The organism is Ensifer sp. ENS06 (assembly GCF_014852205.1).
Taxonomy (GTDB): domain Bacteria; phylum Pseudomonadota; class Alphaproteobacteria; order Rhizobiales; family Rhizobiaceae; genus Ensifer; species Ensifer adhaerens.
In genome coordinates this window covers 1-55,430 of record NZ_JACVBC010000001.1, presented here as the reverse complement: position 1 = coordinate 55,430, position 55,430 = coordinate 1, and the positions used below count along the sequence as shown (strand labels likewise).

The 55,430-nt window shown below is 63.0% G+C and carries 56 protein-coding genes, 1 tRNA gene and 1 rRNA gene (1 of these 58 running past the window's edge); 22 read left to right on the top strand and 36 right to left on the bottom strand.

Annotated features, from left to right (window positions below; genetic code table 11):
- Window positions 1-423, top strand: the 3' end of a protein-coding gene (locus tag IB279_RS00290; protein ID WP_210209341.1) for a serine hydrolase. It extends 966 nt beyond the left edge of the window; 423 of the gene's 1,389 nt are visible here — the last part of the coding sequence; its start codon lies beyond the left edge, outside the window; it ends in the stop codon at window positions 421-423.
- Window positions 424-472: 49 nt separating this feature from the next.
- Here IB279_RS00290 and IB279_RS00285 read toward each other — a convergent pair whose 3' ends face one another.
- A complete protein-coding gene (locus IB279_RS00285) occupies window positions 473-1,477 on the bottom strand; it encodes an inorganic phosphate transporter (protein ID WP_034804933.1) in 1,005 nt (334 codons plus the stop codon).
- Complete coding sequence (locus tag IB279_RS00280) at window positions 1,477-2,121, bottom strand: DUF47 domain-containing protein (RefSeq protein WP_060580672.1); 645 nt, start codon at window positions 2,119-2,121, stop codon at window positions 1,477-1,479. Before IB279_RS00280 ends, IB279_RS00285 begins: the two co-directional genes overlap by 1 nt.
- A 203-nt stretch (window positions 2,122-2,324) precedes the next feature.
- On the opposite strand from IB279_RS00280, the gene recF reads away from it, so the two are divergent.
- Genes recF through IB279_RS00265 form a run of 3 tightly spaced genes read left to right on the top strand, consistent with a single transcriptional unit; the run spans window position 2,325 to window position 4,716 of the window.
- The gene (gene recF, locus IB279_RS00275; protein ID WP_112770778.1) at window positions 2,325-3,449 is read left to right on the top strand and encodes a DNA replication/repair protein RecF; all 1,125 of its coding nucleotides are present in this window, start codon (window positions 2,325-2,327) and stop codon (window positions 3,447-3,449) included.
- 27 nt (window positions 3,450-3,476) lie between these two features.
- Window positions 3,477-4,238 carry a molybdopterin-synthase adenylyltransferase MoeB gene (locus IB279_RS00270; RefSeq protein ID WP_034804936.1) on the top strand — a complete coding sequence of 254 codons (762 nt, stop codon included), beginning with the start codon at window positions 3,477-3,479 and terminating at the stop codon, window positions 4,236-4,238.
- 10 nt (window positions 4,239-4,248) lie between these two features.
- Entirely contained in the window at window positions 4,249-4,716 is a 468-nt protein-coding gene (locus tag IB279_RS00265) for a GNAT family N-acetyltransferase (protein ID WP_112770779.1), read from the top strand.
- Between the two features lie 48 nt (window positions 4,717-4,764).
- Here the strand turns inward: IB279_RS00265 and IB279_RS00260 are convergent, their stop codons facing one another.
- Window positions 4,765-5,769, bottom strand: a complete 1,005-nt coding sequence (locus IB279_RS00260; RefSeq protein ID WP_034804939.1) for a D-glycerate dehydrogenase — start codon at window positions 5,767-5,769, stop codon at window positions 4,765-4,767.
- A 182-nt stretch (window positions 5,770-5,951) separates the two neighbouring features.
- Between IB279_RS00260 and IB279_RS00255 the strand changes: the two genes are divergently transcribed.
- A complete protein-coding gene (locus IB279_RS00255; protein WP_034804952.1) occupies window positions 5,952-6,503 on the top strand; it encodes an SH3 domain-containing protein in 552 nt (183 codons plus the stop codon).
- A gap of 39 nt (window positions 6,504-6,542) precedes the next feature.
- Here the strand turns inward: IB279_RS00255 and IB279_RS00250 are convergent, their stop codons facing one another.
- Together IB279_RS00250 and IB279_RS00245 are read right to left on the bottom strand one after the other, a co-directional pair.
- A complete protein-coding gene (locus tag IB279_RS00250; protein WP_060519440.1) occupies window positions 6,543-7,535 on the bottom strand; it encodes an adenosine kinase in 993 nt (330 codons plus the stop codon).
- 87 nt (window positions 7,536-7,622) lie between these two features.
- Window positions 7,623-8,051: a VOC family protein gene (locus IB279_RS00245; protein ID WP_034804958.1), complete on the bottom strand. Its 429-nt coding sequence runs from the start codon at window positions 8,049-8,051 to the stop codon at window positions 7,623-7,625.
- 68 nt (window positions 8,052-8,119) lie between these two features.
- Here IB279_RS00245 and IB279_RS00240 point away from each other — a divergent pair, with 68 nt between their 5' ends.
- Window positions 8,120-8,713, top strand: a complete 594-nt coding sequence (locus tag IB279_RS00240; RefSeq protein WP_060580533.1) for a TetR/AcrR family transcriptional regulator — start codon at window positions 8,120-8,122, stop codon at window positions 8,711-8,713.
- Window positions 8,714-8,735: 22 nt separating this feature from the next.
- Here the strand turns inward: IB279_RS00240 and nth are convergent, their stop codons facing one another.
- Window positions 8,736-9,506 carry an endonuclease III gene (nth, locus tag IB279_RS00235; protein WP_192338912.1) on the bottom strand — a complete coding sequence of 257 codons (771 nt, stop codon included), beginning with the start codon at window positions 9,504-9,506 and terminating at the stop codon, window positions 8,736-8,738.
- 22 nt (window positions 9,507-9,528) lie between these two features.
- Here nth and IB279_RS00230 point away from each other — a divergent pair, with 22 nt between their 5' ends.
- Window positions 9,529-10,026 (top strand): DUF2244 domain-containing protein, encoded by a 498-nt coding sequence (locus IB279_RS00230; RefSeq protein ID WP_034804964.1) that lies wholly within the window; start codon window positions 9,529-9,531, stop codon window positions 10,024-10,026.
- 103 nt (window positions 10,027-10,129) lie between these two features.
- Window positions 10,130-11,017 carry a bifunctional helix-turn-helix domain-containing protein/methylated-DNA--[protein]-cysteine S-methyltransferase gene (locus IB279_RS00225; protein WP_034804968.1) on the top strand — a complete coding sequence of 296 codons (888 nt, stop codon included), beginning with the start codon at window positions 10,130-10,132 and terminating at the stop codon, window positions 11,015-11,017.
- Between the two features lie 77 nt (window positions 11,018-11,094).
- Here the strand turns inward: IB279_RS00225 and IB279_RS00220 are convergent, their stop codons facing one another.
- The 6 genes from IB279_RS00220 to mepA all read right to left on the bottom strand — a co-directional run bounded on the left by IB279_RS00220 (window position 11,095) and on the right by mepA (window position 17,224).
- A complete protein-coding gene (locus IB279_RS00220; RefSeq protein WP_034804979.1) occupies window positions 11,095-11,730 on the bottom strand; it encodes a 2,3-bisphosphoglycerate-dependent phosphoglycerate mutase in 636 nt (211 codons plus the stop codon).
- A gap of 34 nt (window positions 11,731-11,764) precedes the next feature.
- On the bottom strand, window positions 11,765-12,583 hold the full coding sequence (gene dapB, locus IB279_RS00215) for a 4-hydroxy-tetrahydrodipicolinate reductase (protein WP_112770712.1): 819 nt from the start codon (window positions 12,581-12,583) through the stop codon (window positions 11,765-11,767).
- Between the two features lie 21 nt (window positions 12,584-12,604).
- Complete coding sequence (locus IB279_RS00210) at window positions 12,605-14,440, bottom strand: ABC transporter ATP-binding protein (RefSeq protein ID WP_089043069.1); 1,836 nt, start codon at window positions 14,438-14,440, stop codon at window positions 12,605-12,607.
- A 112-nt stretch (window positions 14,441-14,552) separates the two neighbouring features.
- Window positions 14,553-15,572, bottom strand: a complete 1,020-nt coding sequence (locus IB279_RS00205; protein WP_034804985.1) for a glucokinase — start codon at window positions 15,570-15,572, stop codon at window positions 14,553-14,555.
- Window positions 15,573-15,685: 113 nt separating this feature from the next.
- Entirely contained in the window at window positions 15,686-16,066 is a 381-nt protein-coding gene (locus tag IB279_RS00200; protein ID WP_034805003.1) for a methylglyoxal synthase, read from the bottom strand.
- A 105-nt stretch (window positions 16,067-16,171) separates the two neighbouring features.
- Complete coding sequence (gene mepA / locus IB279_RS00195; protein ID WP_034805006.1) at window positions 16,172-17,224, bottom strand: penicillin-insensitive murein endopeptidase; 1,053 nt, start codon at window positions 17,222-17,224, stop codon at window positions 16,172-16,174.
- 231 nt (window positions 17,225-17,455) lie between these two features.
- Between mepA and IB279_RS00190 the strand changes: the two genes are divergently transcribed.
- The 5 genes from IB279_RS00190 to IB279_RS00170 all read left to right on the top strand — a co-directional run bounded on the left by IB279_RS00190 (window position 17,456) and on the right by IB279_RS00170 (window position 24,316).
- Window positions 17,456-19,315 (top strand): extracellular solute-binding protein, encoded by a 1,860-nt coding sequence (locus IB279_RS00190; RefSeq protein ID WP_192338910.1) that lies wholly within the window; start codon window positions 17,456-17,458, stop codon window positions 19,313-19,315.
- Between the two features lie 177 nt (window positions 19,316-19,492).
- A complete protein-coding gene (locus IB279_RS00185; RefSeq protein ID WP_034805012.1) occupies window positions 19,493-20,575 on the top strand; it encodes a microcin C ABC transporter permease YejB in 1,083 nt (360 codons plus the stop codon).
- Complete coding sequence (locus IB279_RS00180; protein ID WP_112770715.1) at window positions 20,575-21,711, top strand: ABC transporter permease; 1,137 nt, start codon at window positions 20,575-20,577, stop codon at window positions 21,709-21,711. The genes IB279_RS00185 and IB279_RS00180 overlap by 1 nt, the downstream gene beginning before the upstream one ends.
- A gap of 8 nt (window positions 21,712-21,719) precedes the next feature.
- A complete protein-coding gene (locus tag IB279_RS00175; protein WP_034805312.1) occupies window positions 21,720-23,348 on the top strand; it encodes an ABC transporter ATP-binding protein in 1,629 nt (542 codons plus the stop codon).
- Window positions 23,349-23,356: 8 nt separating this feature from the next.
- Window positions 23,357-24,316 carry a glyoxylate/hydroxypyruvate reductase A gene (locus tag IB279_RS00170; RefSeq protein ID WP_112770716.1) on the top strand — a complete coding sequence of 320 codons (960 nt, stop codon included), beginning with the start codon at window positions 23,357-23,359 and terminating at the stop codon, window positions 24,314-24,316.
- 146 nt (window positions 24,317-24,462) lie between these two features.
- Here IB279_RS00170 and IB279_RS00165 read toward each other — a convergent pair whose 3' ends face one another.
- The 3 genes from IB279_RS00165 to IB279_RS00155 all read right to left on the bottom strand — a co-directional run bounded on the left by IB279_RS00165 (window position 24,463) and on the right by IB279_RS00155 (window position 27,152).
- On the bottom strand, window positions 24,463-25,317 hold the full coding sequence (locus IB279_RS00165) for an NlpC/P60 family protein (RefSeq protein ID WP_034805036.1): 855 nt from the start codon (window positions 25,315-25,317) through the stop codon (window positions 24,463-24,465).
- 6 nt (window positions 25,318-25,323) lie between these two features.
- On the bottom strand, window positions 25,324-25,674 hold the full coding sequence (locus IB279_RS00160; RefSeq protein ID WP_034805040.1) for a helix-turn-helix domain-containing protein: 351 nt from the start codon (window positions 25,672-25,674) through the stop codon (window positions 25,324-25,326).
- An 86-nt stretch (window positions 25,675-25,760) separates the two neighbouring features.
- The gene (locus tag IB279_RS00155) at window positions 25,761-27,152 is read right to left on the bottom strand and encodes a M17 family metallopeptidase (RefSeq protein ID WP_112770717.1); all 1,392 of its coding nucleotides are present in this window, start codon (window positions 27,150-27,152) and stop codon (window positions 25,761-25,763) included.
- A gap of 131 nt (window positions 27,153-27,283) precedes the next feature.
- Between IB279_RS00155 and IB279_RS00150 the strand changes: the two genes are divergently transcribed.
- On the top strand, window positions 27,284-28,108 hold the full coding sequence (locus IB279_RS00150; RefSeq protein WP_112770718.1) for a tetratricopeptide repeat protein: 825 nt from the start codon (window positions 27,284-27,286) through the stop codon (window positions 28,106-28,108).
- A gap of 170 nt (window positions 28,109-28,278) precedes the next feature.
- Here IB279_RS00150 and IB279_RS00145 read toward each other — a convergent pair whose 3' ends face one another.
- The 10 genes from IB279_RS00145 to IB279_RS00100 form a co-directional block, all read right to left on the bottom strand.
- Window positions 28,279-29,265: a type II secretion system F family protein gene (locus IB279_RS00145; protein WP_034805049.1), complete on the bottom strand. Its 987-nt coding sequence runs from the start codon at window positions 29,263-29,265 to the stop codon at window positions 28,279-28,281.
- A gap of 9 nt (window positions 29,266-29,274) precedes the next feature.
- Entirely contained in the window at window positions 29,275-30,285 is a 1,011-nt protein-coding gene (locus IB279_RS00140) for a type II secretion system F family protein (RefSeq protein WP_089043061.1), read from the bottom strand.
- 8 nt (window positions 30,286-30,293) lie between these two features.
- Window positions 30,294-31,760 carry a CpaF family protein gene (locus tag IB279_RS00135; RefSeq protein ID WP_162727380.1) on the bottom strand — a complete coding sequence of 489 codons (1,467 nt, stop codon included), beginning with the start codon at window positions 31,758-31,760 and terminating at the stop codon, window positions 30,294-30,296.
- Between the two features lie 17 nt (window positions 31,761-31,777).
- The gene (locus IB279_RS00130; RefSeq protein ID WP_060580521.1) at window positions 31,778-33,064 is read right to left on the bottom strand and encodes a CpaE family protein; all 1,287 of its coding nucleotides are present in this window, start codon (window positions 33,062-33,064) and stop codon (window positions 31,778-31,780) included.
- An 18-nt stretch (window positions 33,065-33,082) separates the two neighbouring features.
- A complete protein-coding gene (locus IB279_RS00125; protein ID WP_375292939.1) occupies window positions 33,083-33,826 on the bottom strand; it encodes a CpaD family pilus assembly protein in 744 nt (247 codons plus the stop codon).
- Window positions 33,827-33,834: 8 nt separating this feature from the next.
- Complete coding sequence (locus IB279_RS00120) at window positions 33,835-35,412, bottom strand: type II and III secretion system protein family protein (protein WP_112770719.1); 1,578 nt, start codon at window positions 35,410-35,412, stop codon at window positions 33,835-33,837.
- Complete coding sequence (cpaB, locus tag IB279_RS00115; protein ID WP_034805067.1) at window positions 35,409-36,218, bottom strand: Flp pilus assembly protein CpaB; 810 nt, start codon at window positions 36,216-36,218, stop codon at window positions 35,409-35,411. Before cpaB ends, IB279_RS00120 begins: the two co-directional genes overlap by 4 nt.
- A gap of 121 nt (window positions 36,219-36,339) precedes the next feature.
- A complete protein-coding gene (locus IB279_RS00110; protein ID WP_112770720.1) occupies window positions 36,340-36,852 on the bottom strand; it encodes a prepilin peptidase in 513 nt (170 codons plus the stop codon).
- 114 nt (window positions 36,853-36,966) lie between these two features.
- Entirely contained in the window at window positions 36,967-37,152 is a 186-nt protein-coding gene (locus IB279_RS00105) for a Flp family type IVb pilin (RefSeq protein ID WP_034805073.1), read from the bottom strand.
- A 28-nt stretch (window positions 37,153-37,180) separates the two neighbouring features.
- Complete coding sequence (locus IB279_RS00100; protein ID WP_034805075.1) at window positions 37,181-37,366, bottom strand: Flp family type IVb pilin; 186 nt, start codon at window positions 37,364-37,366, stop codon at window positions 37,181-37,183.
- Between the two features lie 257 nt (window positions 37,367-37,623).
- On the opposite strand from IB279_RS00100, the gene IB279_RS00095 reads away from it, so the two are divergent.
- The 7 genes from IB279_RS00095 to IB279_RS00065 all read left to right on the top strand — a co-directional run bounded on the left by IB279_RS00095 (window position 37,624) and on the right by IB279_RS00065 (window position 43,105).
- Entirely contained in the window at window positions 37,624-38,037 is a 414-nt protein-coding gene (locus IB279_RS00095) for a pilus assembly protein N-terminal domain-containing protein (protein WP_060519409.1), read from the top strand.
- A gap of 116 nt (window positions 38,038-38,153) precedes the next feature.
- Window positions 38,154-38,777 carry a TadE/TadG family type IV pilus assembly protein gene (locus tag IB279_RS00090; protein ID WP_112770721.1) on the top strand — a complete coding sequence of 208 codons (624 nt, stop codon included), beginning with the start codon at window positions 38,154-38,156 and terminating at the stop codon, window positions 38,775-38,777.
- Window positions 38,778-38,787: 10 nt separating this feature from the next.
- A complete protein-coding gene (locus IB279_RS00085) occupies window positions 38,788-39,375 on the top strand; it encodes a TadE/TadG family type IV pilus assembly protein (RefSeq protein ID WP_112770722.1) in 588 nt (195 codons plus the stop codon).
- Between the two features lie 141 nt (window positions 39,376-39,516).
- Window positions 39,517-40,737, top strand: a complete 1,221-nt coding sequence (locus tag IB279_RS00080; protein ID WP_112770723.1) for a phosphopentomutase — start codon at window positions 39,517-39,519, stop codon at window positions 40,735-40,737.
- Window positions 40,734-41,702 carry an adenosine deaminase gene (locus IB279_RS00075; protein ID WP_112770724.1) on the top strand — a complete coding sequence of 323 codons (969 nt, stop codon included), beginning with the start codon at window positions 40,734-40,736 and terminating at the stop codon, window positions 41,700-41,702. Before IB279_RS00080 ends, IB279_RS00075 begins: the two co-directional genes overlap by 4 nt.
- Window positions 41,703-41,819: 117 nt before the next feature.
- Window positions 41,820-42,449, top strand: coding sequence for a uracil phosphoribosyltransferase (upp, locus tag IB279_RS00070; protein WP_034805105.1), 630 nt, complete (start codon window positions 41,820-41,822; stop codon window positions 42,447-42,449).
- Between the two features lie 128 nt (window positions 42,450-42,577).
- Complete coding sequence (locus IB279_RS00065; RefSeq protein WP_060609589.1) at window positions 42,578-43,105, top strand: TIGR02281 family clan AA aspartic protease; 528 nt, start codon at window positions 42,578-42,580, stop codon at window positions 43,103-43,105.
- On the opposite strand, the gene deoA is transcribed toward IB279_RS00065, so the two are convergent.
- The 9 genes from deoA to IB279_RS00020 all read right to left on the bottom strand — a co-directional run bounded on the left by deoA (window position 43,098) and on the right by IB279_RS00020 (window position 54,018).
- The gene (gene deoA / locus IB279_RS00060) at window positions 43,098-44,414 is read right to left on the bottom strand and encodes a thymidine phosphorylase (RefSeq protein ID WP_112770725.1); all 1,317 of its coding nucleotides are present in this window, start codon (window positions 44,412-44,414) and stop codon (window positions 43,098-43,100) included. The two genes, IB279_RS00065 and deoA, sit on opposite strands and share 8 nt — an antisense overlap.
- Window positions 44,411-45,217 (bottom strand): purine-nucleoside phosphorylase, encoded by an 807-nt coding sequence (locus tag IB279_RS00055; protein WP_112770726.1) that lies wholly within the window; start codon window positions 45,215-45,217, stop codon window positions 44,411-44,413. The genes deoA and IB279_RS00055 overlap by 4 nt, the downstream gene beginning before the upstream one ends.
- Window positions 45,214-45,606, bottom strand: coding sequence for a cytidine deaminase (locus tag IB279_RS00050; RefSeq protein ID WP_034805117.1), 393 nt, complete (start codon window positions 45,604-45,606; stop codon window positions 45,214-45,216). The genes IB279_RS00055 and IB279_RS00050 overlap by 4 nt, the downstream gene beginning before the upstream one ends.
- Window positions 45,607-45,610: 4 nt before the next feature.
- Complete coding sequence (locus tag IB279_RS00045; protein ID WP_043622808.1) at window positions 45,611-46,582, bottom strand: ABC transporter permease; 972 nt, start codon at window positions 46,580-46,582, stop codon at window positions 45,611-45,613.
- Window positions 46,583-46,586: 4 nt separating this feature from the next.
- Window positions 46,587-47,720, bottom strand: a complete 1,134-nt coding sequence (locus IB279_RS00040; RefSeq protein WP_034805123.1) for an ABC transporter permease — start codon at window positions 47,718-47,720, stop codon at window positions 46,587-46,589.
- Window positions 47,717-49,252 (bottom strand): ABC transporter ATP-binding protein, encoded by a 1,536-nt coding sequence (locus IB279_RS00035; protein ID WP_034805126.1) that lies wholly within the window; start codon window positions 49,250-49,252, stop codon window positions 47,717-47,719. The genes IB279_RS00040 and IB279_RS00035 overlap by 4 nt, the downstream gene beginning before the upstream one ends.
- 248 nt (window positions 49,253-49,500) lie before the next feature.
- Window positions 49,501-51,813, bottom strand: coding sequence for a heavy metal translocating P-type ATPase (locus tag IB279_RS00030; protein WP_112770727.1), 2,313 nt, complete (start codon window positions 51,811-51,813; stop codon window positions 49,501-49,503).
- Between the two features lie 95 nt (window positions 51,814-51,908).
- Complete coding sequence (locus IB279_RS00025; protein WP_371589956.1) at window positions 51,909-53,321, bottom strand: coniferyl aldehyde dehydrogenase; 1,413 nt, start codon at window positions 53,319-53,321, stop codon at window positions 51,909-51,911.
- Window positions 53,311-54,018, bottom strand: a complete 708-nt coding sequence (locus IB279_RS00020) for a lysoplasmalogenase (protein WP_034805132.1) — start codon at window positions 54,016-54,018, stop codon at window positions 53,311-53,313. The genes IB279_RS00025 and IB279_RS00020 overlap by 11 nt, the downstream gene beginning before the upstream one ends.
- Window positions 54,019-54,280: 262 nt before the next feature.
- On the opposite strand from IB279_RS00020, the gene IB279_RS00015 reads away from it, so the two are divergent.
- Window positions 54,281-54,961 carry an alpha/beta fold hydrolase gene (locus IB279_RS00015; protein WP_192338908.1) on the top strand — a complete coding sequence of 227 codons (681 nt, stop codon included), beginning with the start codon at window positions 54,281-54,283 and terminating at the stop codon, window positions 54,959-54,961.
- Between the two features lie 91 nt (window positions 54,962-55,052).
- On the opposite strand, the gene IB279_RS00010 is transcribed toward IB279_RS00015, so the two are convergent.
- Both IB279_RS00010 and rrf read right to left on the bottom strand, forming a co-directional pair.
- Window positions 55,053-55,129, bottom strand: a tRNA-Met gene (locus tag IB279_RS00010).
- Window positions 55,130-55,318: 189 nt separating this feature from the next.
- A 5S ribosomal RNA gene (gene rrf, locus IB279_RS00005) occupies window positions 55,319-55,430 on the bottom strand; the annotation flags it as partial.

Below are 55,430 nucleotides of genomic sequence, written 5' to 3'. Positions count from 1 at the left end.
GGCTATAGATCCTTCGTCGGCTACCGTCCGTCGACGGGTGTCGGCGTCGTCGCCCTGTCGAATGCGTCGACCGAGGTCGGCGTCGACGACATCGGCCGCCATCTGCTCAATCGCAACGCGCCGCTTGCGCCGCCGATCGTCAAGCGTACGGCCATAGTGATCGACCCGGCGCGCTATGATGCCTATGTCGGCACCTACAGGCTGGCGCCCGACTTCGAACTCACGATCTTTCGGGATGGCGATAGCCTGTTTGCCCAGGCGACCGGGCAGGACCGGCTCGAAATCCTTCCGGAGGCCGAGCACGGCTTCTTTACGAAGCTCATCGATGCCCAGATCAGCTTCACGCTCAAAGGCGACCGAGCCGAAAGCCTGACCTTGCACCAGGGTGGGCAGAGCAGCCCCGCGCCTCGGGTCTCGAAATGATGGGTGTCTCCCGCCTGCTTATGAAGGCGGGAGACGGTTTCCAGATCGATCAGAACAGCAGATCGATGGTGAAGTAGGCGAGCGCCGAAATCGCCGCTGCGGCCGGCATGGTGATGAACCAGGCAATGACGATATTGCCGGCAAGCCCCCAGCGCACGGCCGAAACGCGACGCGCGGCACCCACGCCGATGATCGCGCCGGTGATGGTGTGGGTGGTCGAGACCGGGATGCCGAGCCAGGTGGCGGCAAAAAGCGTGATCGCTCCGCCGGTCTCGGCGCAGAAGCCCTGCATCGGATTGAGCCTGGTAATCTTCGAGCCCATGGTGTGGACGATGCGCCAACCGCCGAACAGCGTGCCGAGCGCGATCGCCGCCTGGCAGGTGATCACCACCCAGAACGGCACATAGAACTCCGAGCCGAGATAGCCTTGCGAGTAGAGCAGCACCGCGATGATGCCCATGGTCTTCTGCGCGTCGTTGCCGCCATGGCCGAGCGAATAGAGCGAGGCCGAGACGAACTGCATGACGCGGAAGGTGCGGTCGACGGCAAAGGGCGTCTGGCGCACGAAGATCCAGGAAACGATCAGCACCAGCATGAGCGCCAGGAAAAAGCCGATCGCCGGCGACATGAAGATCGCGCCGACGGTCTTCAGGAGGCCGGTCCAGACGATCGAACTGAAACCGGTGCTCGCAAGACCGGCACCGACGAGGCCGCCGATCAGCGCGTGCGACGAACTCGACGGGATGCCGAAGAGCCAGGTGACGATGTTCCAGACGATTGCGCCGATCAGCGCCGAGAAGATCACCAGCGGCGTGACGATGCCGGGATCGATGATGCCCTTGCCCAGCGTCTCGGCCACGTGCAGGCCGAAGAACAGGAAGGCGATGAAGTTGAAAAAGGCCGCCCACATGACCGCGTACTGCGGTCTCAGCACCCGTGTCGAGACGATCGTCGCGATCGAGTTGGCGGCGTCGTGCAGACCGTTCAGGAAGTCGAAGAACAGCGCGATGCCGATCAGCCCGACGAGCAACGGAAAGGCGAGCGTCGCATCCATCAGACGTTCTCGATCACGATGCCGCTGATTTCATTGGCGACGTCCTCGAAGCGGTCGACGACCTTTTCGAGCTCGCCATAGATCTCGCTGCCGATGATGTAGGCCATCGGGTTGCTGGCGCCGTGGCGGCGGAACAGGTCCTTGAGGCCCTGTTCGTGCAGTTCGTCGGAGCGGCCCTCGATGCGGGTGACCTCTTCGGCGATCGCGATCAGGCGGTCGTGATTGGCGCCGATCCTATCGAGCAGCGGAATGGCCTCGGCGATCAGGTGCGCGGCCTTGACGACCGTGGTGCCCATTTCGCGCATGCCGGGATCGAAGCTCTTCTGTTCGTAAAGGCGGATCGTCTTGACAGTCTTGTGCATCATGTCGATGGCATCATCCATCGACTGGATCAGATCCTTGATGTCGCCGCGGTCGAAGGGCGTGATAAAGGACCGGCGCACGGCCAGCAGCACCTCGGCGGTGATGTGGTCCGCCTCATCCTCGAGCGCGACGATCCGGTCGCAGTGTCTTTCCAGATCGTCGCCGCCAGCGAGAACCTTGTCGAGCGCATCGGCAGCACCGACGACGGTGCGCGAATGTTTTGCGAAGAGGTCGAAGAAGCGATCCTCGCGGGGAAGAAGTTTGCGGAACCAGGCCAGCATCACACGTATATCCATCTGTGGATTGTCATGCGGCTGTCATATTTCACTAGGTCCTTTATGAAAAGCACCGAATCAAAGGGGTTTGTCGCCTTTCCCCTGTCGATATCGGCCTATCTTGCACGATATGGCGACGCGCCCCATTTCGCCTTGCCTTGGCAGGCGCTTTCGTCCTAGCTGCGCCCAACGTCGAATCCGGACTGCCGATGCCAAACAAGGTCTTTCTCAACCGCCTGAAGCTTACGGAGTTCCGCAACTATGCGGCCCTCTCGCTTGAGCTCGATCAGCGCCATGTGGTGCTGACGGGGGAGAACGGCGCCGGCAAGACCAACCTCATGGAAGCCGTCTCTTTCCTTTCGCCCGGCCGCGGCCTCAGGCGCGCAGCCTATGCGGACGTGACCCGGGTCGGTGCCGGCGACGGGTTCTCGGTCTTTGCGGAAGTCGAGGGCATGGAGGGAACCGTCGAGATCGGCACCGGGACTGCCGGCGTCACGGAAGGGCAATCCCGGCGGCTGCGGCTGAATGGAACACCGGCAGCGACCGTCGACGAACTGACCGATCACCTGCGCGTCCTCTGGCTGACGCCATCGATGGATGGGCTCTTTACCGGGCCTTCGGCCGACCGGCGGCGTTTCCTCGATCGTCTTGTGCTGTCGCTCGATCCGGAGCACGGCCGTCGCGCCAGCGAATTCGACCGGGCGATGCGCAGCCGCAACCGGCTGCTCGGTGAATTCCGCCCGGACCCTTCCTGGCTGACGGCGATCGAAAAGGAGATGGCCGGTCTCGGCGTCTCCATGGCGCTGGCGCGGCAGGAAATGCTCAGTCTGTTGACGGCGCTGGTCGAGCGCACTGTCGATGAAAGCGTCTTTCCCTCGGCGCGCCTGGCGTTGTCGGGCTTTCTCGACGACGAGGGCCATCGTCCGGCCTATGATCTGGAAGAACAATATCTGACGATGCTGCGTGATGGGCGTCCGCGCGACGCCGCGGCGGGGCGCACGCTCGACGGGCCGCACCGGAGCGACCTGCTCGTGCGTCACCGCGAGAAGGACATGGAGGCAGCACGCTGCTCGACCGGGGAGCAGAAGGCGCTGCTCGTCGGCCTGGTGCTGGCGCATGCGCGCCTCGTCGGCGACATGACCGGCCACGCGCCGATCCTGCTGCTCGACGAGATCGCCGCCCATCTCGACGTCAACCGGCGCGCCGCTCTGTTCGATCTCGTCGACGGCCTTGGCGGCCAGGCCTTCATGACCGGGACGGACCAAGCGATGTTCGAGGCGCTGGGCGAACGCGGCCGCTTTCTGACGGTTTCGCACGGCAGTGTTACGGGATAAGCAGAGGTCACCGAGGAGGATTTTGCCATGACCGGTGAGAACAAGCTCGACCAATCGGAGATCACCCGCTACGCCCGCCATATCGTACTGCCGGAGATCGGGGGTGCCGGGCAACAAAGGTTGAAGGCGGCCCGTGTGCTGGTGATCGGGGCCGGCGGGCTCGGCGCTCCAGTGCTCGTCTATCTTGCCGCCGCCGGCATCGGCCGGATCGGCATCGTCGACGACGATGCGGTCGCGCTTTCCAACCTGCAGCGGCAGATCATCCACCGCACTGAAGACATCGACCGCGCCAAGGTCGAGCGGGCCGCCGAGGCGATCACCGCCCTCAACCCGCATGTCGGCGTCGACGAACACAGGCTCAGGCTCAACCCCGACAATGCCGAGGCGCTTTTCCGGCAATATGACCTGGTGATCGACGGCTCGGACAATTTCGATACGCGCTATCTCGCCGCCGATACGGCGGCAGCGGTCGGCATTCCGCTGGTGACCGGCGCCGTCGGCCGCTTCGACGGATCGCTGACGGTGCTGATGCCCTACAGCGCCGGCGCCGATGGACGGCCGAACCCCTCCTATCGCGATCTCTTTCCCGAGCCGCCGCCGGCCGGTGTCGTGCCCTCCTGCGCGGAGGCCGGCATCGTCGGCGCGCTGACTGGCGTCATCGGCACCTTGCAGGCGATGGAGGCAATCAAGGTGATCGCCGGCTTCGGCGAACCGCTGGTCGGACGGCTGCTGATGTATGACGCGCTGACGGCACAGTTCAACACCATCCGCTATCGCCGCAGAGCATAGGCCGACCATGGTGCAGATCTTTCGCATCGACGAAGCATTCGACCGCTACGAGGAACTGCTGGCGCTGATCCTTGGCGCCTTCTCCTACATGGACGGGCGGATCGACCCGCCGTCGTCGGCGCATGCGTTGAACATCGCGTTGCTCCGGCAGAAGATCGCTGACGAGATCGCCTTCGGCGTCCGCGACGGCGAAAGGCTCGTCGGCTGCATCTTCTGCAAACCGGAGGACGATTGCCTCTATATCGGCAAGCTTGCCGTCGCGCCTGAGACGCAAGGAAAGGGTATCGGTCGGCTGCTGCTCGCCGAAGCGGAGGCGACGGCGCGTGCGCTGAAGCTGCCGGCGCTGAGGCTCCTCACCCGCATCGAACTCATCGACAATCACCGCGCCTTTGCCGCCTGGGGCTTCGTCCAGAGCGGCACGATGTGCCATCCCGGTTTTACCCGGCCGACGGCGATCGAGATGCGCAAGACACTTTAGCTTCCGGGCTTGAGCGAACCGGATGAACGGCCGCACGGCGTTTCGCGTTCAGTCGCGGCCCGGAAGCACGCGGTCCGGTGGTCGGTGGCCATCGAAGAAGGTGCGGATGTTGATCACCACCTTCTCGCCCATGTCGATGCGGCCCTCAAGCGTCGCCGAGCTCATATGCGGCAGAAGCACGACCTTGCCCTCACCGGCAAGCTTGATCAGCTTCGGATTGACGGCCGGCTCGTTCTCGAAGACGTCGAGGCCGGCGCCAGCGATCTTGCCTTCACGCAGCGACTTGATCAGCGCCGTCTCGTCGATGATGCCGCCGCGGGCGGTGTTGACGATGTAGCTGTCCGGTCGCATCAGCGCCAATCGCCGTGCCGAGAGCAGGTGGTAGGTCGCCGGCGTCGACGGGCAGTTGACCGAGACGATATCGACGCGGGCAAGCATCTGGTCGAGGCTGTCCCAATAGGTCGCCTCCAGCATCTCTTCGGTTTCCGCCTTCACCCGGTGGCGGTTGTGGTAGTGGATCGAAAGGCCGAAGGCCTTGGCGCGGCGGGCGACAGCGGTGCCGATCCGGCCCATGCCGACGATGCCGATGCGCTTGCCGGCAATGCGCCGGCCGAGCATCCAGGTCGGCGACCAGCCAGCCCATTCGCCCTTGCGATCGGTCAGGATCTGCGCACCTTCGGCAAGCCGGCGCGGCACGGCGAGGATCAGCGCCATCGCCATGTCCGCGGTGTCTTCGGTCAACACGTTCGGCGTGTTGGTCACGGTGATACCCTTGCGGGCCGCAGCATCGACATCGATGTTGTCGACGCCGTTGGAAAAGCTTGCGATCAGCTTCAGCTGCGGGCCGGCCTGCTCGATCAGCGCCGCATCGATGCGATCGGTCACCGTCGGCACCAGCACGTCGGCGCGTTTCACCGCGGCAACGAGTTCCGGCTGGCTGCGCGGCGTGTCGTCGATGTTCAGCTCCGCATCGAAGAGCTCGCGCATGCGCGTCTCGACGATGTCAGGCAATTTGCGGGTGATGTAGACCGTGGGCTTCTTCTTGCTTGTCATTGCTGCGACGGGCCTTGTTGACGGGTCCTTAACCAAGTTGGGCGATACTTTCTCCCTGTAGCCGCAATTTCTACCAGACCCCACCGGGAAGACAAACAAAACTCGCGTCGTCGTCCCCGCGATTTCCGCCCGACCCATGGGCCTCAAGTGAACTGCGCCTGCAAAAGCTAGTGCCACGGAAAATGGGCTTCGTCATGCGTCACGTCATTTCCAGATTCTCGCTCTCGTTGATCGCCGCCTGCCTTGGCGCCGCGATCATGACGTCAGCGGCTTACGCTCAGGCCGCCAAGGGCGCCAGCGGGCTGCCGCTGCCGCGCTTCGTCAGCCTGAAGTCCAAGAGCGTCAATCTGCGGATCGGCCCGAGCGTCGATTACGCGGTCGCCTTCCGCTACATGAAGCCGGGCGTGCCGGTCGAGATCATTCAGGAATACGACAACTGGCGCCGCATCCGCGACGCCGACGGCACCGAAGGCTGGGTGAACCAGGCGCTGCTTTCCGGCGACCGCACAGCCGTTGCAGCCCCCTGGATGCGCGGCAAGGGCGAAGGCGTCTTCGTCAACATGCGCCGCGACGCGCAGGGCAATTCCCCGATCGTCGCCCGCATGGAGCCCGGCGTCATCGTGAAAGTCGGCGAGTGCAATGGCGACTGGTGCCATGCCGAAGCGCAAGGCGTCGAAGGCTGGATCGCCCAAGGCGAAATCTGGGGCGCCTATCCGGGCGAGGCCTTCAAGTAAGGCCGCGCCCGTCTTTAACCAAAAATCAATTCGGTCGGATCAGGCGAGACCAGCCTGTTTGGCGGCCGTTTCCAGCGAGACCATCGGCCGCGGCCCGATCTGGCCGATGACGATGCCGGCCGCGAGATTGCCGAGCTTGCTGCAGTCTTCGAGCGAGCGCCCGGTCGTGTAGCCGTGAAGGAAGCCGGCGGCATAGAGGTCGCCGGCGCCGGTCGTATCGACAACCTGGGCGATCGGCGTTGCGCTGACCCGAACGCGTTCGTCGCCGCGCACGACAACCGAACCCTCTTCGCTGAGCGTTACCGCCGCAAGCTTGCAATCCTTCGAGAGCTTCTCCAGCGCCAGATCGAAATCCTCGGTCTCGTAGAGCGCCAGCGCCTCCTGCTTGTTGGCAAAGACGATGTCGACCGTGCCGGAGCGCATGAGTTCCAGGAACTCGTCGCGATAGCGGTGAACGCAGAAGCTGTCCGACAGCGTGATCGCGGTCTCGCGGCCATTCGCGTGGGCGATCCGTGCGGTTTCGCGGATAGCATCCTTGGCGCGCGGCGGATCCCAGAGATAACCTTCGAAATAGGTGACCTTGGCCTCGGCGACGACGTCGGCTTCGACGTCCTCGGGGCCAAGCTCGACGCAGGCGCCGAGATAGGTATTCATCGACCGTTCGCCGTCCTCGGTGACGAAGATCATCGAGCGCGCCGTCGGCGGCACGGTTTCGAGCGGCTTCGTCTGGAAATAGACGCCCTGGGCACGGATGTCGTGGGCGAAGATCTCGCCGAGCTGGTCGCTTGCGGTCTTGCCGAAATAGGCAGCGCGGCCGCCGAGGCTGGCAACGCCCGCAGCCGTATTGCCGGCGCTGCCGCCGGAGGCTTCGACCGCCGGGCCCATGCGCGAGTACAGCAACTCGGCTCGCTCGGCATCGATGAGGTTCATGGCGCCCTTTATGATGCCGTTTTCATTGAGAAAAGCATCGTCGCAGCGCGCGATGATATCAACGATGGCGTTGCCGATCGTCAGCACGTCGTATTTTGTCATGAACCTCGTCCGGTCTCCGTGATGGCCGGTGTTCGTTAATACCGGTTTTCCGGCCATTTGGAAGACAAAAGACGCGTGCAGGCGGCTTCACGCCGTAGGAAGCGCGCTTTCCTCATAGGCGGCGGCGAATTCGGCGCTCGGCGGAATGGGCTTGATGATATCGATCAGCACGCCATTCGGGTCGGCAGTGATGAAATGGCGCTGGCCGAAATCCTCGTCGCGCAAGGTTTTGAGGATCGGCAGGCCCGCAGCAAGCGCCTGCGCATAGATCGCATCCGGATTATCGACCTCGAAGTTCAAAAGCAGACCGCGCGTCGGCGCACGCGCCTCCTCGGGGATCGTCTCGTGGCGGTAATCGAGCACGGCCAACGTCACATGCTCGTCCTCGACCGATTGAAGATGCACATACCAGTCGCTGGTGAAGAGCGCCTGGAAACGGAAGTGATCGACATAGAAGGCGGCGGTGGCGGCAACGTCGGCCGTCATGATGACCGGGTAATAGCTCGTCGATTTCATGGCTTTTCCTCGCTCCGGCAATATCATACAATCTGTATGTTTCTTTAATTAACATACAGGCTGCATGTATGCAACAGGAAATCTCCCGACGCTCCAATCGCGAGCGCTCCGACACGACGCGCGCCGCGATCCTCGATGCCGCCCGCGGCCTCTTCGTCACCAGGGGCTACGCCGACACGTCGACGCCGGACATCGTCGCGGCCGCCGGCCTGACCCGCGGCGCGCTCTATCACCACTTCGAAGACAAGAAGGCGTTGTTTCGCGCGGTGGCGGAACGGGAAGCAATTGCTGTGGCGACGTCGATCGAGCAGGCGACGTCAGGCGACCTTTCGGCCCGCCAGGCACTGAAGGTCGGCGCCCATGCCTATTTCGACGCCATGCGCGAGCCGGGGCGTATCCGCCTGCTCTTGCTCGATGGGCCTGCCGTCCTCGGCAAGCGGGAGATGATGGCGATCGACGTGGCCAACGCGCAGAGAACGCTCGAGGAAGGGATTGCCGAGGCAATGGCTCCGGCCACCGTTTCTGCCGAAAGGCTGTCGGCCATGGCTTCGCTGCTTTCAGCTGCCTTCGATCGCGCGGCGCTCGACATTGCCGATGGCGCGTCGAGCGAGGTCTATGCGGAAACGATCGGCACGCTGATCGACCGGATGGTGTCGACGTAAGGATCAGCGTTTACGGCAGGCGTCAGCTTGCGGCGGAGATCATCTGCGGCGGCAGTTCGACGAGCGACGCCGGGATGTCGCAGGTCTTTTCCGGCGACTTGCAGATATCGGCGATGACACAGCGCTCGCATTCAGGCTTGCGCGCCTTGCAGCAGTAGCGCCCGTGCAAGATCAGCCAGTGATGGGCGTGGTAAAGATACTCGTCGGGGATGATCTTTATCAGCTTGTCTTCCACCTCGTCCGGGGTCTTGCCCGGCGCCAGACAGATCCTGTTGGCGATGCGCAGGATGTGGGTGTCGACGGCGATCGTCGACTGGCCGAAGGCCATGGAGAGCACGACATTGGCGGTCTTGCGCCCGACGCCCGGCAGAGTCACCAGCTCTTCGCGTGTGCGCGGCACCTCGCCGCCGAAGTCGCGGATCAACTTTTCGCTCAGCGCGATGACGTTCTTCGCCTTGTTGCGATAGAGGCCGATGGTCTTGATGTAGTCCCGGACTCTTTCTTCGCCGAGCGCCAGCATCTTTTCCGGCGTATCGGCGATGGCAAAGAGCGCACGCGTCGCCTTGTTGACGCCGGCATCGGTCGCCTGCGCCGAGAGCGCCACGGCGACGACCAGCGTGAAGGGATTGACGTGCTCGAGCTCGCCCTTCGGCTCCGGCCGCTGGATCGAGAAGCGACGGAAGATCTCCTTGAGCTCGTCCTGGCTATAGAGGCTCTTCACCCGCGGCGTGGCGCGGCGGCTCGCCTTCGGTTTTGCAACACCCACGGGCAATTTTGGCTTCACGTTTTTCATGATGCATCTATAGTCAAAGGTCATGATCCATGGCAACGCCACCACCCCATCTGAGGACGCTCCGGTCTTCACCGCCGAGCTCACGCCCTATCGCTCGCTCGGGCGCCGCGGCTTCAAAATGTTCTTCCTGATCGCCGGGCTCCTGAGCCTCGTTCACGGCCTCGTCTTCCTCATCATCGGCGCCTGGCCGGTGGTGTTCTTTTTCGGGCTCGACTACCTGCTGCTGTTCGGCGCCTTCTGGCTGAACAATCGCTCGGGGCTCAGCCGCGAAGAGGTCCGCGTTAGCAGGACGGACGTTTCGGTGCGCAAGTTCACGCCCTCGGGCCAGATCAGCGAACATCGTTTCAATCCGTTCTGGGCGCGCTTGAATGTCGCCCGGCATCAGGAGATCGGCATCGTCTCGATGACGATCAGCGGCGGTGGCCGCCGAACCGATATCGGCTCGTTCCTCAACCGCGACGACCGCGAGACTTTTGCGCTGGCGCTCTCGGGCGCGCTTGCGACCGTTCGCCGCCGCTGACGCCTGGCGCTTGTGGCGGCACCCCGCCGATCGCATGTTTTCAAGTTTCGGGTGGTTGACGGGGCCAGCAAATGGTTACCTGTGACAAGACAGGAGAAGAGCCATGAACATTGCGACATCCGTACCCACCGACATCACGCCGAAAGGCACCGACTATGATACGGTCAGCCGCGTGATCGAAATGCTCACCGAGGACTATCGCGACCAGCCGTCGCTCGAATCCGTGGCACAGCGCCTGAAGCAGTCGCCGACGCAGCTCCAGAAGGTCTTCACCCGCTGGGCCGGGCTTTCGCCGAAGGCCTTCCTGCAGGCCGTCACGCTCGACCACGCCAAGCGCCTGCTGCGCCAGGAAGACATGCCGCTGCTGGAAACCAGCATCGAAGTGGGCCTGTCAGGACCGAGCCGGCTGCACGACCTGTTCGTCACCCACGAGGCGATGTCGCCGGGCGAATGGAAGGCGCGCGGCGAAGGGCTGACAATCCGCTTCGGCTATCATCCCTCACCCTTCGGCACGGCGCTGGTGATGATCACCGAGCGCGGCCTCGCCGGCCTTGCCTTCAACGATGCCGGCGGCGAGCAGGCAAGCTTCGAGGACATGGCGCAACGCTGGCCGAACGCCCGCTACATCGAGGACAGCGCGGCGACGTCCCAATACGCCGCGCGCATCTTCGATCCTTCGCGCTGGAGGCAGGACGAGCCGCTGCGCATCTTCCTCATCGGCTCCGACTTCCAGATCCGGGTCTGGCAGGCGCTGCTCAAGATCCCGCTCGGCTGCGCCACCACCTATTCGAACATCGCCGGCAACATCGGCCAGCCGACGGCATCGCGCGCCGTGGGTGCTGCGGTCGGGCGCAACCCGATCTCGTTCGTGGTTCCGTGCCACCGCGCGCTTGGCAAAAGCGGCGATCTCACCGGCTATCACTGGGGCCTGACGCGCAAACGCGCCATCCTCGGCTGGGAAGCCGGCAAGGCGGCCGACGGCACGATCTGATTACAGGCTTCCCAGCATCATCACAGACGCAAAAAGGGGCGCCAAGCGCTCCTTTTTCATTCTCCGTCTGTCAGCGCTCAGTGGGCGCCGGACATGTCGCCGAGCACTTCCTTGGAAGCGACGGTCGAATTGGCGTTGAGCTTGTAGACCATCGGCACGCCGGTCGCGAGGTTGAGCTTCAGGATCTGTTCCTTGCTCAGGCGATCGAGCACCATGACCAGCGAGCGCAGCGAGTTGCCGTGTGCAGCGACCAGGACCTTCTGGCCCGACAGCACGCGCGGCAGGATCTCGGTCAGGTAATAGGGCCAGACGCGTGCGCCGGTGTCGCGCAGGCTCTCGCCGCCCGGAGGCGGAATGTCGTAGGAGCGGCGCCAGATATGCACCTGCTCTTCGCCCCACTTCTCGCGGGCGTCATCCTTGTTAAGGCCCGACAGGTCGCCGTAGTCGCGTTCGTTCAGCGCCTGGTCGCGGATCGTTTCGAGCGAGGACTGGCCGACGGCGTCGAGCACGAACTGGCACGTGCGCTGGGCGCGAACGAGGTCCGAAGTGAACGCGATGTCGAACTTGATGCCGTAGTCGGCAAGCGCCTTGCCGCCGGCCTTGGCTTCCTCGACGCCGAGTTCCGTCAGGTCCGGATCACGCCAGCCGGTGAACAGGTTCTTCAGGTTCCAGTCGCTCTGGCCATGCCGGACGAGGACGAGAGTACCGCTCATGTCGAATTCCCCTTGAGACTTGAGAGTGAAAAGGTCAGTTGAGCCCGAGAACGTCGAGCATCGAGTAGAAACCGGGCTTCTGGCCGCGGGCCCAGAGTGCAGCGGTGACGGCGCCGCGCGCGAAGATCGAACGGTCCGTGGCGCTGTGCGAGAGCGTCACCTGCTCGCCTTCGCCGGCAAGAATGACCGAGTGTTCGCCGATGACCGAGCCGCCACGCAGCGTCGCAAAACCGATCGTGCCAGCCGGACGCGGACCCGTATGACCGTCACGCACGCGCACGGAGTGGTCGGCAAGGGCGATATCGCGCCCCTTCGCCGCCGCCGCGCCGAGAAGCAGGGCCGTGCCCGAGGGCGCATCTACCTTGTGCTTGTGGTGCATTTCGAGGATTTCGATGTCCCAGTCGGCCGAACCCAGCGCCCGCGCCGCCTTCTCCGTCAACACACCGAGCAGGTTGACGCCGAGGCTCATATTGCCCGACTTGACGATACGGGCGTGGCGGGCGGCAGCGCGGATCTTCGCCTCGTCGTCGGACGAGCAGCCGGTGGTGCCGATCACATGGACGATGCGGGCCTGGGCGGCGAGCCCGGCAAACTCGACGGTGCCAGCCGGCGCCGTGAAATCAAGGACGCCTTCTGCTTCGACGAAGGCTTCGAGCGGATGGTCGGTCACCGGCACGCCGATCGGGCCTAGGCCGGAGAGTTCGCCCGCATCGCGGCCGATGAAGGGAGAACCGGAGCGCTCGACGGCCGCATGCAGCCGCACGCCGTCCATCGCGTGAACCGTCCTGATCAGCGTCTGACCCATACGGCCGGCCGCACCCACCACCACGAGCTTCATATCGTTTGCGCCCATCGGTGATTTCCTTCTTGTCCGCTAGTGAATTTCGGCGTCGGCCGGCGCTTCGGGCGCCTCGCCTTCAGGCGACTGCTCTTCCGAAGACTGACCCTGGAGATTGTGGAGGCGAGCGTAGAGACCGTCCGGCCGCCGTGCAAGATCGACATGGGTGCCTTCCTCGACGACGGAGCCATCCTTCATGACGATGATCTTGTCGGCGTTGACGACGGTCGAAAGTCGATGTGCGATCACGATCACCGTGCGGCCATCCATCGCGTGGTCGAGCGCCTTCTGCACGGCGGCTTCCGATTCGGTATCCAGCGCGGAGGTAGCCTCGTCGAGCAGAAGGATCGGGGCGTTGCGCACAAGCGCACGTGCGATCGACAGACGCTGGCGCTGACCGCCCGATAGCGTCATGCCGTTCTCGCCGACCGGCGTATCGTAGCCCTGCGGCTGCGCAAGGATGAACTCATGGGCGTAGGCAAGCCGTGCAGCGTCCTCCACCTCGGCATCCGTCGCGTCGATGCGGCCGTAGCGGATGTTGTCGCGGATCGAGCCTTCGAAGAGATAGGGCTGCTGCGACACATAGGCGATGCCCTTGCGCAGCGACTGCTTGGTGACGTCGGCGATGTCCTGCCCGTCGATAAGGATCTGGCCGGATGCCGGATCGTAGAACCGTGGAATGAGGCTGATGACCGTCGACTTGCCGGCACCCGAGGGGCCGACGAGCGCGGTCGTCTTGCCGCCCTCGGCCACGAAGCTGACGCCCTTCAGCACCTCGTCGCCATTGGGATAGCGGAAGCGCACGTCACGCAGTTCGACAGCGGCATTCGTAAACGCCAGTTCCTTGGCATCGGCCTTGTCGCGCTGGTGCGGCACGGTGTCGAGGATCTCGTAGACCATGCGGGCGTTGACGGCGGCGCGTTCGAGCGAGACCTGAAGGCGCGCCAGGCGGCGGGCCGGATCATAGGCCATGAGCAGGGCGACGACGAAGGCGAAGAAGGCACCGGGCGGCACGTCGGCGTAGATGGCGCGGAAAGCCGAATAGGCAAGCACGGCCGAAATCGCCAGACCCGCGAAGGTTTCGGTCATCGGCGCGGTACGCTCGCTCAGCCGCGCAATGCGGTTGGCGCGGTTTTCGGCCCGGTCGATGATCGTCTCGACTTTGCCACGCAGCTCGCCTTCCATGGTGAAGGCCTTGACGATGGTGATGCCCTGAATGGTCTCCTGCATCGCGCCGAGAACACGGCTGTTGACCTCGATCGCCTCGCGCGTGGCCGAGCGCAAGCGCTTGGACACATAGCGCAGGCCCAGGAGCAGAGGAGGCGCTGCGACAAAGACGATGATCGACAGCAACCAGTCCTTGGCAAACATGACGCCGACCAGGCCGATCAGCGTCAGCAGGTCGCGCGCGATTGAGGTAACGGTCAGATTGAGCACGTCGCGAATGCCGCTGACATTCTGGCTGATCTGGGCTGCAAGCTGCGCCGAGCGGGTCTCGTTGAAATAGCCGACGCTGAGCGCCATCAGATGGGCATAAAGGCGGCGCTGGTAGCGCGCGACGATGTTGTTGCCGATCTTCGAAAGCGCGACGGCCTGGCCATAGGTGGCAAAGCCGCGCAGCACGAAGGCGGCAAGGATTGCGCCGCAGACGAGCAGAACGATGTCCGCCCGCTTGTTGGCGAAGGCCTCGTTGATCACGGTTTCCATGATCGAGGCGGTAAAGCCGGTCGTCGCGGCGACCACGGCCAGGCAACTGATGGCGAAAACATAGCCGCGAATGTGGTCACGACCGTTTTCGGCAATCACCCGCTTGAGGATTCCGCTGATCGTATCGGAGTCGACCGCGTGCTGTTTTTTCTTGCTGGCGCTCAAAAAGCCCGTCTTCCCTGGAACCAATCTGGAGAGCCGGCATCCGGCCCGATCTTTCCCGGCGCTCTATAGTGGTTTGATATCGCTTTGGCGAGTCTTTGCGCGCGCAGCGGGCTCAGCTTCTCCAGCGGCGTCCTTCCGTTGCCACACCGAAATCCCTCGGTGTGCGGGCAAAGGCCGCCAATCCCGAGAGTGCCGCCATCGGGTGAATGACGGCAAAGGTGGGGATCGTCCGCATCAGCGCCGAGTGCGGCGCCTTGTCCTCGAAGGCAGCACGGAAGGGCGACTTCAAGAGCGCCGGCAGGATCTTCTGCGAGATGCCGCCCGCCAGGAAAACGCCGCCACGGGCCATGAAGATCAGAGCCATGTCGCCGGCGACCCGCCCGAGATAGGTCGAAAACAGCGAGATGGTCTCGATCGCCGCCCTGTCGCTCTCAGCCAGCGCGTGCGTCGTTACTTCCGCGGGGTCCGTCAGAACCGGGTCAACGCCATCGGCGGCGCAGACGGCGCGGTAAAGGTTCATGATGCCGCGGCCGCAGAGGATCTGCTCGCCGGCCATGCGGCCTTCGATCGGCTCGAGAAAGGGCCAGATCTGGAAGTCGCGCTCAGTGCGCGGACCGATATCGACATGTCCGCCTTCGCCCGGCACCGGGAACCAGGTGTGCTGGGCAAAGACCAGACCGCCGACGCCAAGGCCAGTTCCCGGACCCAGCACGACGCGGGAGGTCATCGGCCGAATGCTGCCGCCGCCGATCTGCACCAGATCCTCATCCGCCGGAGCGGCGACGGCAAGCGCCTGCGCCTCGAAGTCGTTGATGATGAGCACGTCTTCGAGGCCGAGGCTCGAAAGCATGTCCTTCGGCCGGATCACCCAGCCGGCGTTGGTCAACGGAATTTCGTCGCCCCGAATCGGACCAGCGACCGCCAGGATCGCCGAGCGCGGCTGCACGGAGGTCTTGTCGAGAATGCTCTTCTGCAGCGCCTCCTCGATCGTCTCGAAATCACCGGTCTTGATCGGCGGCAGCTGCTTCGGGTCGGCAAAAGCGTCGATGAGCAGGGCGAAGCGCGCATTGGTGCCGCCGATGTCGCCGATCAGGATCGGAAAGGGAAAGCTGTGTTCACTGGTACCGGACATCGCAAAGATCCATCCTGATCGTCATCTTGGGTTGCTGAACTGTCTATCAGACAGAACGGGATGAGGAAAAGTGCGGGAGGATTTCAATAGAATCCGCCCGCCGGGAGCCCGCATCATCTGGGGTTCAGGTCGATCAACTGCTCGGCCGTTGCACGATTGAGCGCCATCGGAATGTCGTAGACGATGGCGAGGCGCATCAGCGCCTTGACGTCGACATCGTGCGGCATAGCGGTCAGCGGATCGACGAAGAAGATCAACAGTTGCACTTCGCCGGTGGCGATCATCGCGCCGATCTGCTGGTCACCGCCGAGGGGGCCGCTTTTCAGCCGGGTGATATCGAGGCTTGGGCAGACGTCGAGGACGCGACCGCCGGTCGTGCCGGTGGCGACGATCCGCCAGTCAGCCAGAACCGTCTCGTGCGCCTTGGCAAAGTCCGCAAGATCGTCCTTCTTCTGATCATGCGCGATCAGCGCAACACATTTCCGATCCGCCATGCCGGGCCTCGCATCAATATTTAAATCGATTTGATTGCCCTATACATGAGCGCCACGGGAATGGGAAGGCAGATGCCTCCCCGCCCCGCCCGTGTGTCCTTAATCCTACTGCAGCGTCGGACGCGCCATTGGTACGGGGATATCGGCCGGCGGGACATCACCGGACGCACCGATCACCTGCTCGATGCTATCGTTCGCTGCAGCCGGCGCGGCAGCCCGGTAGGCCGTGCCAAAAGTGGCGGCCGCTTCCGAGGCCGGCGCCGGGCCGTTCAGGACCAGAGCGCAGGCCTTCGGCAAGTCGGCAAGTGTCGTCACCTTCGGCTTGACGGGCTTTGCGTCCGGCTTCTTGGTCGGCTTCGCCCATGGCTCGTCGGTGAACCACCAGGCCAGCGACTTGTCGCAGCCGTCGCCCGCCGGCACTTCCGCCTGATCCTTGCAGGTCGAAGCGCCGGCGGGGCACTTGATGCGGATGTGGAAGTGATAATCGTGGCCGTAGATCGGCCGGACCTTGCCAAGATTCGTGCGGTCGCCCGTCCAGGTATCGCAGAGCTTCTTCTTGATCGCCGGATTGACGAAGACGCGCTCCACCTGCGGGTAGCTCGCCGCCAACATGATCAGCTGCGCGTGCTTCGGCGTCCAAATCGAACGATCGACCGTCAGGAATTTGTTCTTCTGCAACATCGAGGTGGCGGAGATGTCCTCGCGCTCGCGATAGGTAAGCGTGCGTTGCGGCATCGGCGTCAGCCAGATATCGGCATCGAGCCCGATCTGGTGCGAGGCGTGGCCCGACAGCATCGGCCCGCCGCGTGGCTGCGAGATATCGCCGAGCAACAGGCCCGGCCAGCCGACCTTGTCGGCGGCGTCGTGGGAAAACTGCTCGATCAGCGCGATCATCTGCGGATGGCCCCAGCGGCGGTTGCGCGACAGCCGCATTGCCTGCCAGGTCGGCCCGTCGGTCGGGATGGCGACACCGCCGGCTAGGCATCCCTTCGCATAGAAGCCGTAGGAATTTGCCGCCATCTCGGCAGGCAGGGCCTTGGCGCCGAAAAGCGCCTTGGCCGGCGTTTCGTCCGCCGCGGCGTTGTCGGCGATCAGGAGGCTTGTTCCGAGCAGCAGCGCAAGAAACGCCGAGCCGCAACGTCGAAATGGAGCAATCATTGAATTTCGTCCCGTTTGTCTCGCGGCGAGCGGCGCCGATGTGCGGCATGCCTCTCCGGCGAACCCCGATCCTAAGGCCCCGTCTTTGCCTCAGCCTTACGCGCTACACGCTTGTGAATCACCGGGATGTGACTCAAAAATTTGGCCTGATTTGCGGCAGTGCCTGTCATTTGCCCTGATTTCGCCTATGCTCTCGCAAAAGAAGATTGAAATATAAGGGGTACCGGCTGGATGCCAAACTTCTGCAGGACCGTGAAACCTGGCCTCGCTGCCTCGCTACTGACAGCGGCGTTTCTTCTCCTCCCTCCTGCAGGCAATGCCCAAGAACAGCCCGTCTGGCGCTACGGAACATCGTCAATCGGTGAACTGAAATACAAGCCCGATTTTGCGCGCTTCGACTACGTCAATCCTGACGCTCCCAAGGGTGGAGAGCTGCGCCTGTCGGAGAGCGGTACATTCGATACCTTCAATCCAATTCTCTCCAAGGGCGAGGCGGCGAGCGGCGTAACCTCGCTCGTCTTCGATACGTTGATGAAATCGGCCGAGGACGAGATCACAACCGCCTATGGGCTGCTGGCCGAGGGCGTTTCCTATCCCGACGATATTTCCTCCGCGACGTTTCGCCTGCGCGCCGAGGCCAAGTGGGCTGACGGAAAGCCTGTGACGCCGGAGGACGTGGTTTTTTCGTTCGAAAAAGTGAAGGAACATAATCCGCTTCTGTCCAACTACTACCGCCACGTGGTTTCGGCGGAAAAGACTGGCGACCGCGACGTCACCTTCCGCTTCGACGAGAAGAACAACCGCGAAATGCCGAACATCCTCGGCCAGTTCCCCATCGTGCCGAAACACTGGTGGGAAGGCGAGGACGAGAAGGGCAACAAGCGCGACATCAGCCGCACGACGCTGGAGCCGGTGATGGGCTCAGGCCCCTACAAGATTGCGTCGTTCCAGGCCGGCGGCTCGATCCGCTTCGAACGCAGGGACGACTATTGGGGCAAGAGCCTTAACGTCAATGTCGGGCAATATAATTTCGGCGTGATCAGCTATGCCTTCTTCAGCGACAGGAACGTGCAGTTCGAAGCCTTCCGCGCCGGCAACGTCGATTTCTACCAGGACAACAGCGCCAGTCACTGGGCGACCGCCTATGACTTTCCGGCGATGAAGGATGGCCGTGTGGTCCGCGAGGAGATCGAGAATCCGCTGCGCGCAGCCGGCATCATGCAAGCCTTCGTGCCGAACATGCGCCGCGACAAATTCAAGGATCAGCGCGTGCGCGAGGCGCTGAACTACGCCTTCGACTTCGAGGATCTGAACCGCAACCTCGCCTACAACGCCTTCCAGCGTGTCGACAGCTACTTCTGGGGCACCGAGCTTGCCTCCAAGGCTTTGCCGGAAGGACGCGAGAAGGCCATTCTGGAGGAACTGAAGGACAAGGTTCCTCCAGAAGTCTTCACCGCGCCCTACGCGAACCCGGTCAACGGCGACCCGCAGAAGGTGCGCGACAACCTGCGCAAGGCGCTGGCGCTGTTCAAGGAGGCGGGCTACGAACTCAAGGGCAACCGCCTGGCCAACGTAAAGAGCGGCGAGCCCTTCAGCTTCGAATTGCTCTTGGCCAACCCCTCGTTCGAGCGCACCGTCACGCCGTTCATCAACAGCCTGAAGAAGATCGGCATCGATGCGCGCATCCGGACCGTCGACGATTCGCAATACACCAACCGCGTCCGAAGCTTCGACTATGACATGATCTACGGCATCTGGGCGCAAACACTGGTACCCGGCAACGAGCAGATCGACTACTGGGGTTCGGCTTCGGTCAATCAGCAGGGATCGAGAAACTATGCCGGCATATCCGATCCGGCGATCGACGAACTCATCCGCAGGATCATCTTCGCGCCCAACCGCGACGAACTGGTGGCAACAACACGGGCCCTCGATCGCGTTCTTCTCGCCCATCACTTCGTGGTTCCGCTGTTCTACTCGCGCTCGGTTCGCGTGGCTTACTGGAACCAGCTCGCCCGTCCGCAGGAACTGCCCTACTACGGAATAGGCTTTCCGGACGCGTGGTGGTCGAAAAACGCCTCCCCCAAATGAAGTCCTTGCACTCGAATGGCGTCTCGATTCCAAATGCAAAAAAACGAATCATTGAAACAAGCCCCGATCCGGGCCTGACAGCCGCAAGGAGACACAGGGATTGAGACACCATAGACGGCTTGCCGACGCTTCGCCGGTCCGGGCCACCGCCCACACGTCGATCGAAAGGCCCGCCTGATGGGTGCCTACATCCTGCGCCGCCTGCTTTTGATGATCCCGACGATCTTCGGGATCATGGCGATCTCCTTCATCGTGGTGCAATTCGCGCCCGGCGGCCCGGTCGAGCAGGTGATCTCGGACCTGACCAATGCCGGCGGCTCCGATCGCCTGTCGGGCAGCAGCGGCGACCTGATGCAGGCCGGCGGCGACGAAGGCGGGCGCTATCGCGGCGCTCAAGGGCTTGACCCGGAGTTCATCGCCAAGCTCGAAAAGCAGTTCGGCTTCGACAAGCCGCCGCTCGAACGCTTCGCTACCATGATGTGGAACTATCTCCGCTTCGATTTCGGCGAGAGCTTCTTCCGCAACACCTCGGTGATCGATCTGATCAAGGAGAAGATGCCGGTCTCGATCTCGCTCGGGCTGTGGATCCTTCTATTCTCCTACGCGATCTCCATCCCGCTCGGCATCAAGAAGGCCGTATCCGACGGTTCTGCCTTCGACGTCTGGACCTCGGGCATCATCGTCATCGGCTACGCTGTGCCGAGCTTCCTCTTCGGCATCCTGCTGATCGTCGTCTTTGCCGGCGGCTCGTTCTTCGACTGGTTCCCGCTGCGTGGCATCGTCTCCGACAATTTCTGGGATTTGCCCTGGTGGCAGAAGATCCTCGACTACATCTGGCACATGACGCTGCCGCTGATCACGCTGCTGCTCTCGGCCTTTGCGACGACGACGCTCCTCACCAAGAATTCCTTCATCGACGAAATCAAGAAGCAGTATGTAACGACGGCACGGGCCAAGGGCCTGACCGACGGCCAGGTGCTCTATGGCCACGTGTTCCGCAACGCCATGCTGATCATCATCGCCGGCTTCCCCGGCGCCTTCATCTCGGCCTTCTTCACCGGCTCGCTTTTGATCGAATACATCTTCTCGCTCGATGGCCTTGGCCGACTCGGCTATGATTCGGTCGTCAAGCGCGACTATCCGATCGTCTTTGCCACCCTCTTCATCTTTTCGCTGATGGGCCTGCTCGTCAGCCTGTTGTCGGACCTCATCTACACCTGGGTCGATCCGCGCATCGATTTCGAGCGGAGGGACGTCTGATGGCAAGCGTCGCAACGTCCCCGACCGCTGTGGCGCCGCGTGGCTGGTTGTCACCGGTCAACCAGCGCCGCTGGCAGAATTTCAAGGCGAACCGACGCGGCTACTGGTCGCTTTGGCTGTTCCTGGCGCTGTTCGGGCTCAGCCTGGTCGGTGAACTGATCGCCAACGACAAGCCGATCATCGCCTCCTACAAGGGAGAGCTTTTGTTCCCTGTCGTCATCGACTATCCGGAGGAAAAGTTCGGCGGCTTCCTGGCCGAGACTGACTATCGCTCCGACTTCATCCGCGACGAGATCGAGGCCAATGGCTGGATGATCTGGCCGCCGGTGCGCTATTCCTACCAGACGGTCAATTCCAACATCCCGCATTCGGCGCCGACCAAGCCGTTCTGGCTGATGGACAAGGAAGAGCGCTGCTCCGCCTACCCTGACAAGTCCAACGACCGGAACTGCATCGTCGGAAACCTCAATTGGCTCGGCACCGATGACCAGGCCCGCGACGTCTTTGCGCGCATGATCTACGGCTTCCGCATCTCGGTGCTCTTCGGCCTGACGCTCACCATCGCCTCGGCGGTGATCGGTGTCACCGCCGGCGCCATCCAGGGCTATTTCGGCGGCTGGACCGACCTCCTGATGCAGCGCTTCATCGAGATCTGGTCGTCGATGCCGGTGCTCTACATTCTCCTGATCATCGCCGCGATCCTGCCGCCAGGCTTCTTCATCCTGCTCGGCATCATGCTCTTGTTCTCCTGGGTCGGTTTCGTCGGCGTCGTGCGCGCCGAGTTCCTGCGGGCTCGCAATTTCGAATACGTCAACGCGGCACGCGCGCTCGGCGTCGGCAATGGCACGATCATGTATCGCCACCTCCTGCCGAACGCGATGGTGGCGACGCTGACCTTCCTGCCCTTCATCCTCTCTGGCTCGATCACGACGCTGACTTCGCTCGACTTCCTCGGCTTCGGCATGCCGCCGGGATCGCCCTCGCTCGGCGAGATGATCGCCCAGGGCAAGTCCAACCTGCAGGCGCCCTGGCTGGGGCTGACGGCCTTCTGCGTCATGTCGCTGATGCTGTCGCTGCTGATCTTCGTGGGCGAAGCGACGCGCGATGCCTTCGATCCGAGAAAGACGTTCCGGTGAGCGCGACGATGACAGATCCAATCCTCTCCGTCCGCGACCTCTCCGTCGCCTTTCACCAGGGCGGCAACACCTCCGTTGCCGTCGACCATATCTCCTTCGACATCAGGCGCGGCGAGACCGTAGCGCTTGTCGGCGAATCCGGTTCGGGCAAATCGGTCTCGGCCAATTCGATCCTGAAGCTCTTGCCCTACCCGTCCGCCAGCCACCCGAGCGGCGAAATCGTCTTCAACGGCAAGGACCTGCTGAAAGCCAGCGATGCGGAGCTGCGCCACGCCCGCGGCAACGACATCACCATGATCTTCCAGGAGCCGATGACCTCGCTCAACCCGCTGCACTCGATCGAGCGGCAGATCGGCGAGATCCTCGAACTGCACCAGGGGCTGGAGGGTGCTGCGCGGCGCACGCGGATTCTCGAGCTGCTCAACCAGGTCGGCATCCGCGAGCCGGAGAAGCGGCTGAGCGCCTATCCGCACGAGCTCTCGGGCGGCCAGCGCCAGCGTGTGATGATCGCGATGGCGCTCGCCAACCGACCGGAACTCTTGATCGCCGACGAGCCGACGACCGCACTCGACGTCACCGTGCAGGCACAGATCCTCGAGCTGTTGAAGACGCTCAAGGATGAGCACGGCATGTCGATGCTGTTCATCACCCATGACCTCGGCATCGTGCGCAAGATCGCCGATCGGGTCTGCGTCATGACGAAGGGCAAGATCGTCGAAACGGGACCGACCGCCGAGATCTTTGCCAATCCGCAGCATGCCTACACCCGCCATCTGCTCGCCTCCGAGCCGAAGGGCAATCCGCCGCCGTCTGACGCGTCGAAGCCGATCGTGATGGAAGCCTCTGAGATGAAGGTGTGGTTCCCAATCAAGGCCGGATTCCTGCGCAAGGTGGTCGATCATGTGAAGGCCGTCGACGGCATCGACCTGAAGCTGCGTGCAGGCCAGACACTCGGCGTCGTCGGCGAATCCGGCTCCGGCAAGACGACGCTCGGGCTTGCGTTGACGCGGCTGATCTCGTCGAAGGGTCGCATCGCCTTCATCGGCAAGGACATCGACCGCTACAGCTTCAACGAGATGCGGCCGCTTCGAAACCGGATGCAGATCGTCTTCCAGGATCCCTACGGCTCACTCAGCCCGCGCATGTCGGTGGCCGATATCATCGCCGAAGGCCTGAAAATCCACGAGCGCTCCCTATCCGACAACGAGCGCGACGCCCGCGTCGCGGCGGCGCTCGAAGAAGTGGGCCTCGATCCCGCGACCCGCTGGCGCTATCCGCACGAGTTCTCCGGCGGCCAGCGGCAGCGCATCGCCATTGCCCGCGCCATGGTGCTTAAGCCGCAATTCGTGATGCTCGACGAGCCGACCTCGGCGCTCGACATGAGCGTGCAGGCGCAGGTGGTCGACCTGCTGCGGGACCTGCAGAGCAAACACGACCTCGCCTATCTGTTCATCAGCCACGACCTCAAGGTCGTGCGCGCCCTTGCCAACGAGATGATCGTGATGCGCATGGGCAAGGTGGTGGAGCAGGGCCCGGCCGAACGCATTTTCAATGCCCCGAGCCAGGACTACACGAAGGCGCTGATGGCTGCCGCCTTCAACCTCGAAGCCGTCAACTTGACCGCGATCCGCCAATAGGTGCCCGAATGTCCGCAAAAAGCCCCGTCATCGTCGATCTGAAGTTCATTCCGGAGGAGGTCGAGGCGGCGCTTCGCGGGGCCTTCCCGGATCGCGAGGTGATCAACCGCGCCGATGCCGTGCACCACAACCGCGACCTCTCGGGCATCGACTATGCAGTCGTCTGGAAATCGGCACCGGACCTCTTCGAAAGGGCGCCGAATCTCAAGGTGGTGTTCTCCGGCGGCGCCGGCGTCGACCACGTCCTGACCTTGCCGGGCCTTCCCGAAGTACCGCTCGTGCGCTTCGTCGACCAGACGCTGACGACGCGCATGAGCGAATGGGTGGTCATGCAGTGCCTCATGCACCTGCGCCAGCACCGCACCTACGAGGCGCAGGCGGCGAAACGCGAATGGCGCGACCTGACCCAGCCAGAAGCCGCCGACATCACCGTCGGCATCATGGGCATGGGCGTGCTTGGCCAGGACGCCGCCCGCAAGCTCTCGGCCATGGGCTTCAAGGTCATCGGCTGGTCGCGCAGCAAGCGCGACGTCGCCGGCATCGAGACCTTTGGCGGCAACGAACTCGACAGCTTCCTGGCACGCAGCGACTTCCTTGTCGGCCTGCTGCCGCTGACGCCGGACACCCGCGGCATTTTCAACCTGCGCCTGTTTGCAAGGCTCAGCCGTAACGGCCCGTTCGGCGCGCCTGTCTTCATCAATGCCGGCCGCGGCGGTAGCCAGGTCGAAGCGGACATCCTGAAGGCGCTCGACAGCGGCGTGCTCGCTGGTGCCTCGCTCGACGTTTTCGAGCAGGAGCCGCTTGCCCAGGACAGCCGCTTCTGGACCCTGCCCAACGTCTACGTCACACCGCACGTGGCGGCATCCTCCGACGTCAAGGCCCTCTTCCGCCATGTGGAGCAGCAGATCGCCCGCTTCGAAGGCGGACAGGCGCTCGAACACGTCGTCGACAAAGTAGCCGGCTACTGATCCAGCGAAAGCGAGGTGCGACGCTTGCCACGCCGAGCCTCCTGGCAGAGACGCAGCGTCGCATTCTGCGACGTGAACGGGTGTTTTGCCTTCATCGGCTACGATTGCGGAGGCTCGCGCCCCCCCTACGCTCCGTTTGCGGGCGCTCAGGGACGGCGGTAGCCCGTCGGCTGCTCATAGAGCCAGCCAATCCGCTCGATCGAGGCCTCCAAGCCCTCTCGCGCAACCGTCATCGTGTGACCGTTGGCGTGGATCAGGGTTTCGTCGTCCTCCATCAGCGCGACGTGCCCTTTCCAGAAGACGAGGTCGCCGCGCGTGAGCTCTTCGCGCCCAATCGGCGTTCCCAACCCCGTCGCCTGCATGTCGGAATCGCGCGGCGCCTGCCTGCCGACCATCATCATCGACAATTGCACAAGGCCGGAGCAATCGATGCCGAAGCCGGAACGCCCGCCCCAGAGATAGGGTGTTTCGACGAAGCGGGCAGCGACCGAGACATAGTCTCCCGGCACGACGCTGCCGACCTCGATGCAGTGATTGGCGATGACCGCCTGGCCGCCGTCGAGCAGAAAGTAGCGCGTGCCCCTCGTTTCGCGTTCATCGACAACCGTCAACCGGCTGCCCATCGACAGCGGATAGACCGTCGGGAAACGCAGATCATGGCCGGTATAGACGAAGGTGCGCGGCGCCGTCACGATATGAGTCGGGCTCTTGACCACCGGCGCAAGGCAATACTCCGGAAGATAGCCGACATAGCCGTCGAGATCGGCCTTCACCCAGCACCAGCTTTCGTTGGTGTCGAGTACCCGAACGGATTCGCCGAGCAGCAGCTCGGTGTCGGTGCCGCAGGCGAGATCGGGCTTGGCCCGCAGGGGCGCAACTGGAACTGAGATGCGCGCAACGCTTCCCTCGACGTAGCGTTCGGCTTGCACGACACCGCGTAGCCGGCTCTCTGCGAGGTCGGGGCGATAGGCGTTCAGGCGGCGATCGGGCGGTGTCGACATGTCTACTCACTTCAGCTGCTTGCGGCCCTGATCAATGATCAGGTCACCGAATTTTTCAAGATAGAGAGCACCCTCGACTGTCCTTTTGATGACGACGTTGCGGCGATCACGCTCGTCGCGGGTGCGATCGACTAGTCCAAGCGCTCCCATGGTGTCGAGCGCGCGGGTGATGACCGGCTTGGTGACCCCAAGCGTCGCCGCCAATCCACGCACGGTGTGCGGCGGCGGCACGAGGTAGATGTGCAGCAGGATCGCCAGCTGCCGCAAGGTCAGGTCGCGGCTGTCGACGCGAACCTGGGCGAGCGACACCGAATGCCAAAGCCCGAGGGCCTGGGAGGGCGTTAGCTCGATCGGCAATGGCGGCTCCTACGCGTGATACTGATCCGCCACGATAGCGGCGGATCGTTACGCAAGCGTTTCTTTGCCGGTTACGCTGGTTGCGGTTACCTCGTCAGCTTCTGGACGTGCTGGTAAAGCGCACGGATTGCCTGCGCCTCCCCGCCAACCGTCGAATGCGGGCGCTCGGACGGAGCCCAGCCGAAGATATCGAAATGGACCCAGCTCTTGGCGTTGGTGACGAAGCGCCGGAGGAAGAGTGCCGCAGTGATCGATCCGGCCATGCCGCCCGCAGGCGCGTTGGTGAGGTCGGCGATGCGGGCCGAGACATCCTTGTCATACCCGTTATAGAGCGGCATGCGCCACATCGGATCGTCGACCTCGAGGCTTGCTTCCGTCAGATCGTGGGCCAGATCGGCATCGTCGGTGAAGAAAGGCGGCAGATCCGGGCCGAGCGCGACGCGCGCGGCACCGGTCAGCGTCGCCATGTCGACGAGCAGATCCGTCTTCTCTTCGTCGGCATAGGCGAGCGCGTCGGCAAGGATCAGCCGGCCTTCGGCATCGGTATTGTCGATCTGCACCGTCAGGCCCTTGCGGCTGCGATAGATGTCGCCCGGCCGGAAGGCATTGGCGGAAATAGAGTTTTCGACCACCGGCACGATGACGCGCAGATCCACCTTGAGCTTGGCGTCCATGATCATCAGCGCCAGGCCAAGGACGTTGGCGGCACCGCCCATGTCCTTCTTCATCAGCAGCATGGAGGCCGACGGCTTGATGTCGAGACCGCCGGTATCGAAGCACACGCCCTTGCCGACGAGCGTTACCTTCTTGTGGCCCTTCTTGCCCCAGCGCAGCTCCAGCAGGCGTGGAGCCTCGGCGCTGGCGCGGCCGACGGTGTGAACCAGCGGGAAGTTCTGCGTCAGCAGCGCTTCGCCGGTTATGACCGAAACATCGGCCTTGTAGTGGGCGGCAAGCGCGCGGAACGCGCCTTCGAGCGCTTCCGGTCCCATGTCGTTGGTCGGCGTGTTGATGAGGTCACGGGCGAGGAACACGCCAGCGAGCTGGCGCTTGATGTCGGTCGCGTCCGCATCGGCGGGGATGAGCAGCGTCGGCGGTTCGCCCTTGGCGGACTTGTAGCGCTCGAAGCGATACGAGCCGAGGCCGTAGCCGAGCGCCAGCCGGTTGGCCGTCAGCGGTGCCGTTTCGATATGCCATTTGCCGGCCGGCAGCGCCCGCGCCAGCTTGCCTGCGAGGAACGGCGCTTCCGACGGGTTGCTGCCGAGGCCGAAGAGCGCGCCGCCAAGATGGCCGTCGGCGGACGGGATCAACAACACCGCGCCGGACTCGGCCGTAAAGCCTGCCTTACGCGCCCAGTCCAAAGCGATCGGGTCGATCGTCCCCGTCTCGATATGCGCCGGCGTGACGGCGAAGATCGGCAGGGTCTTGCCGGCGCTGCTGTTGAACGGCGACGGCCGCTCGATGAACTGATAGGGAGCCATGAAAGTCCTCGGCTGACAGAGATGGAATCGCGCCATTAACGCTCTGTTAGGGTTAACAGATTATTGCTGGAGTGAAAGTTGCGCCGGTGTTGTCTGAAGTTCAGGTGCGCGAATGCATGCTGGGGACACACATGGCCAAATATACGACCTCATCCTCGAAACACGCCCGTTTCTTGCAGGGCGCGGCGATCGCGCTGGTGGCGCTTTCGCTTGCCGGCTGCGCCAACCAGCCGAAGAAGGAACTGACGACGGGGTCGATCTCCAGAACGTCAAAACCGGTGCAGTCGATGACCGCGCCTGAGCTTTCGGCCGCTGCCGAAAGCATCGGCCAGGCCTATGAAAAGAACCCCAAGGATCGCGAAGCGGGCCTCAACTATGCCAATCTCCTGCGCATGACCGGCCGCAATGAGCAGGCGCTTGCGGTGATGCAGCAGGTCGCGATCAACCATCCGTCGGACCGCGAAGTGCTCGGCGCCTACGGCAAGGCACAGGCCGCCGCCGGCCAGCTCGAGCAGGCGCTTGCGACAATCGGCCGGGCGCAGACACCCGACCGTCCGGACTGGAAGCTGAAATCGGCCGAGGGCGCAATCCTCGACCAGCTGGGCCGCGCCCAGGAGGCGCGACTGCGCTACCGCGAGGCTCTCGACCTCAAGCCGAACGAGCCGTCAGTACTCTCCAATCTCGGCATGTCCTATCTTTTGACCAAGGACCTTCGTACCGCCGAAACCTATCTCAAGTCGGCGGCAAGCCAGCCCGGCGCCGACAGCAGCGTGCGCCAGAACCTCGCGCTCGCCGTCGGCCTTCAGGGCCGCTTCCAGGAAGCCGAGACGATCGCCCGCCAGGAGCTTTCCAGCGAGCAGGCGGAAGCGAACGTCGCCTATCTGCGCTCAATGCTTTCGCAGCAGGGCGCATGGAAAGAGCTCGCCAAGGCCGACGACAAGAAGGTCGCCAACTAAAGGCGCGCCGCGTTCTTCAGAGACGCTCTTGGCGCCTCTAGCGCTTCCCATCTACCGCTACCGTCATCCGCAAAGTCAGCCGCGCACATTCGCGCGGCATGCCTTTGTCCGCCACCGCGCACGCAGTCTTCGAACCCATGATTGTAGAGCGCCGATGCCGGCGCTGCTGTCTAGAACTTGTCGGCGACCTGGATGCCGGCCGGCCCAAGGATGACGGCGACCAGCACCGGCAGGAAGAACAGGATCATCGGTACAGTCAGCTTCGGCGGCAGTGCAGCCGCCTTCTTCTCGGCTGCCGTCATGCGCTGGTCGCGACTTTCCTGCGCTAGCACACGCAGGGCCTGAGCGATCGGCGTACCGTAGCGGTCCGCCTGGATCAGTGCCTGGACCACGGATTTCACCTCGTCGAGGCCGGTGCGCTGTCCGAGATTTTCAAGTGCAACCCGGCGCTCGGGCAGAAACGACAGTTCCGCCGTCGTCAGCACCAGCTCTTCCGCCAGTTGCTGCGATTGCGATGCCACCTCGTCGGCGACGCGACGCATGCCGAGCTCCATCGACACGCCCGATTCGACGCAGATCAGCAGGAGATCCAGCGCATCCGGCCAGGCCCGGCGTATCGACGCCTGGCGCTTGGTGATGGCGTTGGCCACGACGATGTTCGGCGCATAAAAGCCAAGATAGGCAAAGCCGATCGCAAAGAAGAGCCGCACCATCAGCGGCTTGTCGGCAAAATTGCCGAGTACGAAGATATAGACGAGCGCGACGAGCAGAAACAGGAAGGGCAGGCAGAAGCGCGCGAACAGGAAGGTGTTGAGCGCGTTCTGCGAACGGAAGCCGGCCATTTTCAACCGGTTGACGGTATTATCGTCGACGAGCGCCGAGCGCAGGTTGAGCCGTTCGACGACCTGGCGGATGGAGGCGTTGTTCTGCCCGCGCAGGCTTGCCCGGCCGTTTTGAACCTCGGCGGCAAGCCGCGCGCGTTCGCGCGCCCGGATCTGCTCGCGCTCGGTCGCAACGGACTTCATCCGCTTGCCGAGATCGCCGCGATCGAACAGCGGCACGATCAGCGAATAGAAGGTTGCGAGCACGGCGAGCGAAACCAGAATGGCGACGACGACGTTGGGATCGGTCAGGGTCTTGATCAGGTCAGTGCTCATCGACGCCCCTCAGATGTCGAAGTTGATCATGTTGCGCATCACCCAAATGCCGATGCTCATCCAGAACAGGCCGGCACCGATGATCAGATGACCGCGGGGGTCGGTGAAAAGCACCATCATGTAGGCGGGCGATGTCAGGTAGACCAAAAGCGCGACGATGAACGGCAGGGCGCCGATGATGCAGGCCGAGGCCTTGGCTTCCATCGACATGGCACTGACCTTCGCTCTCATCTTCCTGCGCTCGCGCAGGACCTTCGACAGGTTGCCTAGAGCTTCCGAGAGATTGCCGCCCGCCTGCGCCTGGATGGCGATCACGATGGCGAAGAAATTCACCTCCGGCAGGGGAATGCTGTTGACCATACGGGCGCAGGCTTCGGTCACGCTCAGGCCCACCTGCTGGGATTCCACCACGCGGCGAAACTCGGTCTTGACCGGCTCCTGGCCGTCGGCGGCGATGAGACGTAGCGCGTCGTTCAAGGGAAGGCCCGACTTGATCGAGCGGACCATGACCTCAAGCGCGTTCGGGAATTCCTCGAGGAACTTCTTGCAGCGCCGCTTGACCAGGTAGCCGATGAACCAGCGCGGCAGGCCGAGCCCGGCGACCAGGCCGAAGCCGACGGCAATGGGGAGCCCGGCGCCCAGTATCAGCACGACCAGAAAGGCGAAAAAACCGAAGAGCGCGCTGAACAGATAAAAGCGCCCGATGGAGATCGACAGGTCCGCCTGGGTGAGACGCACCTTCATCGAGGGCGCTGTCTTTGCCGAGCGTTCCTGCTGCTTCTTTTCCAATTCTTTCAGCGAATCCTGGACGGATTTTCGCCGTTTCGACAGTTCGCTCACGCGGTCGCGCGCGGCCTTCATCTTGGCGCGGTCGGTTTCCGCCGCGCTGATCTTGCGCACGCGGCCTTCCGCCTTCTTTTCGCTTTCGATGCGCGAGAACAGCAGGCCGTAGGCAAGCGCCGCCGCCGATATGGCGACGAGGGCCGCTAGCGCCAGAACGGTGATGTCTATCCCGAACATCGCAGCTCCTAGCCCTTGTCCATCGCGTCGAGGGTCGCGGCCAGTCGCTTGTCCTCGTTGAAGTAGCGCGCGCGATCCCAGAAGTGCGGCCGGCCGATGCCGGTCGACATGTGGCGGCCGATGATCCGCCCGCCGGCGTCTTCGCCATCGATCTCGTAGCGCATCAGGTCCTGGGTGATGATCACGTCGCCTTCCATGCCCACCACCTCGGTGATGTGGGTGATGCGGCGGGAACCATCGCGAAGGCGGGACGCCTGGATGATCACGTCCACCGATCCGGCGATGATCTCGCGCACGGTCTTTGCCGGCAGCGTATAACCGCCAAGCGCGATCATAGATTCCATGCGGCTCAGGCATTCGCGCGGCGTGTTGGCGTGGATGGTTCCCATCGAGCCGTCATGGCCGGTGTTCATCGCCTGCAACAGGTCGAAGACTTCCGGGCCGCGCACTTCGCCGACGATGATGCGTTCGGGGCGCATGCGCAGGCAGTTCTTGATGAGATCGCGCATGGTGATCTCGCCTTCGCCTTCGATGTTCGGTGGGCGGGTTTCGAGGCGCACGACATGCGGCTGCTGCAATTGGAGTTCGGCCGTGTCTTCGCAGGTGATCACGCGCTCATCCGTGTCGATATAGCGTGTCAGGCAATTGAGAAGCGTCGTCTTGCCCGAGCCCGTGCCGCCCGAAATGACGATGTTGCAGCGGACGCGACCGATAATCTGCAGGAGAACGGCGCCCTCTGGCGTTATCGAGCCGAAGCGAACCAGCTGCTCGAGCGTCAGCTTGTCTTTCTTGAACTTGCGGATGGTCAGCGCCGTGCCGTCGATGGCGAGCGGTGGGGCAATGACGTTGACGCGGGACCCGTCCGGCAGGCGGGCGTCGCAGATCGGGCTCGATTCGTCGACGCGGCGGCCGACCTGGCCGACGATGCGCTGGCAGATCGAAAGAAGCTGCGCGTTGTCGCGGAAGCGGATTTCCGATTCCTGCACTTTACCGGCAACTTCGATGAAGGTCTGGCCTGCACCGTTGACCATGATGTCGGCGATGTCGTCGCGGGCAAGCAGCGGTTCGAGCGGACCGTACCCCAGAACGTCGTTGCAGATATCGTCGAGCAATTCCTCCTGCTCGGAGATCGACATCGCGAAGTTCTTGATCGTGATGATGTCGTTGACGATATCGCGGATTTCCTCGCGCGCGCTCTCCGTATCGAGCTTGGCGAGCTGCGACAGATCGATCGTGTCGATCAGCGCGGAGAAGACCTGCGATTTCGTGTCGTAGTAGTCTTCCGTCCGCGCCTGCCGCCGTCTTGCCGGCGGGGCTGGCGTCGGCGACCTGGCACCAGCGGAGGGCGTATCGGCGAGAACCGGCACGGCGCGCTCGACCACCGGCGCTTGCACCGCAGCCACGATCGGCGGAGGGGCGGAAACCGGGGTGCCGCCGCCTTTGCCGAAGCCTTCGTTTCCGCGCTTGCCAAACATCTGCGTAATCCTACGTCCTATTTCCTGCCGAGCGCTGCAAGCATCTTGCCGAGGCCGCCGCGCCGGGCCTTCTTCATCGTCACGCGGCCGGTCAGAAGATGTGCGAGCTGCGAGAAGGTTTCAGCGGCCGGCGCTTTCTTGTCGATTTCGGCGATCATCCGCCCGCTGTTCGAAGCGTTACCAAACAGAGCCGCGTCGAAGGGAATGATGGCCGCGGCTTCGATTTCCAGCGAATCGCAGAACTCGTTGGCGGCAATCTCCGGCCGCTTCGGCATGCCGACCTGGTTCAGCACCAGGTGGGGGGCCTTGTCGTTGGGGCGCAGCCTCTTCAGGGCGTCGAGCAGGTTCTTGGTGTTGCGCAGGCTGGCAAGATCGGGGATCGCCGTGATCACCACCTCGTCGGCTTCGCCGAGCACGGACCGTGTCCAGTCCGTCCACAGGTGCGGAATGTCGAGAACGGAAACGGGGGCGCTGCGCTGCAGGATCTCGAGGATCGGGTGAAAAGCCCCGGTCTCGAAGTCATAAGCGCGGTCGAGCATCGAAGGTGCCGCCAGAAGCGACAGGTGCTCGGAGCACTTGGTCAGCAGACGATCGAGAAATACCTCGTCCAGGCGCTCCGGCGCAAAGACCGCCTCTGCAATGCCCTGCGGCGGATCCTGGTCGAAATCGATGTTGGCGGTGCCATAGGGCAAGTCGAGATCGGCGAGAATCGTTTCGGTCGAAAACAGGCTGGAGATGCCCCAGGCGCAATTGTGTGCGATCACGGACGATCCGCAGCCGCCCTTCGCACCGATGAAGGCGATGCTTCGCCCCAAGGGTTCGGCATCCGGGTCGACGAAGATCGCCGAAACGGCAGTGAGAATGTCCGGCATCGAAACCGGCGCGACCATGTATTCGGAAATGCCGTTGCGGATGAGTTCGCGGTAGAGCCCGATATCGTTGTGCTTGCCGACGAGGATCACCTTGGTGCTGGGATCACAGACTTCCGCCAGCGGCGCCAGTTCGGTCAGCAGCGACCGAGGTTCCGTCGCCGTCTCGAGAATGATCAGGTTGGGCGTCGATACGGTCGCGAACATGTTGGCGGCGGCATCGATGCTGCCGCTGTTGATGCGCAGGCTAACCTTCGCCATGCGCCGATCCTGGCCGCACCGCTCCATCAGCCGCAACATCGCGTTGCTCTCGCAAAACGCGTGGATCGAAATCCGCGGCAACGGACGAACCTGCTCCAGATCGCTCATACGCGCATCGAAGGACGGGTCGTCCCCCTCGGTGCCAGTCTCGATCCTGTAATCGATGGTACTCATCTTTTCATCCAGCCGATATCAGTTGAAGGTGATGACCGTGCCGTCCTTCTTCTCGGTTCCACGCCAATCCGTGATCACCTGGCCGCGTTGCTCGGCGTCGATCGGCGACATCTGACGCGGACCGAGGAGGTCCGTCGGGTTGGCAAGCTGGGCCGCCAGGTTCGATTGCGAGGCGCAACCGAAGTTGTAATAGTTCTTGTTTTCCAAGGTGTTGAGGTTCAGGTCTTCCGGCCAGGTGCCGCAAGGTCCCGTCTGTGCCGTGATCGCCACATAGCTCAGACGGATAGGGGCCGCGTCGCCATAGGGTCCGGCGTCGTAGCTCGTCTCCAGCAACCTCTTGGCCGGTACGCCTGCATTCACCAGCACGCCGCGGATTTCCCGGCGCATCGCCTGGGCGGCGTGGCTGTTGGCAGCGCCCCGCGGCATCATGATCTGCACGACGCCGCTTGCCGAGTTGCGATAGTCGGCCGCAAAACCGGCGACGACATCGCGCGTACCCTGAGTAAGACGGCGATCGCCCGAGGCGATCGGGATGTCGATGACGCGTTCCCCCTCGGCGAGCACAATCGGATGCCGGGTGCGGTAGTCATCGGGGATGGAGCCAGTCGCGAGATTGTCCCTCGTGCCGCAACCGGCAAGCAGGGCACCGGCCAGCACCAGGACGGCTGCCCGGCTCGTGCGACGGATGAATGTTCCGGACGGACCTGAGGACATGGCGTTCGGCCTTTCGGAATTCACGTGGAAATCGGTTCGAAGCGTCATGACCCAGCCTATTTGTAGATGAAGCCAACGTTGCCGTGATAACGGCCTGCCGGAGCGACCGCTTCCGGCCGTCCGTAAATGCGGTTCACGCGGCCGAGGAAGTAGCTGTCGAGATCGTTGGCCGGATTGAAGTTGTCGTCAGGCCGGGAGATCGCGCTTCTGGCAACCGGACGGACCAGATAGGGTGTGGCGATGATGACCAGTTCGGTCTCGTTGCGCACGAAGTCCTTGCTGCGGAACAGCGTGCCGAGGACCGGGATCTTCGAAGCGCCCGGCAGGCCAGACATCGCCTGGCGAATGTTGTCCTGAACCAGGCCGGCGATCACGATCGAACCACCGGACGGCAGTTCGACGCTGGTCGATGCCTCGCGCTTGCGGATGCCGAGGAAGGTGTTGCCAGGGATCGCGTTCCTGCCGTTGCCGGTGACGACGGATCCCTCGTAGGTAGGCTCGGAGACGTTCGTCTCGATCTTCAGGCTGATGCGCCCTGGGCCGAGGACGACCGGCTTGAAGTTCAGGCGGATACCGTATTCGACATCGTTGACTTCGCGTGTAACCTTTTCCTCGCCGGTCTTGTCATCAATCGTGACTTCCTGGGTTCCGGGCAGGCGAAACTCGCCGCCGACGTAGAACTTGGCTTCTTGGCCCGAAATCGCCGTCAGGCTTGGCTCAGCCAGCGTCCGCATGACGCCAGCCTGCTCCATCGCGTTAATGTAGCTGGAAATCACTGTGCCGCCGACCGTCTTGTTGATGATCGCGTTCACGCCGACGCCGACCGCATCGCCGAGGTTGGCCGGATTTCGGAAAGCAATCCCGCTTTCGCCGTCGCCAACACGGCCGTTGAAGCCGAGCTGTTTCAGCACCTGGCGGCTGACCTCGGCCACGGTGACCTTGAGATTGACCTGGTCGTCGCCATCGATAGTCAGGAGATTGACGATCTGCGACACCTGGCGGTCTTCGGCGAAAATATCGGCGTCACCATTGTTGCCCTGGGCCGTGATGTTGCGCGTGGTCGCCTCACCGCCCTGAAGAAAGGCCTTGGCAAGGTCGACGGCACGGGTGGAATCGAGCGGTGTGCGCACGGTGCCGGTCAGCACGATGTTGTCCGAGACGATCTCGACATTGATATCGGCGTCCGGAATGAAGCGGCGCAGGTTGGACTGAAGGCTGGAGACGTCGCGCTCGACCTCGATGTCGAGGGAGACGATCTCCTCGCCATTGGGACCGAAGACGAAGATGTTGGTCTGGCCGACGGACTTGCCGAAGAGGTAGATGCGCCGCGACGTACGGGTCACGGCGTCGGCGAGAGACGGGTCGGCAACGAGGATATCATGCGCGTCTGCAGGCAAATCGACGACTACGGCCTTGTTCAAACCGAGGCTGACCTTCTTCTTCACGCCGGGGCCGCTTTCGACGATGCGGACGACCGAGGACGCGCCGGCAAACGCTTCCGTCGGCGCCGGCAGATACATGCCGGTAACCGCCAGGCAGAATGATAGGCCGGCTGCGACAGACGCCCGAAATTTGTTTCCGCTCCGTTTCACCTTATGCCCCGTTCTCACCTGGTTCCTGCTCGTGTCTGTCATTGCTGCGTCTGGCCGACCGTTCCATCGCCCTTGACGATGGAGCCGGACTTGATGACCTGAATGTTCGGTTGGCCGTCGCCGCTCAGCAGATAGTCCGCGGCGTCCGTGTCAGACTCCTGCGCGTCGGCGACGCTTCGGAGCGCCAGCGAAATACGTTCCGCCATCTGCTGCGCGACCGTCATCACCTTCGACTGGTCGGGCGTAAGTTCCAGCGTGGCCGTGGTTCCAACCACCGCCTTGGTGCCGTCATCCTTTTCCTCGACCTGTTGGTCGATCGCGAGCACACGGACATTGCTGAGCACGGTTTCGGTCAGGTAGAGTTCGCCGTCACCCTTGCGCACCATGATCACGTCGACGCGGTCGTTCGGCAGGATGAAGCCACCGGCACCGGTTGCGACCGTGATTTCGGTCGCAACGGCGCGCTTGCCCGCCGGCAGCAGCGACGACATGATGCGGCTGGACGAATCTGCCACCTTTTCGTGGCGCACGGGTTCGCCGTTGAAGATCGGCAGACGCACGACCGCGCCGCTCAGATCATCGATCGCGGTCGGCTGATTTTCTTCGGTAATGATGCCATCGACCACGCCGTCCTTCGGCCAGGCCATCCATTGGATGCTGTCGCCGCCCAGTCGCGATCCGACGGGCAGGCTCTTGCTGGCGACAAGCACATTGACGGTGGGGGCACGCTCGACGACCGGTTCAGCCATCTGTGGCGCAGGCGCGCCCGTCAGCCTCATCGCCAAAAGACCGGCCATCGCAGCCGAGAGAACGGCCACTGCCAGTATGATGATGCGAACCGGTTTCATGATTGTTTCCGAGCCCCGAAAAAATGCCAGGCTCAGATTGATCAGGAATTGGTGTAATTATGGTTAACGGATTACTTATGAGCGCAGTTAACAAAAGCTGACCAGTCAGCTCAAATGCCTCTCAAGTGAGCCGCGCGAAGGCCGCCTTCATAAGCGGCGACGAGGGATAGGCGGCAAAGCCCCCAAGCGCGATCGCGATCCCGTAAGGAATTTTCTTGGCCGTGAGCAAAAGCTGCGGGAAAGGAATGCCGCTCGCAAGGATCGTATCCTCCTGCTGGCGCAACAAAAGCACCGCGAGAGTCAGCACGCCGCCGAAGATCGAGACATAGAGCAGGAAGGCCGTCAACGACGGCGTCAGGCCGAACCAGATGGCGCAGGCCGTCAGGAGCTTCGCGTCTCCGCCGCCCATCACGTTCGTCGCAAACAGGGCAAAACATGCGGTAAAGACTGCAGCGGCCGCGAGCAGATGCAGGCCGATCTCGGCGAGCCCCAAGCCGGACATTGGCGCCACCAGGAAGAAGGCACCAAGCAGGATCACCGAAACACGGTTCGGGATCGTCATCGTCAGCAGGTCGGAAAACGCCGCAAATCCCAGGCAAAAAGGGAAGACCACGAATATGCCAGCTTCAATCATGCTTCCTGCCTCCGAAGTGAGAGCAAACAATCTGCGATGCCTGCTGGCTTCCAGATAACAATAGAGCCGCCTTTTGGGGGCGGCTCCATTACAGGTTCTTGCGAAACCTGTTCGTCAGAGCTTGCCGGACGTGCTCGTCGTGATCTTGCCACCGATCCCGTTGAACGTGGAATCTAGCGAGTTCCCGAGCGTGCTTGCACCAGCAATCAGGGCGACGGAAATGAGAGCCGCGATCAGGCCATATTCAATGGCAGTCGCGCCGGTTTCATCCCGAAGCAGGCGATGGAAAATCTTCGTCATGCGAATTTCTCCTCGCTTGCTTTCCCGATTAGAGCTTGCCAGCCGTGGTGCTGGTCAGCTTGCCGCCGAGGCCGTTGAACGTGCTGTTCAGCGAGTTGCCGAGGGTCGTTGCGCCTGCGATCAGGGCAACGGAGATGAGCGCGGCAATGAGGCCATACTCGATGGCGGTCGCGCCGGACTCGTCCTTCATCAGACGGGCAAAAATCTTCTTCATGATGATTCTCCTACTTCACGTTTGTTGTTCAGCACTTCCGCCAACTGTTGCCGTTGATCGGATGAACCCCAAACTAGTCCTGGCGCATTGCCATCGACTTAAAGAAGGCGGTTACCTGAAGGTTAACGAAGCATCCCTGATTTTTGGGTAAACGAACAGAAAACGGCGAAGCCTCCGCAAAGCCTCGATAGGACCGACTTAACGGTTCGTTCACCAAGACCAGTGAGTATGGCGTAAACACCACCTAGGGACCCGCCATGACCACGCCATTCGCGACCGGCCGAGCCGCCATTTTCGCATACGCGATCGCCGCCCTCGCCCCCTCGGTTGCCGCCGCGGCCGAAAGCGACATGATGCGTGTGTATATGGATCATGCGCGCGTATTGAAGCTCGATCGCCCGGTCAGCAAGGTCATCATCGGCAATGCCGAGGTGGCGGACGCGACGGTTGCGGACGCCCGTACGATCGTCATTACGGGGCGCAACTTCGGAACCACCAACTTGGTCATCCTCGATCAGGACGGAAACGCCATCGTCGACGAGCGGATCCTGGTGTCGATCGACGAAGGCAACACCGTGCGCGTCTATAAACAGACGTCCCGCACCGTGCTCTCCTGCACACCAAATTGTGAGCGCCACGCGGAGCGCAAAACCACAGGTAGCACCAATTGATTTTTATGGGTTCGAAGCGCGTGGTTCGTTAAAATGCGCACCATCCCTGAGAACGAAATATCAATGGTTGCTCCATAATCTGCCGCCCGTCTGGCGTAACATGATGGGACGGCGCAATGAACATCGAGCAGGCAACATGGCGGCCGAGCGGGGCCGAAAAAAGGCGAAAAGGCATTTTCAGCCGTTTCCTTCGCAACCGCAAAGGCACGACGAGTATCGAGTTCGCCATTCTCGCGCTTCCCTTCTTCGTGGTGATCTTCGCCTCGCTCGAAACCTTCGCCGCCTTCTACGGCGACCAGCTCCTGGCGAATGCGACGGAGACGATGGCGCGCAAGGTCCGCACCGGTCAGATCACCTTCCAGCAGGGTAAACAGACCGACATGAGCGAGGCTCAGTTCCGCCAGGCGTTCTGCGACGAAATCTCGGTCCTGATGAAGTGCTCGGCCACTGAAGCCGGCCTACCCTCGCAATTCTATCTGGACGTCAGGGCGGTCAGTGATCTCAGCAAGTTTCCCGTGCTGATCCCGCGGAAGGCCGATTCCACCGACATCGACACGGCCGACTTCAAGTTTGCTCCTGGCGGCCCCGGCTCCTTCAACGTGGTTCGCGCCTATTATCGCTGGAGCGTCTTCACGGACCTCGTCAGGCCGTTCATCACCAACCTGCGGCCCGCCGGCTCAAGCATGCCGAAGGACTATCTCATGGTGGCGACCGCCACCTTCCGCAACGAGAGCGAGTGAGGCGCCCCCGATGCCGTATTCCGCGTTAGAAATCCTGCGCCTCAAGCCAGTCACCAAGGCCCTTGGTGCGCTGCGGCGCGACAGAAGCGGCGTCGGTGCGGTCGAATTCGCGATCGTCGCCCCGCTGCTGGTGATGGCCTATCTCGGCGCCTTCGAACTCTCGGTCGGTTTTACAGTTGCCGGCAAGACCGCGCGCGCCGCAAGCGCTACGGCCGACGTCGTCGCGCAGCAGACGGAGGTCAACAAGGCCTTCCTCGCCAACGTGCCGAACATCGCAAAGAGCATCCTGGCGCCCTACGGAAATGCCAACTACACGCTGAAGATCAGCGGCATCGCGGTCACGAACACCAATGAGGGCACGATCCTGTGGTCGCGCGATCAGGCAGGCGGCACGCCCTATGCCGTCAATACGAAGGTCTCCCTGCCCGCCCAGTTCACAGCGACCAACTCCTTCGTCATTCGCACGGAACTGACCGTACCGCACGAACTCCTGCTCTATGCGCCCAACCTTCAGGCGACGGCAAAGACCATCGATCTCTCCAAGACGGCCTATTTCCACGCACGCCTCTCCCAGCCGATAAAATGCTCGGATTGCTGATCAGACAGACATGCGGCGCAATTGCATTGAGCAACGAGCGGCGCTATCCCTTCGAGATTGCGCGGGTGCCCTAGCGGGCGTACCTGCGCTTTTCCGGAGGTCTCGGGCCGCGATCGCCGCGCGCCCGCTGTAAGGTGCATCATGGCGCGTGCCTTTCTATTCGTTCTCGATTCCTTTGGCATAGGCGGAGCGCCGGACGCCGAAGCCTTCGGCGATCTCGGTGCCAACACGCTTGGCCATATCGCTGAGTTCTGCGCTATCGGCGCTGCCGACCGGCCCGGATTGCGCGAGGGCCCGCTCAGCCTGCCGAACATGTCCGCGCTTGGCCTGATCCACGCGGCAAAGCTTGCGACCGGCACCATTCCCCAGGGCATGCCGCTGCCCAATCGCGTCTATGGCGCCTATGGTGCGGCGAGCGAAGTATCGCGCGGCAAGGACACGCCTTCCGGTCATTGGGAAATCGCCGGGACCCCCGTCATGTTCGACTGGGGCTACTTCTCCGCCGAAGGCGACGCCTTTCCGCCGGAGCTCGTCGAAGCGATCTGCCGCGAGGCCAACATTCCCGGCATTCTCGGCAACTGCCACGCCTCCGGCACCGACATCATCGTCCGCCACGGGGAGGAGCACATGCGCAGTGGCAAGCCGATCTGCTACACTTCGTCGGACTCGGTCTTCCAGATCGCAGCGCACGAGCAGAGTTTTGGCCTCGACCGCCTGCTCGAGCTTTGCCAGATCGTTCGCCGCCTGCTCGACGACTACAATATCGGCCGCGTCATCGCCCGCCCCTTCGTCGGCGCGAGCCCGCAGACTTTTGTGCGCACCGGCAACCGGCGCGACTTTTCGGTGTTGCCACCGGAGCCGACCATCCTCGACCGGCTGGTGGAGGCCGAGCGCTCGGTTCACGCCATCGGGAAGATCGGCGACATCTTCGCCCATCAGGGCGTGACCAAGCTGACCAAGGCCGATGGCAACATGGCGCTCTTCGATGCCAGCATTGCAGCCATAGACGAGGCCGAGGACGGAAGCCTGGTCTTCACCAACTTCGTCGATTTCGACATGCTCTACGGGCATCGTCGCGACGTTGCCGGCTATGCGGCTGCCCTCGAGGCCTTCGACGCGCGCCTGCCCGATCTCGACCGTCGCCTGCAGCCGGGCGACATCGTCATCCTGACGGCCGACCATGGCTGCGACCCGACCTGGCGCGGTACCGACCATACGCGCGAGCGCGTGCCGGTGCTGATGTTCGGGCCGTCCCTGCGCAGCCGCTCGCTTGGCATTGCCAATACCTTCACGCATATCGGCGAAACCGTCGCCAAGCATCTCGGCATCGCGCCGGGCCACCATGGGAGAAGCCTAATTTGACCGCACATCTGAAGAAGGCGGAACTGCATTGCCACATCGAGGGTGCGACGCCGCCCGAACTGGCTTTGGCCCAGGCCGAGAAATATGGCGTCGACACCAGCGCAATCATCCGCGACAAGGCCTATGTCTGGGAAGACTTCACCAGCTTCGTGAAATGCTACGACGCCATCGCCTCGCTGTTTAAGACCGAGGAAGACTACGCGCTGCTCGCGGAAGCCTATCTGACCGAACTTGCCGAAGCCGGAACGATCTATAGCGAAATCATCGTTTCGCCCGACCACGGCAACACGATCGGCCTGGGTGCCCACGCCTATCTCGAAGGTCTTGCCGCCGGCATGGAAGCGGCCCGGCAGAAGACCGGCATCGAATCGCGCATGCTGATCACGGGCATCCGCCATCTCGGCCCGGAATCGGTGATCAAGACGGCCGAATTCGCCGCCAGGCACGAACACAAGCTCGTCACCGGCTTCAACCTTGCCGGCGAAGAGCGCATGCATAAGGTCGCCGACTTCGCGCGCGCCTTCGATATCGTACGCGATGCCGGCCTCGGGCTGACGATCCATGCGGGCGAGCTCTCGGGCGCCTTCAGCGTTCGCGACGCGCTCGACCACCTGCGCCCGTCGCGCATCAGCCACGGTGTGCGGGCGATCGAAGACGCGGATCTGGTTCGGCGCCTCGCCGATGAGGGTGTGGTGCTTGAGGTCTGCCCCGGCTCCAACATCTCGCTTCAGGTCTTCCCCGATTTCGCGTCGCATCCGCTGCGGGCCCTGCACGAGGCCGACGTGCGCGTCACGCTCAATTCCGACGACCCGCCGTTCTTCCACACTTCGCTCGCCCAGGAATACGACATCGCCTCCGCGGTGATGGGCTTCAGCGACGATGAGATCAACGGCATGACCAGGACCGCGATCGAAGCCGCCTTTGTCGACGAGGCGACGCGCCAGCGGTTGCTGACGCGGATCTAGGGGTACAGGTCGCGATTTGCCGGCTGGGGATGACGGTCTCCGGTCGGCCAATACCCTTGCGGCGACGGCGCATTCCATGGAAAAAGGACGGATACAAAAAATCCGGAAAGGTGAGCCATGAACGGCGTTACAGTGATCGATCATCCGCTTGTGCAGCACAAGCTGACCATCATGCGCAAGAAGGAGACCTCGACTGCGGGTTTCCGCCGGCTTCTCCGTGAGATCTCGACGCTGCTCTGCTACGAGGTGACGCGCGATCTCGAGCTGACGATGGAGCGCATCGAAACGCCGCTGCAGGAAATCGACTCGCCGGTCCTCGAAGGCAAGAAGCTTGTCTTCGCCTCGATCCTGCGCGCCGGCAACGGGCTGCTGGAAGGCATGCTCGAACTGGTGCCTTCGGCCCGCGTCTCCCATATCGGCGTCTATCGCGACCACGAGACGCTGGAGGCGGTGGAATACTACTTCAAGGCACCGGAGAGCCTGTCAGAGCGCCTGATCATCGTCGTCGATCCGATGCTTGCCACCGGCAATTCCTCGATCGCGGCGATCGACAAGCTGAAAGAGCGCGGCGCCAAGAACATGCGCTTCCTCTGCCTGCTCGCCGCTCCTGAAGGCATCCGCAATTTCCAGAGCGCGCACCCGGACGTGCCGATCTTCACCGCCTCGATCGACAGCCACCTGAACGAACTCGGCTACATCATGCCCGGTCTGGGTGACGCCGGCGACCGCATGTACGGCACCAAGTGATTTTCAGATCCTTAACCAGGATCTGAAATCGATGAGAAAACCGCCGGATCCCGGCGGTTTTTTTATGTCGTCTTAGGCATCGTCGGCTCTACTTGCACGAGCATAAGTTAGATTGAGAGGTGATGTCCATGCTCGTCCGTTTGCTGACATTGGCCGGCGCTGCGGCAGTCGCGGCCATCTTGGTCCCGAACCTTGCGACCAGGTTTCTGTCCCACGCAGACAACGGGAAGACCACACAGGAAGCTGCAGCCCCGCCGACGACCACCGCGAAATACGCGATGGGGCGCAGCGTCGTGCTCGACGCCGACGACAGAGGCCATTTCATTGGCACCTTCCGCATCAATGGACGAACCGAACGCGGACTGGTCGATACTGGCGCCAGTGCGATCATTATCAACTTTTCAACCGCAAGGCGGCTCGGGATTTCGGCGAACACGCTCGACTTCGCCGCGGCACGTGTCAACACGGCCAATGGCATCGTCGGGGCAGCGCCGGCGGTCCTCAGCCGAATCGAGATCGGCGGCATATCGGTGCGCGACGTTCAGGCGCTGGTGCTTCCGGACAAGGCGCTCTCGGGGACTCTGATCGGCATGACCTTCCTGAACCGGCTGTCCTCTTTCCGTGTCGAGGACGGCGATCTGCATCTCGTCAGGTGATTTTCGCGAGGATCGGGGACCTCGTCTCCGGCTCGACCTCATCGATCGTGTAGAGTGCCAAAAGGCGTCGCCGGGCCGCTTCCGCCGCCTCCTGGTCTGCCGCGTGAACGAAGGCGATGAGATCGCCCTTCTCGACCCGCGTTCCAAGCGGCTTCAGCGCATCGAAACCGACGCGGTGATCGATCCTGTCGTCTGGATGCGAACGCCCGCCGCCGAGCGCGATGACGGCCATGCCCAGTTCCCGCGTCTCGCAGGCGGCGAGATAGCCGGACTGCTCGGCTTCGACCGGCAGAATGACCGGCGCACGTCCGAGACAGGCGACCGAGCGCTCGATGAAATCCGCCGGTCCACCCAGCGCATGTACCATCTTCCCGAACCGTTCCATTGCCGCTCCGCTGCCAAGCACTTTGCGCGCCTGGGCTTCACCCTGTTCGGCATCGCCGGCAGCGCCGCCGGCCACCAACATTTCGGCGGCAAAGGCGAGCACGACCGTTTCAAGCCGCGTTCCCTTCTTCTCGCCTCGAAGGAAAGCCAGGCAATTGTCGATCTCCAGTGCATTGCCGGCCGCGTCTGCCAGGGGCTCGTTCATGTCGGTCAGGAGTGCGGAGGTGCGAACGCCGGCGCCATTGGCAACGTCGACCAACGAGCGCGCCAGGATCTCGGCCTCACGCGCATCGCTCATGAAGGAGCCGTTGCCGAGCTTGACGTCCAGCACCAGCGACTGAAGGCCGGCCGCGAGCTTCTTCGACAGAATCGAGGCCGTGATCAGCGGTACCGAATCGACGGTCGCAGTGACATCGCGAATCGCATAGAGGCGCTTGTCGGCAGGCGCGAGATTAGCGGTCTGGCCGATAATCGCGCAACCGATCTCGTCGACCGTCCTGCGGAACACACTCGCCGACGGCTGGATATCATAGCCAGGTATCGATTCGAGCTTGTCGAGTGTGCCGCCGGTGTGCCCGAGGCCGCGCCCTGATATCATCGGCACGGCGAGCCCGCAGGCGGCAACGATCGGCGCCAGCATCAGCGAGACGTTGTCGCCGACACCGCCGGTCGAATGTTTGTCGGCTATGGGTCGTTTAATGGTGCTCCAGTCGAGTGTTTCGCCGCTATCGCGCATCGCCAATGTCAGCGCGACGGTCTCCTCGCGGCTCATGCCGGAGAACCAGATCGCCATGGCGAAGGCGGCGACCTGCCCTTCGGAGATCGAACCATTCGACAGGCCGCGAACGAAATCCGCGATCTCGGCCGGGGCGAGGTGCTCGCCGTTGCGTTTGCGCCTGATGGTTTCCTGCGGAAGCATCGTCACCCGCACACCGCGTCGGCCGCGATCATGTCGGCGAGAATCGCGGCAAGCCGCTTGCCGCCGATCGGCGCCATGTCCTTCGTCTCGTGATGGCTGATCTCACCACCGGTCATGCCGGCGCCGAAATTGGTGATCACAGAGGCGGCAACGACGCGGAGGCCGAAGAAGCGCGCGAGGATGACTTCCGGAACCGTGGACATGCCGACCGCATCGGCGCCGAGGATGCGCGCCATGCGGATCTCCGCCGGCGTTTCGAAGCTCGGTCCGGAGAACCACATGTAGACGCCGGCGAGAAGCGGAATGCCGAGGCGCTCGGCGCTCTCCTGCATTCTTTCCGCAAGCTCGGCATCATAGGCATTGGTCATGCCGACGAAGCGATCGTCGCTGTCGACGCCGATCAGCGGGTTGAAGCCCGAATAGTTGATGTGGTCGGATATCCGCATCACCGATCCCGGCGGCAGATCATCCCGCAGCGATCCGGCGGAATTGGTCAGCACCAGGCATTCGATGCCGAGCGCCTTCAGGGTTTCGAGCGGGACGCGCATCGCATTGGCGTCGCCCTGCTCGTAGTAGTGGACCCGACCAGACAGCATGACAACAGGCACGCCCGAGAGCGTTCCGGCCACAAGTTCGCCGGCATGGCCGGAGACGCTGCTGACCGGGAACCCGGGGATTTCGGCGTAGGAGAGGCGCAACGTCTCGTCCAAAGCCTCGACCAGAGAACCGAGGCCAGAGCCGAGCACGATGCCATAGCGTGGAGAGAGGTCCCCGAGCCTGGCTTTCAACAGTTCAGCGGCCGCGGTCATCCGAGAATCTCGGTCTCGAAGCTGTGCGGCAGCAGGTCCGACAGTGCCAGGGTCTTTTTCACGCCGGTCTCGTCGCACAGGAAGATGCGCGTGCTGGCGCCGGAAAACTCCGCCAGCCGCTGGCGGCAGCCGCCGCAGGGCGGGCAGAGCGCCAGCTTCTCGGCAATGACGGCGACTTCCATGATCTTGCGCTGACCGGCCATGACCATATGGCTGATCGCGGTGGTTTCGGCGCACCAGCCCTCGGGGAAGGACAGGTTCTCGATGTTAGCGCCGGTATAGATCTTGCCGTCCTCGGCGCGGATCGCCGCGCCGACCGGAAACTTGGAGTAGGGCGCATGCGCCTTGGCCATTGCGTCACGCGCGGCTTCGAACAGTTCCTTTTCCATGGTTCTAGCGCTCCTTGACATAGGGGACGCCGCCGGCCTTCGGCGGAATGGCCTTGCCGATGAAACCGGCAAGCAGGATTACGGTGAGGATATAGGGCAGCGCCTGCATCAGCTGCACCGGCACCTGGCCGATCAGCGGCAGCGGATTGCCCTGCAGGCGGATGGCGAGCGCATCGAGGAAGCCGAAAAGCAGGCAGGCGAGCATGATGTTGAATGGCCGCCACTTGGCGAAGATCAACGCTGCCAGCGCGATATAACCCTTACCGGCGGTCATGCCCTTGACGAAGCCGGCGGTCATGGCCAGCGACAGATAGGCACCGGCAAAGCCGCAGAGAATGCCGCAGCAGATGACGGCGCGATAGCGCATCCAGATCACCGAAATACCGGCTGTGTCGACCGCGCCCGGGTTCTCGCCGACCGCGCGCAGACGCAGCCCGAAGCGGGTGCGGTAGAGGATCCACCAGCTGATCGGCACCATGGCAAAGGCGACATAGGTCAGGATGAAATGCCCGGAAAGCAGGTCCGAATAGATCGGACCGAGGATCGGGATTTCGCGGATGCTGTCGGCATAGGGGAAGGTGATCGTCTGGAAGCGCGCACCTTCGCCGAGTGCCGGCGTGCGGCCACCCTGGCGGAACCAGGCCTCGCCAAGGATGACGGTCGAGCCGGCGACGATGAAGTTGATCGCGACACCCGAGACGATCTGGTTGCCGCGCTGGGTGATCGACGCATAGCCGTGCACCAGCGACAGCGCGATCGAGATCAGGATGGCGGCGAGCAGCCCCATCCAGACCGACTGGGTGACGGCCGCAACAGCGCCGGCGGCAAAGGCAGCACCAAGCATCTTGCCTTCAAGGCCGATGTCGAAGATGCCGGCGCGCTCGGTGAACAGCCCTGCCAGCGCTGCGAAGATCAGCGGGACGGATACGCGGATGGTGGACTCGAGGAGCACCACGATGACGTGGAAGAAATCCATGGCTTCAAGCTCCCTTGGTCTGTGCCACGACGGCCGCACGGCGGCTCTGCATCGCAAACAGCCGGGCGATCGCCGGCCTGAACATGTTTTCGAGTGCACCGGCAAAGAGAATGACGAGACCCTGGATGATCACGATCATGTCGCGCGAGATCGACGGCATTTCGAAGGAGATTTCGGCTCCGCCCTGGTAAAGCATGCCGAAGAGAATGGCGGCCGGGATGATGCCGGCCGGATGCGAGCGGCCCATCAGCGCCACGGCGATGCCGACGAAGCCTGCGCCCTGCACGAAGTCGAGCTGCATGCGCCCCTGCTCGCCCATGATCGGATTGAGCGCCATCATGCCGGCAAGCGCACCGGATATCATCATGGTGATGACGGTGATGCGGCTTTCGCTCATGCCGGCGTAGCGCGCGGCCGAAGGGCTGTGGCCCATGGTGCGCATTTCATAGCCGAGCTTGGTGCGCCAGATCAGAAGCCAGACGCAGAAGGCCGCGACGAGCGCCAGCAGGAACGAGACGTTGAACGGCGCCGTGCCGATATCCAGCCCGAAGATCGCGAGCAGCCAATCGAGCTTGGGCAGTTGCCCGCCTTCGGCGAAGGTGCGCGTCTGCGGCGACATCGATCCGAGCGGCTTCAGCACCCGCGTCAACAGGTAGACCATCAGGCTCGAGGCGATGAAGTTGAACATGATCGTCGTGATGACGATGTGGCTGCCGCGCTTGGCCTGCAGCCAGCCGGGCAGGAAGGCCCAGGCGGCGCCGAAGAAGGCGGACCCGAGGATCGCCAGCGGGAACACCACGAACCACGGCATCGTCTGGTCGAGCCAGAGGCAGGCAAGCGCCACGCCGATACCGCCGACATAGGCCTGGCCTTCGCCGCCGATGTTGAAGAGGCCGGCATGGAAGGCGACTGCGACGGCAAGACCGGTGAAGATGAAGGTGGTGGCGTAGTACAGCGTGAAGCCGAGATATTCGCCGCGGCCGAAGGCGCCGTTGATCAGGTGATAGGCCGCTTCCAATGGATTTTCACCGACGAGCAACACGACGAGACCGGCGACGAGGAAGGCAACAGCGAGGTTGACCAGCGGGACGAGGCCGTATTCGACCCAACCCGGAAGCTTAGCATAGGGGGTGCTCATTCTGCGGCCTCCTTGCGGCCTTCAACGCCGGCCATCAGCAGGCCGAGTTCGCCCTCGGTCGCATCCGGATCGCGCTCGCCGACGACACGGCCGGCAAACATGACGAGGATACGGTCCGACAGGGCGCGGATTTCATCGAGCTCGACGGACACCAACAGGACAGCCATGCCCTGGTCGCGCATCTCGATGATCCGTCTATGGATAAATTCGATGGCGCCGACATCGACGCCGCGCGTCGGCTGGCCGATGATCAGCACATCGGGCCCGCGCTCCATTTCACGCGCCAGCACGATCTTCTGCTGGTTGCCGCCGGAGAAATTGGCGGTCTTCAGCCGCGGATTCGGCGGGCGGATATCGTATTCGGCGATGCGCTGCTCTGCGTCCTTGCGGATCGCATCGACGTTCAGGAAGACGCCGTTGAGGTAACGCTTGTCGTGATGATAGCCGAGGATCGCGTTTTCGCATTCCTCGAACTTCAGCACGAGACCGACATGGTGGCGGTCTTCCGGCACGTGGGCGAGACCACGATTGCGCAGTTCGGAGGGGTCGGCGCGGCCGGTAACGTCGATGGGCTTACCGTTGAGAAGCACGGAGCCCGACACGGCGCGACGAATGCCCGAAATCGCTTCGAGCAGCTCGGATTGGCCGTTGCCGGCAACTCCGGCAATGCCGACGATCTCACCCGCCCTCAGGTTGAAGGAGACGTTGTCAACCATGGTGACACCGCGGCCGTCCTTGACCGTCAGCCCCTCGACCGCGAGCTTCACCTCGCCGGGCTTGGCCTCGCCCTTTTCGACACGCAGCAAGACGCGACGCCCGACCATGAGTTCGGCAAGCTCTTCGACCGAGGTTTCAGCCGTCGTGCGCGTTGCTACCATCTCGCCGCGGCGCATGACCGACACCTCGTCGGTGATCGCCATGATCTCGCGCAGCTTGTGGGTGATGAGGATGACGGTCTTGCCCTGGTTCTTCAGCTGTTCGAGCACCCGGAAGAGATGGTCGGCCTCAGCCGGCGTCAAGACGCCGGTCGGCTCGTCGAGGATCAGGATATCGGCCCGGCGATAAAGTGCTTTCAGGATCTCGACGCGCTGCTGCAGGCCAACGGGCAGTTCCTCGATGACGGCATCCGGATCGACTTCTAGCGCATATTCGCGCTCCAGCCGCTTCAGCTCGACGCGCGCCTTGGCAATACCTTTGTTGAGGATCTGGCTGTCCTCGGCGCCGAGCATGATGTTTTCGAGCACCGTGAAGTTCTCGACCAGCATGAAATGCTGGTGGACCATGCCGATGCCGGCGGCGATCGCCGCATTCGGATCGCGGATCGCTACGGGTTTTCCGTCGACGAGGATTTCACCGCTATCGGCCTGATAGAAGCCGTAGAGGATCGACATCAGGGTCGATTTTCCCGCACCGTTTTCGCCGATGATGCCGTGGATCGTCCCTTTGCGGACTTTTAGATTGATGTTCTTGTTGGCGTGGACCGGACCGAAACTCTTGTCGATCCCACGCAGTTCGATGGCAATATTGTCCATATTGGCCTTGCGATCCCCAAACTGGCCCGCTTCGGCATTCTTCCCAGAAACCGTGCCGGCGATTTTTTTACCATTTGGTCTAAGTTTATCATCGATTTTTCGGGGCGAAAGCCCTCAACCGTGATCTCCTTATACTCTCATCAGATCGCTGGTGAGAGTCCAGCGTGAATATACACAGGCACTTGGACGCGAAAAACCGGCGACAACGGGTGCCGCCGGTCCTTCATCTTGGGATTATTTGGTGGTTCTCAGACGGCTCGCACGGGCCGAAGCAGCCTGAGGGCATTCATCGTGACGAGAACGGTCGCACCGGTGTCGGCGAGGATCGCCGGCCAAAGGCCGGTAACGCCGATGATCGTCGTCACCAGGAAGACCGCCTTCAGGCCAAGCGCAATCGTGATGTTCTGAACGATGTTGCGCATCGTCGATCGGGAGAGCCGGATCATCGCCGCGACGTCGCCGACACGGCCGTGCAACACCGCCGCGTCCGCCGTTTCCAGCGCCACATCGGTGCCGCCGCCCATGGCGATACCGATGTCGGCCGCGGCCAGCGCCGGCGCGTCGTTGATGCCGTCACCGATCTTGGCGACGTTGAAGCCTTCCGCCTTCAGTTCGCGCACGATACGTTGCTTGTCCTCGGGCAGGAGTTCCGCACGGACCTCCATGCCGAACTGGCGGCCGATCGCTTCGGCCGTGCGGCGGTTGTCGCCCGTCAGCATGACGACGCGGAGGCCGGCGTCCGTGAGCGCCTTCACACCCGCGGCCGCATCCGGCCGAGGCTCGTCACGCATGGCAATGGCACCGGCCATCACGCCACCGGCGACCAGCACAGAAACGGTTTTGCCCTCATCGTTGAGAGCGGCGACGCGCGCCTTTTCGTCGGCCGTCATCGGCGTCCGCTCGGCTGCGGCCTTCGGCGAACCGAAGAACAGCGCGATGCCTTCGACGGTGCCTTCCAGCCCCTTGCCGCCCACCGCATTCACAGTGGCGATATTGGGGATCGCAACGCCATCAGCCGTGCTGCGCTCCAGGATGGCCCGGGCAAGCGGGTGGCTCGATCCCTGCTCCAGTGCTGCGGCAAGACGCAGGACCTCCGCCTCCGACCGGCCGAAGCCGACGATGTCCGTCACCTTCGGCTTGCCTTCGGTCAGCGTTCCGGTTTTGTCGAAGGCGGCGGCCGTGACCTTGCCGACATTCTCAAGCACAGCGCCGCCCTTCATCAGCAAACCACGACGGGCGCCGGCCGAAAGGCTGGCGGCGATCGCTGCCGGTGTCGAGATGACCAGCGCGCAGGGGCAGCCGATCAGGAGGATGGCAAGACCCTTGTAGATCCACTCGTCCCAGGAGCCGCCGGAGAGAAGCGGCGGCAGCACCGCCACAAGCGCCGCGACGACGACGACACCCGGCGTGTAGTAGCGCGAGAAGCGGTCGATAAAACGCTCGGTCGGCGCCTTGCTTTCCTGGGCTTCCTCGACCATGCGGACGATGCGCGCAATGGTGTTGTCGGCAGCGGCGGCCGTGACCCGCACGCGGAGCGCGCCGGAGCCATTGACGGTGCCCGCAACCACGGTGTCGTCGACTTCCTTGCGCACCGGCGTGCTTTCGCCGGTGACCGGCGCTTCGTCGACGGCACTTTCGCCGGAGAGAATGACTCCGTCAGCCGGAATGCGGTCGCCGGGGCGAACGAGAATGACGGCGCCCACGCTCAGCGTTTCGGCCGGAACCTCATCCAGCCGCCCATCGCGCTCGACGAAGGCGGATTTCGGAACGAGCGCCGTCAGCGACTGGATGCTGGCGCGCGCCTTGCCGGCGGCCACGCCCTCCAGCAGTTCACCGACCAGGAAGAGCAGGACGACCATTGCCGCCTCTTCCGTCGCGCCGATGAAGACCGCGCCGATCGCGGCGATCGTCATCAGCATCTCGATCGAAAACGGCGTGCCCATGGTCGCAGCGACAAAGGCGCGCCGCGCAATCGGCAACAGGCCGACGAGCATGGCGAGGGTAAAGATCCAGGGCTCGGTCGCCGGGAGCGTCTTGCCGACCGCATAGGCGGCAATCAGCGCCAGGCCGCTGGCAATCGTCAGCTTGCCCTTGCCCGACTTCCACCAGGGACCGCTCGTCGGGCCGTGGTCATGACCGTGAAGGCCCATCGCTGCCGCGGCTGTCTCGCCCTTCTGGCTGGCGTTACCCTCGTGATGATGGGCGTGCTCATCGTGTCGATGACCATGACCATGGTCATGGTCATGACTGTGATCGCCGTGATCGTGGTCGTGGTTATGGTCATGATCGTGTCCGGAACAGACATGCGCCGCTTTCCGCTCCGACGCCTGGCCTGCCTGGATCGGATGCAAACGATAGCCGAGCTTTCCGACCCTGCTCACAATCGACGTCGCAAGATCGTTTTCGTCGGCAAACTTGACCGACATGGTGCCCGCCGATACAGAGACCGATACGTCCTCGACGCCCGACAGCCGGCGCACCGCCGTATCGATCTTGGACGCGCAGGACGCGCAATCCATGCCTTCGACGCGATAACGGGCTTCCCGAATAGTGCTCGCCATAACCTGCTCCTTGCAAATTCTGAAGCAAGGCTACGACCTCTAGCAACTAGAGCTACAAGGCCAAATTGCTGCGTGATTGCAGATTTTTTGGCGAATTATCGCGACAGGAAGCGGATGACCCAGTCGGCAATGCCCCGATAGGGCGGTTTCACCAGGTCGCTCGGCGCCGGATCGAGTTTCCTCAGCACCGGCATCGCCTTGGAGAAGGTCAGGAACCCGTCGCGCCCGTGATAGTGGCCTATGCCGCTGGCGCCGACGCCGCCGAAAGGCAGGTCGTTGCAGCCGAACTGGTAGAGCGTGTCGTTGACGCAGACCCCGCCGGCGACGATGCGTGACAGGACGGCCTCGATTTCAACGTTATCGCGACTGAAGCAATAAAGTGCCAACGGGCGGTCGCGATCGCGCACATAGGCGATGGCTTCGTCGATGGAAGCGTAACTGACGATGGGAAGGATGGGCCCAAAAATCTCCTCGCCCATGACGGCGCTGTCGTGGTCCGGATCAAGCACGAGCGTCGGCAGCAGGACGCGTTCCCGCGCTATCGCGTCTGCTGCCCCTTCGAGAAGGGAAACCACCGGATGACCGCGCGCCTCGGCATCCGCAATGAGCCGCTTCAGGCGCTCGTACTGGGCGTCGTTGATGATCGACGTGTAATCGTCGAGACCACGCTTCGACCGATAGCGCGCCACAGCCTCCCGTTTGAGCTGCTCCACGAAAGCATCCCGCCTGCTCTCATGGATCAGCACATAGTCGGGCGCGATACAGGTCTGCCCGGCGTTGAAGAACTTTCCGGTCGCGATGCGCGCAGCAGCCTTGGCGAGGTCTGCGGCTTCGCCGACGATCGCCGGCGATTTGCCGCCGAGCTCCAGCGTGACAGGTGTCAGGTTCTGCGCGGCCGCCGCCATCACCTTGCGGCCGACGGCGGTCGAGCCGGTGAAGAACAAGTGATCGAAGGGAAGGGCGGAGAAGGCTGCCGAAAGCTCGGCGGCCCCCAGGGCAACAGCCACCCGTGTCTCGGGAAAGACTTCGGCAAGCAGCGAGCGAAGGAATTCCGCGGTGCGCGGCGTGTGTTCGGACGGCTTCAGGTACACGTGGTTACCGGCCGCGATCGCCGCCACCAAGGGGGCAAGCGCCAGGTTGACCGGGTAGTTCCACGGCGAAATGATACCGACGACACCGAGCGGCACGAAGCGCACTTCGGCCTTCGCCGGCCATAGCTTCCAACCGGCCTTGCGTCGTTCCGGCCGAACCCAGTGTTTGAGCTTCGCCAGCGTGTGGTCGATCTCCGAGAGTACGACACCCCCTTCGCCAAGCAACGTCTCATGCCGGGCGCGATGACCAAAATCCTCTTCGATCGCCTCGCACATCTCCTCCATGCGGTCGCGCAGGCGGTCCCTGAGCCGGCTCAGGTCCGCACGGCGTTGTTCGACGGACGGCCGGTTGTCGCGCCAGGTCGTGCGTAGCCCGTCGAAAGTGGCATGGAGACCTGCGGGGTTGTCAGTGGCTATGGTCATCGGTCGAGCGGGCAAAGAACCATTGGGCTGCGTAGTAGGTGCCAAGCACCCAGAGCGCGTTGAAGGGGATCGCGAAGCGGAAGCGGCCATAGGCGAGTATGCTGTCACTGATCAGGAACAACAGGCCGCCATAGGCGGCGAGCCGTGCCGCCGTTGCCCGGGGCGTTCCCGAAAGCTGTCGGGCGCGGGAAATGGCCTGAGCCGCCATTGCTCCAAGCGCCAGGGCGTAGATGATGACGGGAATGCGCATTTCGTCAGGAAGCGAGGTCCAGAGCCCACCGACAACGGCGAGCGCAACGAGGGCAAAGGCCGCGAAGATGCCTTTGCTTTCGGCAAACTTGGCATCACGGGTGAGTGCGTAAATATAGGTGCAATGGGTCAGCAGAAAGCAAACGAGGCCTGCCAGGAAATAATCACCCGGCAGCATAAGAAAGACATCGCCGGCCGCCGCGAAGACGAGACCGATAGCAACGGCCCAGGCATAGGCGCTGGGTGTTTCAGAGATCGTTCGCAACACCACGACGAGAAGCAGCAGCGTCGCCGTCGGCTTCGTCAGATAATGCAGCCAGCGCCAGGGAGAATCGTCGGGGGCGGCAAGCAGGCTGCCGAGGATCGCCAAAGCGGCGCAGACGAAAAAGAGCACGTGGACGGGCCGGCTTCGGTGAACGTCCAAGGTTCCCTGATAACTCATGTCGCGCCACTCCCGCCCTAAGGCCGCGTTTCGACTCTGTTCCGGTCACGGCGATAGTTTCTATTTTTGCGCGATTGTCCAGCGGGGGCGCGCGGGCATATCGAGCAACACTACACTCCTGACGGACTATTGCGGACATCGCTCCGCTGGTGAACCGTCCGAAGCGCGGCAGGATTGCCCTTTCGCCGGCGGCTGGCTCATAGTGCGTTCCATGATCGCCCATTCCGCCAACGGGCCACAGCCAAGATCGGCCCCCGAACTCTTGCTGCTGCACGCATTGCCGCTCGACAGTTCCATGTGGGCGGAGCAGATGCATCTGCTGCCAGGCGCAACCCATGCCCCGACCCTCTATTCTTCGGGAGAGACGATTGACGCATGGGCGCGGGCCGCACTCAAACCGCTGAAGGGCGACAATATCATCGTGGTCGGCTGTTCCGTCGGCGGATCATGCGCGCTCGAGGTCGCGACCATCGCACCGCAACGGGTCTCGGCGCTGGTGCTGATCGGCACGAAGGCCAGGCATCATCCCGAACCGACTTTCCATGCCTCTGCGCTCAGGCTGATTGACGAAGAAGGCCTGGAGGCTGCCTGGTACTCCTATTGGGCGCCGCTGTTTTCCCGCACCGCCAGCACGGCAACGGTCGACCGGGCGAAGGAAATGGCGTTACGATCCTCGGCGGCGGAGATAGCAAGGGGCGTTACCGTGTTTCATACGCGGCCGAGCCGGGATCACCGCCTCTCGACGTTTCCGGGGCCGATCACGATCGTGTCCGGAGCGGACGACGTCGCTCCGGGGCCTAGCGCGAGCGCCTTGCAGGCCGCAGCCGCGATCGACGGCCGTTTGCACGTCCTCCCGGCTTGCGGCCATTATGTCCCACTGGAGCGTGCGTTTGCGCTGAATGCCATCCTGGCGGACGTGATCAGATCTCAGGAAGTCGCCTAAATTGGACGCTTGCGGCTTAGCAGGGGAATGCTTTCGGCGGTTCAAACGTCAAAAAGCCCGCTGGATTTCTCCATGCGGGCTTTTTTTGATTTGGTTGCGGGGGCAGGATTTGAACCTGCGGCCTTCAGGTTATGAGCCTGACGAGCTACCGGGCTGCTCCACCCCGCGCCATCGCGGTAAACCGCTTTGCGGTTTATCCGCTTATTCCGGGTTTTGCCGGAGGCAAAATCCCGTTGTTTGTCTGTTCCGAGCTTAGCAAAACAAAAGGGCCGCTTGAGGGCGGCCCGTGTTTCGGCTGGGCCGAGGCATGAAGAGAAGGTGATCTTTGTTTTCCGGATTTTATCTTGCGCTTTGCAGACCTGGCAGCGACCTACTCTCCCGCGTCTTAAGACGAAGTACCATCGGCGCTGGGGCGTTTCACGGCCGTGTTCGGAATGGGAACGGGTGCAGCCACCCCGCCAGAACCACC

What these genes read in the sequence shown, in the direction of transcription:
- IB279_RS00285 (WP_034804933.1), bottom strand. Translation starts at nt 1,477, where the DNA reads ATGGATGCGACGCTCGCCTTTCCGTTGCTCGTCGGGCTGATCGGCATC.
- IB279_RS00280 (WP_060580672.1), bottom strand. Translation starts at nt 2,121, where the DNA reads ATGCTGGCCTGGTTCCGCAAACTTCTTCCCCGCGAGGATCGCTTCTTC.
- recF (WP_112770778.1), top strand. Translation starts at nt 2,325, where the DNA reads ATGCCAAACAAGGTCTTTCTCAACCGCCTGAAGCTTACGGAGTTCCGC.
- IB279_RS00270 (WP_034804936.1), top strand. Translation starts at nt 3,477, where the DNA reads ATGACCGGTGAGAACAAGCTCGACCAATCGGAGATCACCCGCTACGCC.
- IB279_RS00260 (WP_034804939.1), bottom strand. Translation starts at nt 5,769, where the DNA reads ATGACAAGCAAGAAGAAGCCCACGGTCTACATCACCCGCAAATTGCCT.
- IB279_RS00255 (WP_034804952.1), top strand. Translation starts at nt 5,952, where the DNA reads ATGGGCTTCGTCATGCGTCACGTCATTTCCAGATTCTCGCTCTCGTTG.
- IB279_RS00250 (WP_060519440.1), bottom strand. Translation starts at nt 7,535, where the DNA reads ATGACAAAATACGACGTGCTGACGATCGGCAACGCCATCGTTGATATC.
- IB279_RS00245 (WP_034804958.1), bottom strand. Translation starts at nt 8,051, where the DNA reads ATGAAATCGACGAGCTATTACCCGGTCATCATGACGGCCGACGTTGCC.
- IB279_RS00240 (WP_060580533.1), top strand. Translation starts at nt 8,120, where the DNA reads ATGCAACAGGAAATCTCCCGACGCTCCAATCGCGAGCGCTCCGACACG.
- nth (WP_192338912.1), bottom strand. Translation starts at nt 9,506, where the DNA reads ATGAAAAACGTGAAGCCAAAATTGCCCGTGGGTGTTGCAAAACCGAAG.
- IB279_RS00230 (WP_034804964.1), top strand. Translation starts at nt 9,529, where the DNA reads ATGATCCATGGCAACGCCACCACCCCATCTGAGGACGCTCCGGTCTTC.
- IB279_RS00225 (WP_034804968.1), top strand. Translation starts at nt 10,130, where the DNA reads ATGAACATTGCGACATCCGTACCCACCGACATCACGCCGAAAGGCACC.
- IB279_RS00220 (WP_034804979.1), bottom strand. Translation starts at nt 11,730, where the DNA reads ATGAGCGGTACTCTCGTCCTCGTCCGGCATGGCCAGAGCGACTGGAAC.
- dapB (WP_112770712.1), bottom strand. Translation starts at nt 12,583, where the DNA reads ATGGGCGCAAACGATATGAAGCTCGTGGTGGTGGGTGCGGCCGGCCGT.
- IB279_RS00205 (WP_034804985.1), bottom strand. Translation starts at nt 15,572, where the DNA reads ATGTCCGGTACCAGTGAACACAGCTTTCCCTTTCCGATCCTGATCGGC.
- IB279_RS00200 (WP_034805003.1), bottom strand. Translation starts at nt 16,066, where the DNA reads ATGGCGGATCGGAAATGTGTTGCGCTGATCGCGCATGATCAGAAGAAG.
- mepA (WP_034805006.1), bottom strand. Translation starts at nt 17,224, where the DNA reads ATGATTGCTCCATTTCGACGTTGCGGCTCGGCGTTTCTTGCGCTGCTG.
- IB279_RS00190 (WP_192338910.1), top strand. Translation starts at nt 17,456, where the DNA reads ATGCCAAACTTCTGCAGGACCGTGAAACCTGGCCTCGCTGCCTCGCTA.
- IB279_RS00185 (WP_034805012.1), top strand. Translation starts at nt 19,493, where the DNA reads ATGGGTGCCTACATCCTGCGCCGCCTGCTTTTGATGATCCCGACGATC.
- IB279_RS00180 (WP_112770715.1), top strand. Translation starts at nt 20,575, where the DNA reads ATGGCAAGCGTCGCAACGTCCCCGACCGCTGTGGCGCCGCGTGGCTGG.
- IB279_RS00175 (WP_034805312.1), top strand. Translation starts at nt 21,720, where the DNA reads ATGACAGATCCAATCCTCTCCGTCCGCGACCTCTCCGTCGCCTTTCAC.
- IB279_RS00170 (WP_112770716.1), top strand. Translation starts at nt 23,357, where the DNA reads ATGTCCGCAAAAAGCCCCGTCATCGTCGATCTGAAGTTCATTCCGGAG.
- IB279_RS00165 (WP_034805036.1), bottom strand. Translation starts at nt 25,317, where the DNA reads ATGTCGACACCGCCCGATCGCCGCCTGAACGCCTATCGCCCCGACCTC.
- IB279_RS00155 (WP_112770717.1), bottom strand. Translation starts at nt 27,152, where the DNA reads ATGGCTCCCTATCAGTTCATCGAGCGGCCGTCGCCGTTCAACAGCAGC.
- IB279_RS00150 (WP_112770718.1), top strand. Translation starts at nt 27,284, where the DNA reads ATGGCCAAATATACGACCTCATCCTCGAAACACGCCCGTTTCTTGCAG.
- IB279_RS00145 (WP_034805049.1), bottom strand. Translation starts at nt 29,265, where the DNA reads ATGAGCACTGACCTGATCAAGACCCTGACCGATCCCAACGTCGTCGTC.
- IB279_RS00140 (WP_089043061.1), bottom strand. Translation starts at nt 30,285, where the DNA reads ATGTTCGGGATAGACATCACCGTTCTGGCGCTAGCGGCCCTCGTCGCC.
- IB279_RS00135 (WP_162727380.1), bottom strand. Translation starts at nt 31,760, where the DNA reads ATGTTTGGCAAGCGCGGAAACGAAGGCTTCGGCAAAGGCGGCGGCACC.
- IB279_RS00130 (WP_060580521.1), bottom strand. Translation starts at nt 33,064, where the DNA reads ATGAGTACCATCGATTACAGGATCGAGACTGGCACCGAGGGGGACGAC.
- IB279_RS00125 (WP_375292939.1), bottom strand. Translation starts at nt 33,826, where the DNA reads ATGACGCTTCGAACCGATTTCCACGTGAATTCCGAAAGGCCGAACGCC.
- IB279_RS00120 (WP_112770719.1), bottom strand. Translation starts at nt 35,412, where the DNA reads ATGACAGACACGAGCAGGAACCAGGTGAGAACGGGGCATAAGGTGAAA.
- cpaB (WP_034805067.1), bottom strand. Translation starts at nt 36,218, where the DNA reads ATGAAACCGGTTCGCATCATCATACTGGCAGTGGCCGTTCTCTCGGCT.
- IB279_RS00110 (WP_112770720.1), bottom strand. Translation starts at nt 36,852, where the DNA reads ATGATTGAAGCTGGCATATTCGTGGTCTTCCCTTTTTGCCTGGGATTT.
- IB279_RS00105 (WP_034805073.1), bottom strand. Translation starts at nt 37,152, where the DNA reads ATGACGAAGATTTTCCATCGCCTGCTTCGGGATGAAACCGGCGCGACT.
- IB279_RS00100 (WP_034805075.1), bottom strand. Translation starts at nt 37,366, where the DNA reads ATGAAGAAGATTTTTGCCCGTCTGATGAAGGACGAGTCCGGCGCGACC.
- IB279_RS00095 (WP_060519409.1), top strand. Translation starts at nt 37,624, where the DNA reads ATGACCACGCCATTCGCGACCGGCCGAGCCGCCATTTTCGCATACGCG.
- IB279_RS00090 (WP_112770721.1), top strand. Translation starts at nt 38,154, where the DNA reads ATGAACATCGAGCAGGCAACATGGCGGCCGAGCGGGGCCGAAAAAAGG.
- IB279_RS00085 (WP_112770722.1), top strand. Translation starts at nt 38,788, where the DNA reads ATGCCGTATTCCGCGTTAGAAATCCTGCGCCTCAAGCCAGTCACCAAG.
- IB279_RS00080 (WP_112770723.1), top strand. Translation starts at nt 39,517, where the DNA reads ATGGCGCGTGCCTTTCTATTCGTTCTCGATTCCTTTGGCATAGGCGGA.
- upp (WP_034805105.1), top strand. Translation starts at nt 41,820, where the DNA reads ATGAACGGCGTTACAGTGATCGATCATCCGCTTGTGCAGCACAAGCTG.
- IB279_RS00065 (WP_060609589.1), top strand. Translation starts at nt 42,578, where the DNA reads ATGCTCGTCCGTTTGCTGACATTGGCCGGCGCTGCGGCAGTCGCGGCC.
- IB279_RS00055 (WP_112770726.1), bottom strand. Translation starts at nt 45,217, where the DNA reads ATGACCGCGGCCGCTGAACTGTTGAAAGCCAGGCTCGGGGACCTCTCT.
- IB279_RS00050 (WP_034805117.1), bottom strand. Translation starts at nt 45,606, where the DNA reads ATGGAAAAGGAACTGTTCGAAGCCGCGCGTGACGCAATGGCCAAGGCG.
- IB279_RS00045 (WP_043622808.1), bottom strand. Translation starts at nt 46,582, where the DNA reads ATGGATTTCTTCCACGTCATCGTGGTGCTCCTCGAGTCCACCATCCGC.
- IB279_RS00040 (WP_034805123.1), bottom strand. Translation starts at nt 47,720, where the DNA reads ATGAGCACCCCCTATGCTAAGCTTCCGGGTTGGGTCGAATACGGCCTC.
- IB279_RS00035 (WP_034805126.1), bottom strand. Translation starts at nt 49,252, where the DNA reads ATGGACAATATTGCCATCGAACTGCGTGGGATCGACAAGAGTTTCGGT.
- IB279_RS00030 (WP_112770727.1), bottom strand. Translation starts at nt 51,813, where the DNA reads ATGGCGAGCACTATTCGGGAAGCCCGTTATCGCGTCGAAGGCATGGAT.
- IB279_RS00020 (WP_034805132.1), bottom strand. Translation starts at nt 54,018, where the DNA reads ATGAGTTATCAGGGAACCTTGGACGTTCACCGAAGCCGGCCCGTCCAC.